This window comes from Caballeronia sp. LjRoot29, from assembly GCF_964252755.1.
Taxonomy (GTDB): domain Bacteria; phylum Pseudomonadota; class Gammaproteobacteria; order Burkholderiales; family Burkholderiaceae; genus Caballeronia.
This window is the reverse complement of record NZ_CAXUPU020000008.1, coordinates 168,230-218,693: the sequence shown is the minus strand read 5'-3', so window position 1 is coordinate 218,693 and position 50,464 is coordinate 168,230. Positions and strand designations below refer to the sequence as shown.

General features: G+C 60.6%; 42 protein-coding genes and 3 tRNA genes (1 of these 45 only partly in view). 26 read left to right on the top strand and 19 right to left on the bottom strand.

What is annotated here, in order from left to right; genetic code table 11:
- The first annotated feature begins 539 nt into the window (after positions 1-539).
- The 3 genes from ACSQ83_RS12590 to ACSQ83_RS12580 are packed head-to-tail and all read left to right on the top strand — an operon-like array spanning position 540 to position 5,196.
- The gene (locus ACSQ83_RS12590) at positions 540-3,371 is read left to right on the top strand and encodes a xanthine dehydrogenase family protein molybdopterin-binding subunit (RefSeq protein ID WP_436228329.1); all 2,832 of its coding nucleotides are present in this window, start codon (positions 540-542) and stop codon (positions 3,369-3,371) included.
- Positions 3,368-3,961: a (2Fe-2S)-binding protein gene (locus ACSQ83_RS12585; protein WP_436228328.1), complete on the top strand. Its 594-nt coding sequence runs from the start codon at positions 3,368-3,370 to the stop codon at positions 3,959-3,961. The genes ACSQ83_RS12590 and ACSQ83_RS12585 overlap by 4 nt, the downstream gene beginning before the upstream one ends.
- On the top strand, positions 3,958-5,196 hold the full coding sequence (locus ACSQ83_RS12580) for a c-type cytochrome (RefSeq protein WP_436228327.1): 1,239 nt from the start codon (positions 3,958-3,960) through the stop codon (positions 5,194-5,196). Before ACSQ83_RS12585 ends, ACSQ83_RS12580 begins: the two co-directional genes overlap by 4 nt.
- A 40-nt stretch (positions 5,197-5,236) precedes the next feature.
- Here ACSQ83_RS12580 and ACSQ83_RS12575 read toward each other — a convergent pair whose 3' ends face one another.
- Entirely contained in the window at positions 5,237-6,364 is a 1,128-nt protein-coding gene (locus ACSQ83_RS12575; protein ID WP_436228341.1) for a patatin-like phospholipase family protein, read from the bottom strand.
- A gap of 174 nt (positions 6,365-6,538) precedes the next feature.
- Here ACSQ83_RS12575 and gltX point away from each other — a divergent pair, with 174 nt between their 5' ends.
- The 5 genes from gltX to ACSQ83_RS12550 all read left to right on the top strand — a co-directional run bounded on the left by gltX (position 6,539) and on the right by ACSQ83_RS12550 (position 9,385).
- The gene (gltX, locus tag ACSQ83_RS12570; RefSeq protein ID WP_436228326.1) at positions 6,539-7,945 is read left to right on the top strand and encodes a glutamate--tRNA ligase; all 1,407 of its coding nucleotides are present in this window, start codon (positions 6,539-6,541) and stop codon (positions 7,943-7,945) included.
- A gap of 187 nt (positions 7,946-8,132) precedes the next feature.
- A tRNA-Ala gene (locus ACSQ83_RS12565) sits at positions 8,133-8,208 on the top strand.
- Positions 8,209-8,429: 221 nt separating this feature from the next.
- Positions 8,430-8,505, top strand: a tRNA-Glu gene (locus ACSQ83_RS12560).
- Between the two features lie 72 nt (positions 8,506-8,577).
- Positions 8,578-8,654 (top strand) — tRNA-Asp (locus tag ACSQ83_RS12555).
- A gap of 266 nt (positions 8,655-8,920) precedes the next feature.
- Positions 8,921-9,385: a GNAT family N-acetyltransferase gene (locus tag ACSQ83_RS12550; protein ID WP_414948319.1), complete on the top strand. Its 465-nt coding sequence runs from the start codon at positions 8,921-8,923 to the stop codon at positions 9,383-9,385.
- Between the two features lie 4 nt (positions 9,386-9,389).
- Here ACSQ83_RS12550 and ACSQ83_RS12545 read toward each other — a convergent pair whose 3' ends face one another.
- A complete protein-coding gene (locus ACSQ83_RS12545; protein ID WP_436228325.1) occupies positions 9,390-10,259 on the bottom strand; it encodes an AraC family transcriptional regulator in 870 nt (289 codons plus the stop codon).
- Positions 10,260-10,420: 161 nt separating this feature from the next.
- Between ACSQ83_RS12545 and ACSQ83_RS12540 the strand changes: the two genes are divergently transcribed.
- The gene (locus tag ACSQ83_RS12540; protein WP_414948321.1) at positions 10,421-10,837 is read left to right on the top strand and encodes a gamma-glutamylcyclotransferase family protein; all 417 of its coding nucleotides are present in this window, start codon (positions 10,421-10,423) and stop codon (positions 10,835-10,837) included.
- Positions 10,838-10,917: 80 nt separating this feature from the next.
- On the opposite strand, the gene aceB is transcribed toward ACSQ83_RS12540, so the two are convergent.
- Both aceB and ACSQ83_RS12530 read right to left on the bottom strand, forming a co-directional pair.
- Positions 10,918-12,513: a malate synthase A gene (aceB, locus tag ACSQ83_RS12535; protein WP_436228324.1), complete on the bottom strand. Its 1,596-nt coding sequence runs from the start codon at positions 12,511-12,513 to the stop codon at positions 10,918-10,920.
- A 61-nt stretch (positions 12,514-12,574) separates the two neighbouring features.
- Positions 12,575-13,354, bottom strand: coding sequence for a haloacid dehalogenase type II (locus ACSQ83_RS12530; RefSeq protein ID WP_436228323.1), 780 nt, complete (start codon positions 13,352-13,354; stop codon positions 12,575-12,577).
- Between the two features lie 137 nt (positions 13,355-13,491).
- Between ACSQ83_RS12530 and ACSQ83_RS12525 the strand changes: the two genes are divergently transcribed.
- Positions 13,492-14,394, top strand: a complete 903-nt coding sequence (locus ACSQ83_RS12525) for a LysR family transcriptional regulator (protein WP_414948324.1) — start codon at positions 13,492-13,494, stop codon at positions 14,392-14,394.
- 71 nt (positions 14,395-14,465) lie between these two features.
- Entirely contained in the window at positions 14,466-14,900 is a 435-nt protein-coding gene (locus tag ACSQ83_RS12520; RefSeq protein WP_414948325.1) for a universal stress protein, read from the top strand.
- 22 nt (positions 14,901-14,922) lie between these two features.
- On the opposite strand, the gene ACSQ83_RS12515 is transcribed toward ACSQ83_RS12520, so the two are convergent.
- Positions 14,923-15,801 (bottom strand): LysR substrate-binding domain-containing protein, encoded by an 879-nt coding sequence (locus tag ACSQ83_RS12515; RefSeq protein ID WP_436228322.1) that lies wholly within the window; start codon positions 15,799-15,801, stop codon positions 14,923-14,925.
- A gap of 133 nt (positions 15,802-15,934) precedes the next feature.
- On the opposite strand from ACSQ83_RS12515, the gene ACSQ83_RS12510 reads away from it, so the two are divergent.
- Together ACSQ83_RS12510 and ACSQ83_RS12505 are read left to right on the top strand one after the other, a co-directional pair.
- Positions 15,935-16,510: a nuclear transport factor 2 family protein gene (locus ACSQ83_RS12510; protein ID WP_436228321.1), complete on the top strand. Its 576-nt coding sequence runs from the start codon at positions 15,935-15,937 to the stop codon at positions 16,508-16,510.
- A gap of 61 nt (positions 16,511-16,571) precedes the next feature.
- Positions 16,572-17,387 carry an alpha/beta fold hydrolase gene (locus ACSQ83_RS12505; protein ID WP_436228320.1) on the top strand — a complete coding sequence of 272 codons (816 nt, stop codon included), beginning with the start codon at positions 16,572-16,574 and terminating at the stop codon, positions 17,385-17,387.
- A 108-nt stretch (positions 17,388-17,495) separates the two neighbouring features.
- Here the strand turns inward: ACSQ83_RS12505 and aceA are convergent, their stop codons facing one another.
- The 3 genes from aceA to ACSQ83_RS12490 all read right to left on the bottom strand — a co-directional run bounded on the left by aceA (position 17,496) and on the right by ACSQ83_RS12490 (position 21,658).
- Entirely contained in the window at positions 17,496-18,800 is a 1,305-nt protein-coding gene (gene aceA, locus ACSQ83_RS12500; protein ID WP_414948329.1) for an isocitrate lyase, read from the bottom strand.
- A gap of 381 nt (positions 18,801-19,181) precedes the next feature.
- Positions 19,182-20,861: a DEAD/DEAH box helicase gene (locus tag ACSQ83_RS12495; RefSeq protein WP_436228319.1), complete on the bottom strand. Its 1,680-nt coding sequence runs from the start codon at positions 20,859-20,861 to the stop codon at positions 19,182-19,184.
- Between the two features lie 518 nt (positions 20,862-21,379).
- Positions 21,380-21,658: an acyl-CoA-binding protein gene (locus ACSQ83_RS12490; RefSeq protein ID WP_436228318.1), complete on the bottom strand. Its 279-nt coding sequence runs from the start codon at positions 21,656-21,658 to the stop codon at positions 21,380-21,382.
- A 197-nt stretch (positions 21,659-21,855) separates the two neighbouring features.
- On the opposite strand from ACSQ83_RS12490, the gene tsaB reads away from it, so the two are divergent.
- Genes tsaB through ACSQ83_RS12470 form a run of 4 tightly spaced genes read left to right on the top strand, consistent with a single transcriptional unit; the run spans position 21,856 to position 25,160 of the window.
- On the top strand, positions 21,856-22,749 hold the full coding sequence (gene tsaB / locus ACSQ83_RS12485; protein WP_436228317.1) for a tRNA (adenosine(37)-N6)-threonylcarbamoyltransferase complex dimerization subunit type 1 TsaB: 894 nt from the start codon (positions 21,856-21,858) through the stop codon (positions 22,747-22,749).
- Entirely contained in the window at positions 22,746-23,240 is a 495-nt protein-coding gene (gene rimI, locus ACSQ83_RS12480; RefSeq protein ID WP_414948333.1) for a ribosomal protein S18-alanine N-acetyltransferase, read from the top strand. Before tsaB ends, rimI begins: the two co-directional genes overlap by 4 nt.
- The gene (locus ACSQ83_RS12475; RefSeq protein ID WP_436228316.1) at positions 23,227-24,207 is read left to right on the top strand and encodes a uracil-DNA glycosylase; all 981 of its coding nucleotides are present in this window, start codon (positions 23,227-23,229) and stop codon (positions 24,205-24,207) included. Before rimI ends, ACSQ83_RS12475 begins: the two co-directional genes overlap by 14 nt.
- The gene (locus ACSQ83_RS12470; RefSeq protein WP_436228315.1) at positions 24,204-25,160 is read left to right on the top strand and encodes a DUF1853 family protein; all 957 of its coding nucleotides are present in this window, start codon (positions 24,204-24,206) and stop codon (positions 25,158-25,160) included. Before ACSQ83_RS12475 ends, ACSQ83_RS12470 begins: the two co-directional genes overlap by 4 nt.
- 30 nt (positions 25,161-25,190) lie before the next feature.
- On the opposite strand, the gene thiD is transcribed toward ACSQ83_RS12470, so the two are convergent.
- The 4 genes from thiD to lplT form a co-directional block, all read right to left on the bottom strand.
- The gene (gene thiD / locus ACSQ83_RS12465) at positions 25,191-25,997 is read right to left on the bottom strand and encodes a bifunctional hydroxymethylpyrimidine kinase/phosphomethylpyrimidine kinase (protein WP_414948336.1); all 807 of its coding nucleotides are present in this window, start codon (positions 25,995-25,997) and stop codon (positions 25,191-25,193) included.
- Between the two features lie 15 nt (positions 25,998-26,012).
- Positions 26,013-26,639: a thiamine phosphate synthase gene (thiE, locus tag ACSQ83_RS12460; protein ID WP_436228314.1), complete on the bottom strand. Its 627-nt coding sequence runs from the start codon at positions 26,637-26,639 to the stop codon at positions 26,013-26,015.
- Complete coding sequence (gene thiM, locus ACSQ83_RS12455; RefSeq protein ID WP_436228340.1) at positions 26,639-27,454, bottom strand: hydroxyethylthiazole kinase; 816 nt, start codon at positions 27,452-27,454, stop codon at positions 26,639-26,641. The genes thiE and thiM overlap by 1 nt, the downstream gene beginning before the upstream one ends.
- Before the next feature lie 131 nt (positions 27,455-27,585).
- The gene (lplT, locus tag ACSQ83_RS12450) at positions 27,586-28,893 is read right to left on the bottom strand and encodes a lysophospholipid transporter LplT (protein ID WP_414948338.1); all 1,308 of its coding nucleotides are present in this window, start codon (positions 28,891-28,893) and stop codon (positions 27,586-27,588) included.
- A gap of 525 nt (positions 28,894-29,418) precedes the next feature.
- On the opposite strand from lplT, the gene alr reads away from it, so the two are divergent.
- The 3 genes from alr to ACSQ83_RS12435 all read left to right on the top strand — a co-directional run bounded on the left by alr (position 29,419) and on the right by ACSQ83_RS12435 (position 32,323).
- A complete protein-coding gene (alr, locus tag ACSQ83_RS12445) occupies positions 29,419-30,489 on the top strand; it encodes an alanine racemase (protein WP_414948339.1) in 1,071 nt (356 codons plus the stop codon).
- 43 nt (positions 30,490-30,532) lie between these two features.
- Positions 30,533-31,921, top strand: coding sequence for a DNA repair protein RadA (gene radA / locus ACSQ83_RS12440; RefSeq protein ID WP_436228313.1), 1,389 nt, complete (start codon positions 30,533-30,535; stop codon positions 31,919-31,921).
- Positions 31,922-32,059: 138 nt separating this feature from the next.
- A complete protein-coding gene (locus ACSQ83_RS12435) occupies positions 32,060-32,323 on the top strand; it encodes a DUF2866 domain-containing protein (RefSeq protein ID WP_213763131.1) in 264 nt (87 codons plus the stop codon).
- Positions 32,324-32,354: 31 nt separating this feature from the next.
- Here the strand turns inward: ACSQ83_RS12435 and ACSQ83_RS12430 are convergent, their stop codons facing one another.
- On the bottom strand, positions 32,355-34,292 hold the full coding sequence (locus ACSQ83_RS12430) for an ATP-binding cassette domain-containing protein (protein ID WP_436228312.1): 1,938 nt from the start codon (positions 34,290-34,292) through the stop codon (positions 32,355-32,357).
- 156 nt (positions 34,293-34,448) lie between these two features.
- Between ACSQ83_RS12430 and ACSQ83_RS12425 the strand changes: the two genes are divergently transcribed.
- The 4 genes from ACSQ83_RS12425 to ACSQ83_RS12410 all read left to right on the top strand — a co-directional run bounded on the left by ACSQ83_RS12425 (position 34,449) and on the right by ACSQ83_RS12410 (position 38,793).
- Positions 34,449-34,928 (top strand): glutathione peroxidase, encoded by a 480-nt coding sequence (locus tag ACSQ83_RS12425; RefSeq protein ID WP_436228311.1) that lies wholly within the window; start codon positions 34,449-34,451, stop codon positions 34,926-34,928.
- Positions 34,929-35,293: 365 nt separating this feature from the next.
- A complete protein-coding gene (locus ACSQ83_RS12420; RefSeq protein WP_414966999.1) occupies positions 35,294-36,052 on the top strand; it encodes a FadR/GntR family transcriptional regulator in 759 nt (252 codons plus the stop codon).
- Positions 36,053-36,137: 85 nt separating this feature from the next.
- A complete protein-coding gene (locus ACSQ83_RS12415) occupies positions 36,138-37,850 on the top strand; it encodes an IlvD/Edd family dehydratase (protein WP_436228310.1) in 1,713 nt (570 codons plus the stop codon).
- 25 nt (positions 37,851-37,875) lie between these two features.
- Positions 37,876-38,793 (top strand): dihydrodipicolinate synthase family protein, encoded by a 918-nt coding sequence (locus ACSQ83_RS12410; RefSeq protein ID WP_436228309.1) that lies wholly within the window; start codon positions 37,876-37,878, stop codon positions 38,791-38,793.
- A 20-nt stretch (positions 38,794-38,813) separates the two neighbouring features.
- Here the strand turns inward: ACSQ83_RS12410 and cls are convergent, their stop codons facing one another.
- From cls to dapC, 6 genes are all read right to left on the bottom strand, one after another.
- Positions 38,814-40,277 (bottom strand): cardiolipin synthase, encoded by a 1,464-nt coding sequence (cls, locus tag ACSQ83_RS12405; RefSeq protein ID WP_436228308.1) that lies wholly within the window; start codon positions 40,275-40,277, stop codon positions 38,814-38,816.
- 34 nt (positions 40,278-40,311) lie between these two features.
- Positions 40,312-41,196, bottom strand: coding sequence for a 50S ribosomal protein L3 N(5)-glutamine methyltransferase (gene prmB, locus ACSQ83_RS12400; RefSeq protein WP_414948347.1), 885 nt, complete (start codon positions 41,194-41,196; stop codon positions 40,312-40,314).
- 28 nt (positions 41,197-41,224) lie between these two features.
- Positions 41,225-42,364 (bottom strand): succinyl-diaminopimelate desuccinylase, encoded by a 1,140-nt coding sequence (gene dapE / locus ACSQ83_RS12395; protein ID WP_414948348.1) that lies wholly within the window; start codon positions 42,362-42,364, stop codon positions 41,225-41,227.
- A 116-nt stretch (positions 42,365-42,480) separates the two neighbouring features.
- The gene (locus ACSQ83_RS12390; protein WP_414948349.1) at positions 42,481-42,843 is read right to left on the bottom strand and encodes an ArsC family reductase; all 363 of its coding nucleotides are present in this window, start codon (positions 42,841-42,843) and stop codon (positions 42,481-42,483) included.
- Between the two features lie 3 nt (positions 42,844-42,846).
- Entirely contained in the window at positions 42,847-43,674 is an 828-nt protein-coding gene (gene dapD, locus ACSQ83_RS12385) for a 2,3,4,5-tetrahydropyridine-2,6-dicarboxylate N-succinyltransferase (RefSeq protein ID WP_436228307.1), read from the bottom strand.
- 51 nt (positions 43,675-43,725) lie between these two features.
- A complete protein-coding gene (gene dapC / locus ACSQ83_RS12380; protein WP_436228306.1) occupies positions 43,726-44,940 on the bottom strand; it encodes a succinyldiaminopimelate transaminase in 1,215 nt (404 codons plus the stop codon).
- 530 nt (positions 44,941-45,470) lie between these two features.
- Here dapC and smc point away from each other — a divergent pair.
- Together smc and ACSQ83_RS12370 are read left to right on the top strand one after the other, a co-directional pair.
- Entirely contained in the window at positions 45,471-48,986 is a 3,516-nt protein-coding gene (gene smc / locus ACSQ83_RS12375; protein ID WP_436228305.1) for a chromosome segregation protein SMC, read from the top strand.
- 251 nt (positions 48,987-49,237) lie between these two features.
- A protein-coding gene (locus tag ACSQ83_RS12370; protein WP_436228304.1) for a cell division protein ZipA C-terminal FtsZ-binding domain-containing protein crosses the window boundary here: on the top strand, positions 49,238-50,464 show its 5' portion. 18 nt of this gene lie beyond the right edge of the window; only the first 1,227 of its 1,245 coding nucleotides appear in the window; its start codon is at positions 49,238-49,240; its stop codon lies beyond the right edge, outside the window.

The following is a 50,464-nucleotide window of genomic DNA, read 5'->3' as shown; positions in this document are numbered from 1 at the left end:
TTCCGCAGGGAATATGTGTATGACGGGGACCAGCGTTCGCCGCGTCGTTGCTTTTATTCAGGCAATCGACTGCGTATTGCACTGAAAGACCCGATCAAACGCTGCGCATATTCGGACGTTTCCGAGTGACATTGCCGGCGTCACATGCCGTGAACCACAACGTGTTTTCACTCTCCACGCCAACGGCCGCCAAGCACAAAACTTGACATGCCGATCGCTGCTTGCGGGCAAGCTTCGCACGTACAATCGGCCCCGTTTCCCGGGTAGCGCTTAGCGCTCCGCAGCGACAGGAACCCGGCACCAGATAAAGCTTGAAATAGCCAGCCAAACGTTGAAACAGGCTGGTGCAAATCCTTGCACCTTGAAGAACCTGAAGTGCGATTACGATCCGAGATACTCCGATATCTCATCGCTACCGCACACCGGATCAAGTCGTTACATGAACAGAGTAATCATTTCGGAATGCAAAATAAAAACCGAAACCGAAACCCGAAGCAGCTTGGCTTGAGGCTCTCAGCCGATCATTCAAGGAGAGGACCATGAGAGAACTCGACCGATCGCGTCGTGGTTTTTTGAAGGTGAGTGCAATCGCGGGACTGACCGTCATTATTGCGCCGCTCGGCAGTCGCGCGTTCGCTGCGTTATTTGAAGAAAAAGTCCTGACGCCGATTCAGTGGGATACAGCAACCGGCAGCGCGAAGTTTCGTATTGACGGCATCGCGAAGGTTACCGGTTCGAAGGTATTCGCGAGAGACGTTCGCGCAGCCGACATGCCGCACTGGCCGAACCAGCAATCGCACGCGTTCATTTTGCGTACGACGCAAGCCGACAGGTTGTACGAGGGTTTCGACCTCAGCTTGCTTGGCGACGAACTTCAACCCGACCGGATCATCACGGCAGCGGAGCTTGCCCGCGACGGTCTCGCTTTTCCCGCCTTTTACGGCGACGACATGCTGCTGCCGCCGGGAAAGACGCCGGCGTATCTCGGCCAGGCTGTTGCCATGCTGATCTATCACGATTTCGCACGCTTCCGGTTCGCCAAGGACAGGCTCCAGTTCCGCGATGAAATCATCCGCTATGGCGAGAAGACCGGCCCGCTCGAACGCGATCCGTGGGGCACGTTCCGCTTCGTGCGCGTGGGGGGACCGACAGCCTATGACGAGGATACGTTCTCAAGCATGAAGGACTCCATGCTGTTCCCGAGCGCGATGCGCAAGCACGAGCCCGTGTGGGCGGCGGGGCGCCTGGACGGCAAGCTGGACGAGCAGGGCATGTTCCATGCGCAAAGCATGCAGGGCGAACTCGATCATCCGCCGGCGGACTGGCTTGTGCTGGAGCGCAACTACAGTACGCAATCCATCGATACCGCCGCGCTCGAACCCGACAACACGAACTGCTGGTACGACGCGGCGACGCAATCGCTGCATATGGTCGTGCCGACGCAAGGCCCGCATGAAGTCGCCGAAAGCGCGGCGGGCATGGCGGCGAAGAGTCGCTTTCCGGTGAAGAACCTGTTCCTGCATCCGGTCTCGACCGTCGGCTACGGATCGAAGGATCACTTCACGGTTCCGTTCTACGGATTGATCGCGGCCATGTATGGCGACGGCCGTCCGGTGCGTCTTGCATTTGATCGCTATGAGCAATTCCAGACATCGATAAAACGCCATTCATCGAAGATGCATTATCGGATTGCAATCGACAAGAAAACCAGCCTCCTGCAATCGTTCAAGGCGGAGTTCGAAGTCGATGGCGGCGGGCGCTGCAATTTCTCGCCATCGGTGGCCATGGTGGGCGCATCCGCCGCGCAGTCGATCTACTACTTCCCGAAGAGCGACTTGACGGGCGTCGCGATCGCGTCCCGCGCGATCGACGCCGGTTCCGCGCGTGGTTACGGCACGCTTCAGACCATGGCCGCAACCGAGATGCTGATCGATGAAATCGCAACGCAGCTTGGGCTCGATGCTATCGATTTGCGGCTGAAAAACGCGTTGCGCTCGGGCATGAAGAATACCCAGGGCGCGATTCCCGGCGGCGCGATTCGTGTCGATGAAGTCCTGCAGAAAGCCAAGGTTCATCCGCTGTGGACCGGGCGTGCGCAGAAGAAAGCGGAGTTTGAACTCGCGCATCCCGGCAATCGCTACGGCGTGGGTTTCGCCTGCGTGCAGAAAGACTTTGGCACGGGCGCGGAGTCGTCGTTTGCCAAGGTTGAGATCGCCGCCGACGGCAAGATCACGATGCATCATTCGGGCGCGGAGATTGGCACTGGCGTGTCGACGTCGCAAGCAATCGCCTGCGCGAAGTGGGTCGGCAAGCCGGCCGCCGAGGTGCGCATGGCGATTATCGACTGGCCCGAGTTGCCGGTCGTGACAAGTGGCGATCCCTACATGATGTCGCAGGGCGAGCAGGACAAGCTGTCGGCAAATCCACGCTGGTCGCCGGGGGTGATATCGCCGTCGAGCGCGACTAATTCAGCTTTCTATTTCACGCATAGCACGCACGAAGCGGCACGCGTGGTTTTCACGCACGGTCTATGGCCGGCGGCGATGGCGATATGGAGTAGCGGCATAGGCGGCGGTCAGGCTGCGCCGCTCGTCGTGCGTCGTGAAGATGCGCGCTGGGTGGAGGGCAAGCTGACAGCCGCCGGTCTCGAGCCGTTGCCGCTCGAACAACTCGCGCGCAAAGCGCATGACCTCGCGCTCGTCACGGGCGCGGTTGTGCATGTGTTCAATCGATGGCAGTGGAGCGAAGCGGAATTCAGTATCGGTGGCGTGACCGAGCGTCTGCCTATCGACGGCTTGTCGCTGCTTCACGGCGCGGGCAAGGCCGATCCGGACAAGGCCAACGCTGCACCGGCCCAGCCTGCTTACCGCGCCCTCGATCGCAAGCGTGTGTTCATTGCGCCGGTTAGCCGCAACAACGCCGCGGTGACCTACTACAGCGCAGTCGGCACGCTCGTCGAACTCGCGGTGAACGAAGCCAGCGGTCAGGTCAGCCTGCTCTCGCATCACTCGATCATGGAGTGCGGCAACATGCTTTCGCCGCAACTGGTCTCAGGCCAGTTGCAAGGCGGCCTCGCAATGGGCATTGGTCATGCGCTGCATGAATATCTGCCGCTCTACGAAGAGGGTCCCGGCAACGGCACCTGGAACTTCAACCGTTATCGCCTGCCGCGTGCAAGCGATGTCGCCGTCTGGGCCCAGACCGGTGAAGTGCTGCCGCCCTTGTCCGAGACCGACCCCCCGAAGGGCATTGCAGAGGTGGTGATGATTCCGGTCGTCGGCGCCATCGTCAACGGGATTGCGCACGCCATTGGGCATCGGTTCAACGACTTGCCGGTGAAACCTCAAAACATTCAGGAGGCGCTTGCATGACTGCTGCCCACCCCACTCCGACACCGATCATGAACCAGCCCCTGATCCAGATGAAGCCCATTTCGCTGACGATCAACGGTGCTGCCATGGGTCCGATCCAGACCCCCGACGGCCTCATGATGATCGATTTCCTGCACGAGTACGTGGGCTTGACCGGCTCGCGGCTTGGCTGCGGGCAGGGCGTCTGCCACGCGTGCGTGGTGATTCTCGACAAGGCCGACGGATCGAGCGAGGAGGTGCGCACTTGCATCACGGGCGCCCACTTCTTCGACGGCAAAAAGGTGCGGACCATTGAAGGCCATGCCAAACGCAACGAGCAAGGCGAGGTAGTCGAACTCTCGCCGGTGCAGCAGAAATTCCTCGAACACTTCAGTTTTCAGTGCGGGTATTGCACGCCGGGGTTCGTCAATGCGGCGACGGTGCTGATCGAGCGGCTAAAGCGCGATCCGATTGCCAAGGCGTCAGTGGAACAGGAGATTACGAAAGCACTCGACGACCACATCTGCCGCTGCACCGGCTACGTGCGCTACTACGAGGCGGTCAGGGACGTGATTCTGAATACACCTGGACTTGTTAAGGATTCCGCATGAACCGGGCAATTTCATTTCGCCTCGGCGCACTTGCGCTATGCGTCGGCGCGCTGTCCGCTTGCAACGATCGTGCCGATGTAACTGCCGCAGCCCCCACGCATGAAACGGCCGCCGAGCAGATTGTGCGCGGTGGTTATCTGGCGAAAGCGGCCGACTGCGCGGCCTGTCACACGATGCCCGGCGGCGCGCCGTTTGCCGGTGGCGTGAGGCTCGGGTCGCCGTTCGGCACCTTCTACGGCACGAACATTACGCCGGATTCCGAGCACGGCATCGGCAAGTGGAATGCGGCGCAGTTCTACAAGACCTTGCACGACGGCGTGGCGCCTGACAAGCAACTCTATCCGGCAATGCCTTACACGTCTTACCGGACAATATCCCGTGCCGACAGCGACGCTATCTATGCGTATCTGATGGCGCAAAAACCGGCCGCCGTACCGAACCGGGAACCCGATCTGAAGTTTCCGTTCAACGTGCGGATTGCCGTGATGTTCTGGAACATGCTGTTCCTCAAGGACACATTGCCGGATGCATCGGCGGGAACTTCGGCTGACTGGAACCGCGGACGATATCTCGCCAATGCGCTGGGTCACTGTGCCGAATGCCACACGCCGCGTGGTGCGTTCGGGCAGATGAACGGCGCGAAGACGTTGCAAGGGTCAACGCTTGGCCGTGTCCAGCCGCCGGATATCACCCCCGCGGGACTTGCCGCGCGAGGCTGGAACGGCGCTGATTTGCAGACATTCTTCGCCACGGGAATCAGCCGCCAGGGTCCTGCGTTCGGTGAGATGCATCCGGTCGTGATGCTGAGCACTCAGTACCTGAACCAGGGTGACCTGCGCGCGTTGTCGACCTATATGCTCGGCGATGCGCCGCTTCCTCCCGCGCGGGTTCAACCGGGCGCAGCCGATGCCGCGCAAGCGGCAGCCGGCCGGAAGAGCTATGTCGCTGTGTGCGCGGGGTGTCACGGGCTTGGCGGGGAGGGCAAGCCTCACGTGGCGGTATCGATGCAAGGAAGCTCCACGCTGCGTCAGGCCAATCCACATAACCTGCTTGTTGCGATGCTCGATGGCGTGGAAGCCGCCGACTTCGCGGGAACGGAACACATGCAGGCCATGCCGGGATTCGCCACCACGCTCAGCGACGATGAACTCGCGAATCTGGCCAACTACCTGCGCTCGAGTTGGGGTGGGCAGCCGGGCGACGTAACGGCGGCAAGCGTCAAGGCATTGCGCTAAGCCTCTTGGTTCTACAAGTCGAAAGGCGCTACCGTGTCATTCAAACGGTAGCGCCTTTCGCCGCCATTTGCCGCTGCAATTCCGGCCAGATCTTCGCGACCGCTTCCTCACCGGCAAGGATGGCCGCGTTGCGTTGGCCGAAGTCACTGCCGCTCATGGCGGCCAAGTTCGGGCGGATGACGAAGTCGGCGTATTTATCGAGTTCGTACGCCTTGATGGTCTGACCCATGATCGTGAAAGTCTGCATCAGGACATCGAAGGAACTCTGCGTCAATGCCGTCTCCGGGCGCGCTGAAATATCCACCGCGATGACAAAATCCGCGCCCATCTTGCGCGCGAACGCTGCCGGCACCGGGCTCACCAGGCCGCCATCCACGTACTCATGACCGCCGATCTTCACCGGTTCGAAGATGGACGGCACGCTGCACGACGCGCGCACCGCAATGCCGGTGTTCCCCCGCTGGAACAAGATGGGCTGTCCGGTCTTCAGGTCCGTCGCGACAATGCCGAGCGGCTTCGCCATCTTCTCGATCGGCCGATTGTCGAGGGTCTTGTTCAGGTAATTCTGCAGCGCGACGCCCTGCAGGAAACCGCGTGTGCGAAATGGCATTGCCCAATCGCTGATCGACGCTTCGTCCATGGTCAGCGCGAGCTTGTTAATGGCAATGCCGGTCATTCCCGACGCCGATAACGCCGCGATCACCGAGCCCGCGCTCGTGCCGCTCAGCAGATCCACCTTCAAGTTGCGCGCTTCGAGCGCCTTGATGACACCGATATGCGCAAACCCGCGCGCCGCGCCGCCGCCCAGTGCAAGGCCGATCCGCACGGTCCGCTGGGGCGTGCTGGCGCCCGGTACTGGCGACGTGGGCGGCACGGGAGTCACGGCTGGATTGAGCGCGGTGGTGGAACTCGTCGTCGTGGTGCAGGCCGTGAGCACGGCCGATGCGCAGCCAAGAGCGAACGCGCGCCGCGACAACTGAGGCAGCGACGAAAGCGAGGGTGGCGAGGGTGGCGATATCTTCAAGGAATTCTCCTGCGATGCAACGGGGGACGAGCTTGGGGCGTGGCGGGTGAAGGTCGCCCAGGCGGTCTGGTTAGCTGGGGATGACCGGGGTAATAGCCGCTTGCTGGCCGAATGGTTAAGCCATTCACTAACGGCGCACATGATAAAACATGATGACCCCCGAAAGCAGGGCAAAAGCGCCCGGCGGGTATAATTCACACTCGTTTTGACCGCTCGCCAAGTTCGTCCATCAGACGCGCCGAAGCCGGTCCCCGATATATCGCTTGCCGGGCTCCTCCCGTGCCGGCAAACGCATTTGAGCTATCGAGCACACCGCACATGACCCAAGTCCGTACCCGTTTCGCTCCCAGCCCCACAGGCTTCATCCACCTCGGCAACATTCGCTCCGCGCTTTATCCGTGGGCGTTCGCGCGCAAGATGAAGGGCGTTTTCGTGTTGCGCATCGAGGACACAGACCTGGAGCGATCGACCGACGCGTCCGTCGACGCGATCCTTGAAGGCATGGAATGGCTCGGCCTCGACTACGACGAAGGTCCGATCTATCAAATGCAACGCATGGACCGCTATCGCGAAGTGCTTAGGCAGATGCTTGACCAAGGCATGGCCTACCACTGCTATATGTCGACGGAAGAACTCGACGCATTGCGTGAACGCCAGCGCGAGGCCAATGAAAAGCCGCGTTACGACGGCACGTGGCGCCCTGAAGAAGGCAAGGTGCTGCCGCCTGTTCCGGAAGGCGTCTCGCCCGTCATTCGCTTTCGCAATCCGTTGGGTGGTGTCGTGAGTTGGGACGACGCGGTGAAGGGCACGATCGAAATCTCGAACGACGAACTCGACGACCTCGTGATCGCGCGCCCGGACGGCACGCCAACGTATAACTTCTGCGTGGTCGTGGACGATCTCGACATGAAGATCACTCACGTGATCCGCGGCGACGACCACGTGAACAACACGCCGCGCCAGATCAACATCCTGCTCGCGCTGGGCGGCGAAGTGCCGGTGTACGCGCACTTGCCGACCGTGCTCAACGAGCAGGGCGAGAAGATGAGCAAGCGCCACGGCGCAATGAGTGTGATGGGTTATCGTGACAGCGGTTATCTGCCGGAAGCCGTGATGAACTATCTGGCGCGGCTTGGCTGGTCGCATGGCGATGCGGAGATTTTCTCGCGTGAACAGTTTGTCGAATGGTTCGACCTGGACCATCTGGGCAAGTCGCCGGCGCAATACGATCCGGACCGGCTGAACTGGCTGAACGCGCACTACATCAAGGAAGCGGACAACGCGCGGCTGGAAACGCTTGTGAAGCCATTCCTGGCCGAATTGGGTATCGACGCCACCATGATCGAGCAAGGAGCGCCGCTCGAGCTTGTGATCGGTCTGCTGAAGGACCGCGCATCGACGGTCAAGGAAATTGCCGATAACGCCGCCATGTTCTATCGGGAGCCCGTGATCGATCCCGCGGCGCTCGCGCAGCATGTCACCGAAACCGTGCGTCCTGCACTCGCGGATTTGCGTCAGGCACTGAGCGAAGTGGAGTGGAGCAAGGAAGCCATCTCGGTGGCGTTCAAGGCCACGTTGACGACCCACAAGCTCAAGATGCCGCATCTCGCCATGCCGGTGCGCCTCCTGGTCGCGGGCACCACGCACACACCGTCCATTGACGCGGTGCTGATGTTGTTCGGCCGCGAGACGGTGCTAGGCCGACTCGACAAAGGCATTGCTTAAACTGGAACATGAGCACGGGTGTGGGGTAAGGTGAGGTGAGGTGGCGCGGGCGCGTGGCATTGTCGCGAACGGTGTTCAGTTCGGGCCTCAAGTTTGCACCCTAAGAACGAACTATTTTCAGATGCTGGGCTAAAAGGTATTTACAACTTCAAAAGTGCCCTTTAGAATCTCGTTTCTGTTCTGCAAGGGGGGTATAGCTCAGCTGGGAGAGCGCTTGCATGGCATGCAAGAGGTCAGCGGTTCGATCCCGCTTACCTCCACCACAGAACAGAAATGAAGCTTTTTAAAGCGCCAGAGCATCGGAAAAAAAGCTTCACAAGAATCACAAAGCTGTTTATAATGTCGTTCTTCGCTGCTGACTGACAAGAAACTGATTAATAAGCTTAAAGTAGTATCAAGCGATTAAGAAAGTATTAATCGAAGTTAATCAGAATCAAGTTCAAGATTAAGCGAAAAGAGTAAAGACATTAACTGAAAAGTTTATGTCCCCATCGTCTAGAGGCCTAGGACATCACCCTTTCACGGTGAGTACAGGGGTTCGAATCCCCTTGGGGACGCCAAAACATCGGCGGCTGCCAGAAGCGCTGCAAGTTTGATGAGCCAACCAACCTCACGAACTGATGGAAAGAAGTGGAGCGGTAGTTCAGTTGGTTAGAATACCGGCCTGTCACGCCGGGGGTCGCGGGTTCGAGTCCCGTCCGCTCCGCCAACAAGTTGTAAAAGAAAATCCAGCTTAAGCTGGATTTTTTTCGTCCCCGTTTTTCCTCTCGTTTTACGTCCGCCTCGTTTCTTCGTACTCTTTCCCGCCATTCCGCCTTCGGTTCCTCCGGCTATTCTTCCTACACCGTCCCCGTTGCACCTTGTTGAACGTGTGGCGTGCGTGACATCGAATTTGCGCGCCCGTAAAACTCTCCATTGCCAGCGCGCACCGGCTGACTTAGTGTTGATGACTTGATTCAGTGCTTTCATCGCGCCATGCTCGATCCCACCGAAGCTCTCTCGCCGTTTCAGTTGCGCCTGGCGTCGATGGACGATTTTTCGTTCGCCGAGGCGCTCACGCGCAACAACATGAACGGCTACTATCGCCGCCACAATCTCGTGTGGCGCAGCGACCTTTTCCTCGGTAGCTGGCGCGAGTCGGAAAACTTCGTGCTCGAGTGCGACGGCCATGCGATTGGCGTCATGCGCGTGACGGAAGAAGACCAGTCGCTGCACATCCGCGACGTACAAGTGGTGGAAGGGTGGCGCAGGACGGGCGCGGGAACATTTCTCCTCGATACCGCGCACCGCTGGGCACGCGCACGCGGATTAAAAGAAACGCAGTTGCGCGTATTCGTCGATAACCCGGCTGCCCGGCTGTATATCCGCATGGGTTATAAAACCGCGGGTTCGCGGCTCGCGCAATTTGGTGCGATCCGCCATATGGTGCGCGGCGTTTAGCATTTCAGCGTTCGCCAGATCCACCGTTTTGACTGTCGTCTCGCGGCTCGCCGTCGCGGACAAAAAATGCCCGCGGACTTTCGCCGAATGCACGTCTGAACATCGCGGAAAAAGCGCTTTGGCTTTGATAGCCGAGCAGCAACGCAACTTGCGCAAGCGGACGGCCCTGGCTCAGTAACGGAATCGCCCGCGCCAGCACGGCTTGCTGACGCCATTGCGAAAAACTCACACCGAGTTCACGCCGGAATAAACGCGCGATCGTGCGCGTGCTTGCGCCTGCGAGCGTCGCCCAATGCTCGAGTGAATCGGCGGAAGCAGGATCGGCGAGGACGGCTTCGCATAATGCGAGCAGGCGTTTGTCGGTGGGCATCGGAATGGAAAGGGGCAGCGGGCGTGAGCGCGTGATTTCGTCGAGTGCGAGCGTGCCGAGCAGGCGTTCGCGCTCGCTCGAAATCGTACGATCATCCAGAGCAACAGCCACCTCGCGCAGCAGCGGCGACACTTCCACGACGCGGCACGCATCCAGTCCCGGCGGCACCACGCTTGCATCGATGTACAACGTCCGCAGAAACGCGTCTTCCACGATAACGACTTCATGTGTCACGTTCGGCGGCACCCAGATTGCCCGCGACGGCGGCACCATCCACGTTGACCCTTCCGCTGCGATGCGCAGCACGCCGCGCGTCGTGCATGCGACTTGTGCCCACGCGTGCGTGTGCCGCGCAATCCGGACGCCGGCCGGCACGGGCCGCGAGCGAACCCGAATGGGATGCGCGAGCGTTGGCGACGACTCGGCCGGAATGTCGAGATGCTCGACTTCTTCGGGCTGGGGTTGTTGCAGTGGTTGCAGCGGATGATCGATGGGCGTGAACATGGTTTTTTAAGCGCTCCTCCACCGTGATATTAAAGGCATCCGGGCGGCCGGGCTTTGAAGTGGGCGGACGGACGGTTTCTCTCGGCCGAGGCACCACGACATATCGACTGTCTTATGCACTTGGCATAATGCGCGTTGAATCTCACGGAAGGAATGAAGGCATGCAACACGTATTCGTCTACGGCACGCTGCGAGCGGGCGAGAGCAACGACATTCGCCTCGCAGCCGAGCGTAACGGGATCGCGGCGCCCGTACTAATTGGTTCGGGTCATATCAATGGCCGGCTGTACGATTTCGATGCCTATCCAGGCCTCGTGCTCGATCCTGCGGCGGGGCCGGTACATGGCGATATTTATCGAATCGATGAAACGCTTGTGCCCGTGCTCGATGAAATCGAAGAGATCGTGCCGGGTGTGATCGGCTTGTACCGCAGCGAGCGCTTGCACGTGACCGTTCACGTGGATGGGCGCGCGCAGGAAATCGATTGTCTGGTTTATCCGGTCAGCGAGGAGGCGGTGGAAGGTTTGCCGCGTATCGATAACGGCGATTGGGTCGCTTATCGAAAATCAAGGTCGTAACTGGTTCATCTCCAATATAAAAGCCGCCCTGAGTTTCCAGAGCGGCTTTGTTTTGCAGAAGAGAAGACCTGCGTTAAGGCTTAAATCTCTTCATAAAGCGGCAACGTCAAAAACTCGGCGAACGTATCCGATGTCGACATCGCTTCGAAGATCGCCGCTGCCCGATCATATGGCGCGGTGTCGCCGGAGACGACCGCCTTCACCTTCACCAATTCTTCCTGCGTGAACGCGCGGACCATTTCAGCGGTCACCTTGCGGCCATCGTCGAGCTTGCCTTTCGGTGAGCGAATCCATTGCCACACTTGCGAGCGCGAAATTTCCGCTGTTGCCGCGTCTTCCATCAGGTTGTGGATCGGCACGCAACCATTGCCCGCAAGCCACGAACCAAGATAGTGGATGCCCACGTTGATATTGCCGCGCACGCCGCCTTCGGTAATGGGATCTTCAGGACGGAAATCGAGCAGACCGGTTGCTGTCACTTGCACGTCGTCGCGTTGCTTCGCGATCTGGTTTGGTTTGTCGCCGAGCACTTTCACAAACTCTTCCATCGCGATTGGCACGAGGCCCGGATGTGCGACCCAACCGCCGTCGTAACCGTCACTCGCATCGCGCGCCTTGTCCGAGCGCACGCCGCCCATGGCCTTGTCGTTGGCTTCGGCGTCGCCCTTGATCGGAATCAACGCGCTCATGCCGCCAATCGCCGGAGCTTGTCGACGGTGACATGTCTTCAATAATTGCAGTGCATAAGCGCGCATGAACGGCACGGTCATCGTGATCTTCGAGCGATCGGCGAGGCAGAAATCGGCGTCGTTCTTGAACTTCTTGATTGCGGAAAAGATGTAGTCCCAACGGCCGGCGTTAAGCCCCGACGAATGCTCGCGCAACTCGTACAGGATCTCGTCCATTTCGAACGCGGCCAAGATGGTTTCGATAAGAACCGTCGCCCGAATCGATCCGCGCGGTACGCCCACCATCTCCTGCGCCGCGACGAAAATCTCGTTCCACAAACGCGCTTCGAGATGGCTTTCCAGCTTCGGCAGATAGAAGTACGGACCGGCGCCGCGAGCCAGTTGCTCCTTCGCGTTGTGGAACAGGAACAGCGCGAAATCGAAGATGCCGCCGGACACACGCTGACCATCGACGGTCACGTGCTTTTCATCGAGATGCCAGCCGCGCGGACGGACGATCAGCGTCGCGGTTTTATCGTTGAGCTTGTATGACTTGCCCTTCTGTTCAAGCGAAATCGTGCCGCGTACCGCTTCCTTCAGGTTGATATGCCCGGTCAACTGGTTGTCCCAGTTCGGCGTGTTCGAATCCTCGAAGTCCGTCATGTACGAATCCGCGCCGGAGTTCAGCGCGTTGATGATCATCTTGCGTTCGACCGGCCCGGTGATCTCCACACGGCGGCGTTCGAGCGCCTTGGGCAAAGGGGCGATGGTCCAGCCGGCATCGCGGATGGATTGCGTTTCGCTCAGGAAATCCGGGCGTTCGCCTGCATCCAGCCGCTTCGTGCGTTCGGCGCGCGCCGCAAGCAAAGCCTGACGACGCGGCTCAAATGCGCGGTGAAGGGTTGCCACCAGCTCCAGCGCCTCGGGGGTCAGGATGGTCTCGTAGCCGGGTTTTATCTCGGCCGTGATGGTCATGCCCTGTGGCACGTGGGTGAGCGTGTTCGCCATGTTCTACATCTCCTTGGTCGGTCAGACGGTTTTTGCGTGCTGGGTGAATCGGTGAAATCGATTAGTTGGTGGGACCGCGTGACATGCGCTTTGAAAGATCGAATGTCGTGGCGTGCTGATGCTGGGGGCAGCCTGCATCGATGAAAGCAAGCAGGTCAGTCATATCGCGTCCCGTGCCGCGCGGCAGGACGCCGAGTTGTTCCGCGGGGAGTGCCATCCGGTTGAGCCAGAAGGTGGCGTAGCCAAACCACGTCGCGCCGGTCACGTCCCAGCCATTCGACGATACAAACACGATCTCCGATGCCGCCACGCCGATCGCTTGCGTTCCGAGCGCATAGGCAGCATGAGCGGGTTTGTAGGCCCGCACGGCGTCAACTGATAGGACGTGATCGAAGAGACCCGACATGCCGGCGCTTTTCACCGCGATGTCCAGCATCTGCGGATTACCGTTCGACAAGATCGCGAGTTTCAAATCCGGGCGTTTGCGTAGCGTTTTCAGTGCGGCAACCGTGTCGGGAAACGCCGCGAGGCAGGCGTATTCGTCCATCAGGCGCTTTTCCGCAGCCGGGGTGAGCGCAAGGTCGAGTTTCAGGCGCGCGGCGGCGTAGCGAAGCGCGTCGAGCGTGATTGCCCAGAACGGCTCGTAACGGGCGCCGGCGGGATCGGAAAGCGTGCGCAACTGCGTATATTCGATCTGCTTTTGGCGCCACAACTGCGAAAGCGCATCGCCTTGGCCGGGGAATAACTGCTCGGCGGCCGCCACGACCGAATGCACGTCGAACAGCGTGCCGTAGGCATCGAAGATGACTGCACGAGGAGGCGAAATCGATGTCGGTGACATGGCGGGTGCTCCAATAGGTTAGGTCGTCGACTATTCTATTAGTGCGCCAGAACGACCGGAAGATGCATCCAGATCACTTGATCTTTGACTTTTTCGCGCCTAATCTGGGTACCCAGTCATTCAAACACCGCACGTCTATGGACCGATTCAAGCAAATCGAAACGTTCGTGGCCGTCGTCGCGAAGGGAAGCCTTTCCGCTGCAGCACTGGCCGAGGACGTCGCGCCGGCTGTGATCGGCCGGCGGCTGGACGCGCTGGAAGAGCGGCTCGGCGTGAAACTGCTCGTGCGCACCACGCGTCGGCTGACGCTTACCTTCGAAGGATCGGCGTTTCTGGAGGATTGCCAGCGGGTGATTCACGACATGCAGAGCGCGGAGGCGAGCGTGTCGGCGGGCGGGGTGAAGGCGAGCGGACATCTGCGGGTGTCTGCGCCAGCGGGTTTCGGCAGGCGTCATGTTGCAGCGCTAGTGCCAGTTTTCACGTCGATGCATCCGGATGTATCGATCACGCTCGATCTCACGGACCGCATGGTCGACCTGGTCAATGAAGGTTTCGATTGCGCCGTGCGGCTTGGCGAGTTGCCGGATTCTTCGCTGGTGTCGTTGAAGCTGGGTGAGAACCGGCGGGTTTGCGTGGCGTCGCCTGAATATTTGCGTGTGCGCGGTGCGCCCGCCGATCTCGACGCGCTCGCGCAGCACAACTGCCTGCCGCTCGGGGCGAGCTCGAATCAGCAGCGCGGCTGGGTGTTCCAGAAAGACGGCAAGGTCGTGCAGATGCGCGTTTCCGGCACCATGGAATGCTCGGACGGCGCTGTGCTGCATGAGTGGTGTCTCGCCGGATATGGGCTGGCGTGGCGCTCATGGTGGGAAGTCGGCGATGACATCGCTCAAGGGCGGCTTGTCAGCGTGCTCGATGCTTTCGCCGCACCGCCTATCGGGATTCACGCCGTGTTTCCGCAGCGCCGGCATTTGCCGCTGAGAGTGCGCCTGTTTCTCGACCTGCTCAAACACACGTTCGGCGCGCCGGGATATTGGGGCTGAATTGCCGGCTGCCTGTCCTGATTCAGTTACTACAATGAAAGTGCACGATGGCCACTGCCGAGGAGTCGACCATGTTCAAGCACATTCTGGTTCCGACGGACGGATCGGTCCTTTCGCAAAAAGCGATTGATGGCGCGATCGATCTCGCCCAGTCGGTGGGCGCGCGAATTACGGCCTACGCTTGCTTGCCGCTGTATCCGTATTCCCCTTTCGCCGATGTCGCCGTCGAGCCGCCCGGGGATTTTCATGAACGCGCCGAGCGTGAAGCACGGGAGCATCTTGGGGCTGTCGAAACGGCTGCTGCCGCTGTTGGTGTTTCCTGCAATTCGGTCACTAGCGTTGAATCCGCGCCTTATATCGGCATTATCGATATTGCGGAACGTGATGGCTGCGATGTGATTTTCATGGCATCACACGGAAGGAGGGGTTTGGGGAGTTTGCTGATCGGCAGCGAGACCCAACGGGTTTTGACTCACACCAAGATTCCGGTGATTGTTTATCGATGAAAGGGCTGCCATTGCTGGCTGATCAGCCTTGCGAGGTACCGCGCGCCAGCCCCAAAAAAGCGAGCACTGCGCCGCTGGTTTCATTGGCCCGGCTGAACAGCAGCAGATCCGCCGACATGTCGGTCTCGGCAATCGGCCGATAGACCAGGTTCGGGATAGTGACCCGGTCAAGTGGCGCGGGTACCAGTGCCACTCCCAGTCCGGCCGCCGCCAGAGCGAGCACGCTCAACGTGCTGGAGACGCGATGGACTACGTTCGTCGCTTTAATGACGTGCTGTTGCAGCAGCGGAAACGCGTCGTCGCCAACCGCATACAGGATGAGCGTTTCCGTCGCGAGTGACTTGATGGAAACGCGCTTCTTTTTTGCAAGCGGATGGTCGGCCGTCATGGCTACCATAAACGGCCACGTGCCGATCTTTTCGGTGACAAGCCGGGGATCGGAAATGGAGTCGAGACTCGGGCTATATCCCACATCGAGATGGCCGGCAAGGATGGCTTCGCCCTGCAAATGCGGCGCCATTTCTATGATTTGCAACTGAGCTTCCGGATAGCCCCGATGAAAAACGCGCAAGTTGTCGGCCAGCTTGCCGGTCAGGACAGCGTTTCCCGCGAAGCCCACCTTGACGCTGCCGATTTCGCCTCTCAATGACCGTTGGACAACGCTCTTGGCGTGTTCCGCCTGAGCAAGCGTCCGACGCGCTTCGATCAGCAGGAGCGCGCCCGCTTCGGTCAATTCCACACGACGGCTGGTGCGCACGAACAGGGGGCCGCCCATGTCTTCTTCCAGGGCGCGAATTTGCATGCTCAAAGCAGGCTGCACGATATGTAGCCGCTGCGCCGCGCGGCCAAAATGCTTTTCTTCCGCGACGGCGACGAAATAGCGCAGGTGACGCAAGTCCATTCCAGCTCCGGTATCACTTAAACTGATCGATCGATCATATCAATCTATTTAACTTTATAGATGATCGGCGCGACACTCTTATCCATCAACTGGAAATCGAACAATGTCAGTTGAAATAAAAGGGGAACTGAACATGAAAACGTATTGGGAAGACCGGCTTAGCATTGCGGACCTGATGACGGGCTGGATTCATCGCGATCTCGCGCAGTGGGATAGCTTGCGCGAACTGTTTCATCCCGACGGCACGATCGAGATAACGTGGTTCGAGGGTCTCTTCAGCGACTTTGTCGATGGCTCCATACGAATGGGCGCGTCCGACCTTCGCACCAAGCATTTCGTCGCAGGGCCGGTGGTGAGCTTTCAGGGCGATAAGGCCATTGTGGAAACTAACGCGATTATTGTCGGCGAGAATGTTCGGCTTGGCCTCGGCTGCAGCTCGCACAACCGTTTTTACGATCGTGTCGAAAAGCGCAACGGCGTATGGAAGATCGTGAAGCGTCAAAGCGTGTATGACATGGGCTCATTCACTTTTCCGCGTGGCGTGGTCGACATCGATACTGAGCGCGTTGAACGATATCCGCGTGAATACGCACCGCTTGCTTATTTGCTTGAAGTAAGCGGCTTCCCGGTGCAAAAGACGTTTGCCACGAAAGGCAGCGAACTTGAGCGAACCATGAAGGAAGAAGGGCAGGCCTGGCTGCTTGGCTGACGGACTTGAAGTCTGCTACGCACACACCAGGTTGCGGAAATTAATTCAGGAGTTTTAATCAATGAAAAAATCAGGCGTGGTGCACACTGAAGATGCGGACATAGCGTACGACTGCGAAGGTCAGGGTCCCTTGTTGCTTTTGATCGTCGGCGGCAATGGCGACAGTCGCCGCTATGTCGCGCTATCGGCCCTGATGGCCGGCGCATACACCGTGGTCAGATACGACCGGCGCGCGAATTTCCGCAGTACCGGCGACACCACGGCCGATCTCGATCTGGCGCAACAAGCCCGTGATGCGGCGGCATTGATCCACGCGATGGACGCGGGGCCGGCCTACGTGTTCGGCAATAGCGCCGGCGCGAATATCGCGATCAAACTCACTGAAGATCACCCGGAAGTGGTCAAGGCGCTGATTGCCCATGAACCGCCTATCGCCGGCATTCTGGCCGATGCCGTCGAGCACGCGGCTATCGCGAACGACATACACGAAACGTTCCTTACCCAAGGCGCCGGACCGGCGATGAAGAAATTCGCGAGTTCCATGGTCGGCATGGATCGCGGGGCCGCCGCGCCCCCGGATCAGGGCGAAAACATGGACCGTTTCTTGGCCCATGAATTCTTGAGCATCAGCAGCTATGTTCCCGATCTCAACCGCATTCGCCTCAGCGGCGTGCCGGTGGCGACTGCCGTCGGGCGTGCAAGCGGCGACGCCTATTACGTACAAACGGCGCGGGCAATGGCCGAGAAGTTGGGCTGCGCTTGCGTAGAGATGTCCGGCAATCACGTCGCCTTTGCTGTCCATCCCGGCGTCTTTGCCGCGGAGCTGAGCGAGATTCTTGAGGGCTTCCGGGCGCAATCGGCGACGACCGCGGACTGATTCCCGCAGCGACTCTGCCAGCGCAAAAAGGGCATACGGCTTGTGGCCGTATGCCCTTCAAGTTCTCAAACCAGTCTCACCCTGAGTTGCAGCTTGAGTTGCGGCCTTTTAGGCGACTTTCTCTTCGAAGAACTGTTCATCTTCGGTAGAACCGTGCAACGCAGTCGTCGATGCGTCTTTTTCAACCGCTTGCGTCACGGCATCGAAGTAACCCGTTCCCACTTCCCGCTGATGCTTCACTGCGGTGAAACCCTTCTCAGCCGCCGCGAACTCCGCTTCCTGCATTTCGACGAACGCGCTCATCTGGTTGCGCGCATAGCCGTGCGCCAGATTGAACATCGAATAATTTAGCGCATGGAAACCGGCCAGCGTGATGAACTGGAACTTGTAGCCCATCGCGCCGAGTTCTTTCTGGAATTTGGCGATGGTCGCATCGTCCAGGTTCTTCTTCCAGTTGAACGACGGCGAGCAGTTATATGAAAGCAGCTTGCCGGGGAATTCGCGATGAATCGCTTCAGCAAACTTCTTCGCGTACGCCAGATCAGGCTTGCCGGTTTCGCACCAGATCATGTCAGCATACGGCGCGTAGGCGAGACCACGCGAAACAGCTTGTTCGAGGCCCGGCTTCGTGCGGAAGAAACCTTCCACGGTGCGCTCGCCGGTCAGGAACGGGCGATCGTTTTCATCGACATCGGATGTCACCAGATCCGCCGCTTCCGCATCGGTGCGGGCGAGCAGGATGGTTTTTGTACCGGAAACATCGGCCGCGAGACGCGCAGCCGTGAGTTTCGCGATGTTTTCACGCGTCGGCACCAGCACCTTGCCGCCCATGTGCCCACATTTTTTCACCGATGCCAATTGATCCTCGAAGTGCACGCCCGCCGCGCCTGCTTCGATCATCGCCTTCATCAGTTCGAATGCATTCAGCACGCCGCCGAAACCGGCTTCCGCGTCGGCCACGATCGGCTGGAAGAAGTCGAGATAGCCTTCATCGCCCGGATTTTTGCCTTCCGACCACTGGATCTGATCGGCGCGCGTCAGCGTGTTGTTGATGCGCTTGACCACCAGCGGCACCGAATTCGCCGGATACAGCGACTGGTCGGGATACATTTCACCCGCAACGTTCGCGTCGCCCGCCACTTGCCAACCGGACAAATAGATCGCCTTCAACCCGGCCTTGACCTGTTGCATGGCCTGGTTGCCGGTCAGCGCGCCGAGCGCATTGACGAACGGCTCTTCATGAATCGATGCCCACAGCTTCTCCGCGCCACGTTTCGCCAGCGTGTGTTCAACCGGCACCGAACCGCGCAGCCGCACGACGTCGTCGGCGGTATAGCTGCGCTTGATGCCCTTCCAGCGCGGATCCGTGTCCCATTGTTTCTGGAGTTCCTGAGCTTGTTGTTGGCGCGACATGGCGTTTCTCCTTTGATTACCTGACTGATGACTAATGGTGGGTCGTCTGGTTGAGCAGCCGGCAAGTCTTGGTGCTTCTGGTTGCTCAACTCTTATATAAGAGTCTAGGGAAAGGAGAGGCGGGAGGCCAGCCACGTATTGAAATTCAAGAATATAAATTATCGTTAATAATCAATTGTTTAAACTTTATATTCCACGATATAAAACGATCTTTCCTATACTGAGACGCTCGAGCTTGTGCCATGCACCAACGATTTCGCGCCACAAGACCCCTTTCCGCATTGTGAAATTGAGGGCGTGGGCGAAAAAAAACCGACGCGCGAGGCATCGGTTCTTTTTTTGCTGGCGCACGCGAGAAGCGCGCGCTGCATTCTTTACGATTTAGCTGCCGCGACGCGGAGCGCGCGGGCCGTCGTTGCGACGGGCTGCATAACCGTCACGCGAACCGCCACCGAAGCCCGAGCCACCGTCACGCGATCCACCGCCGCTACGATAACCGTCACGCGAACCACCGTCGCGTGAATCGCGAGCACCGCCGGCGCTTGCCGGCTTGTTGCCCCAGCCGCCCGGCTTGGCCGAACCACCGTTGCCAGCACCGCCGCTTCCGAAACGACGACCTGCGCCGCCTGCACCAGCGCCACCGCCCGGACGGCCACGGCCGCCAAAGCCAGGACGACCGCCGCCACCGCCGGCCGGAGCCGAACGACGCGGTTCGAAACCAGCAATTACGCTGACATTCAGCGGCAAGCGCACGAAACGCTCGATGCGCTTCAGCGCGCCTTGCTCAGCGTGATGCACGAGGCTGATTGCCGTGCCCGTACGGCCAGCACGGCCCGTACGACCGATACGGTGAACGTAGTCTTCCGCGAACTTCGGCAGATCGTAGTTGAACACGTGCGTGATGCCGGGGATATCGATACCGCGAGCGGCCACATCGGTCGCGACCAGCACGCGCACCTTGCGCTCGCGCAGTGCACGAATCGTGCGGTTACGCGCGCCTTGCGGCAAATCGCCGTGCAGGGCAGCCGATTCAAAACCAGCGTCCGACAAACGGATAGCCAGTTGGTCAGCGTCGTTCTTGGTTGCCGTGAAAACGATAGCCTGATCGAGGCCAGCGTCGCGCAACAGATGGTCGAGCAGACGATCCTTGTGATCGCGGTCATCGACGTAATGCACGGTTTGCGCAATGTTGTTCTGCGCTTCGAGCTTCTGAATGATCTCGATGCGTTCCGGGTTCTTCAACAGGCGGCCGGTCAGCGAGCTGATCTTGCCGTCGATGGTCGCCGAGAACAGCAGCGTCTGACGCGTGGCCGGCGTAGCGGCGACAATGGTTTCGATATCGTCGATGAAACCCATGTCCAGCATGCGGTCAGCTTCGTCCAGCACGAGGATTTGCAGTTGCGACAGGTCAATACGGCCGCGTTCCAGGTGGTCGAGCAGACGACCCGGCGTAGCAACCAGGATTTCCGGGTTCTTCGCGAGCAGCATCAATTGCTGGCCATACGCGACACCGCCGAGAATGCTGACCGTGCGCAACCGGCGCAGATGCTTGCCGTACGTGGTCGCAGCTGCAGTAACCTGCATCGCGAGTTCGCGGGTCGGCGTCAGGACGAGCATGGTCGGACGAGCGACCGGCTGGGTACGGCGAGCCGGGCGGGCGTTCGGGTCATGCGGTTCACGCGGAGCCGAAGCCTTGGCTTTTTCGAGCTGTGAGAAACGTTCGATAGCCGGCAGCATGAATGCTGCGGTCTTGCCCGAACCGGTCGGGCTGGAAACCAGCAAGTCGCGGCCGGCGAGCGCTGCGGGAATCGCGCGCTGCTGAACCGGCGTTGGCACTTGATAGCCGGAAGCTGTCAGGGCAACAATGATCTCAGGCGACAGGCCGAGCGATTCGAAGCTCGGGCCGGTCTGCACAGCGATAGCAGCGGCGACGGGCGCAACTGAAGAAATAGGGGCGGGGATAGCAGGCGAAACAGATGCTGCCGGCGCGGCGGGTGCGTCTTCACCGAGTGCCAGTGCAGCGATGGAGTCCAGCGGGCTATGGGTGTTGCTCGAAGTCATGTCGATCCTTGAAACGGGGAATAAGGCGTGTGGCGCCAATCGGCATACCCAAGTCGTCAGATTCAGCGAGCAAAGAAGCAGCGAGCAAATCGAAAAACGGGGGCAGCTCGCAACAATAAAGGCGAGCTTTTCGTTAGAAGCTGTATCGGATTCGACAGGCCGAGGCGGCTTTGTCGTCAGCCTGATGCATGATCGGCCGAGAAAGGCCTAGCAGGGAGGGGACAGTTTCTAAACTGGATTGGAGCAAAACGCTACGAGGCGCCGCGCTGCGTGGGTTGAACAGCTAATGAATCGATAAAAAGCATCAATTCACCCGGTCACAGTGAAGCGCAGGCAAGAGTATAGCGGCAATTGTTGCGCTGCGCCAGATTTTAAGACAGTTTGATTCATCTAACTAACAGTTAGTGGGCGGCGGGGAATTTCGCTTGGCTGTCATAGCGCCTACATCTTGATGAAAGCGTTGCAAGGCGCTTAGTCGCCGGATGGTGGAAGCCGTCCGGCGATTAAGTCCTTCGGTCTTACGCCGATGCGCCGCTTTTCAACGATTCCACCAGCCCGATGTATTGCTGCTTCGCGGTGTCCTGCGGCATGCCCGCGAGCGCGGTCCAAGCGTCGTATTTGTATTTGCCGGCGATATCGGCGAAACCCGGCTTGTCGCCTTGCACATCGCCTACGCTTGCTTGCTTGTAAAGCGCGTAGAGGCGCAGCAGCGTCAGGTTACCCGGACGTTCGGGCAATTCCCTGACGTCTGCCTGGGCAAGCGCAAATTGCGCGTCGAGTTCGTTGATTCCGCTCATTCGGTTCTCCGGACATGCTGGTTGAGGACCGCCGATCATAGCAAGCGGGTTGGGCGAGGTTGTCGAGGGTTTCTTCCAGAAATCCCGGGCGAGGAGGCGCAGTAAGCACGGGGCGGCCATTGTCTCCGTGGCGCAGAACGACTCGCGGCTACTCGGTTCCCGCAGTTCACTTTACTTCACGCATTACAATAGCGGCCATGACACGCACTGTTTTGCTCGCCCTCGATACCTCGACCGAATTCTGCTCAGTCGCGCTGCTGATCGCCGACCCGGCGGCCGCTGCCGGGTCCCATGCCGCGCCATCGGCCTATGAAAGCGCGCCTCATTATTCTGCGGGTGAGGTTCACGTCTGGTTCAGTCATGAATTGACGGGACCGGTTTCCAGCACGCGTCTGCTGCCCGCGATCCGCGAATTATTCGATACCGCCGGCCTGAAGCTGCAGGAAAGCACCGCGATCGCGTTCGGCGCCGGGCCGGGTTCATTTACCGGTTTGCGCACGGCGACCGGCGTCGCGCAGGGGCTGGCGTACGGGCTGAGCGTGCCGGTGGTGCCGATCAGCACCTTGCTCGCGTGCGCGGAGTTCGCGCGCTTGCACGAGCCATCGGCGACGCGCGTGCTCGCCGCGCTCGACGCCCGCATGAACGAGGCGTACTGGGCGGATTTCCGCTGGGACCCAGCGACGGGATCGGCGGGAGAGTGGGCCACGATCCAGGCAGCATCGCTTGATCTGCCAGAGGCTATCGTCCGGCCGGACGAGCCGTTCACGCTGGCGGGCAATGCAGCGGCGGCTTTCGGCGAACGGTTGGCCATGCCGGCTGCCCCGGCGTGCCGTATCGATTTCGATGCGCTGCCGCACGCGTTGCCCGTGGCGCTTGCCGGATTACGCGCGCTGCGTGCCGGCCGGACGGTCGCGCCGGACCAGGCCGCGCCGGAGTACGTGCGTAACAAGGTCGCGCAGACCACCGCCGAGCGCATGGATGCGCGTGCCGCCAAAGACGCCGCTGCAGTTGCTGCAGGAGAGCAAGCCAATCGGGTCAATCAAGCCGACCCCGCCGCTCCAGTCGTTCCAGCGACGGAGCCTCTACGGTGAGCGGCGTGTTGATGGCGGATCGTTATCTGTCGTCGATGACGGAAGCCGATCTCGATGAGGTCGCTGCCATCGAGAAGCTCGCTTATGAATTCCCGTGGACCCGTGGCAATTTCCAGGATTCGCTGCGCAACGGCTATTTCGGCGTGTGCCTGCGTCATGTCACCGGGACGTTGCTGGGGTATTGCGTGCTCATGCCAGTCGTCGATGAAATGCATTTGCTGAACCTGTGCGTGGCGCCCCAGGCGCAACACGCCGGCGCCGGGCTCACGTTGCTGCGCGAAGCGGTGCGCATCTCGCGGCATCAGAAACTCGATGGCGTGCTGCTGGAAGTGCGGCCGTCGAATCCACGCGCCATCCAGCTATACGAGCGCTTTGGTTTTGCGACCATCGGGCGGCGCAAAAACTATTACCCCGCGCGGCATCGGTCGCGCGAGGATGCACTCGTCATGCGTCTGACGTTTTCAAAGGAGGCCGTGGATGGCGCTGCATAAGTCGATGCTCGAAGAGTTCGGGCTGGGAACGGTCTGGGTGAGGCGGGGGGCCGTGTCGGAATCGCCGGATGCGTCCGCAGCCGTGTCTTCCGATCGTAAAGCTGCGCTCGAGGTGCATCGGTCGGCTTCGCCCACGCCGGTCGAAGCAGCGCACGCGCCGGCGGCCCGGAAAGCTGATCCTGTCGATACGCTCACCGCACTCGATGCCGCTCTCTCCGCTGCGCAAGCGAGCGAGGGCAACGCGCGTCAAGCGCCGTCGGCAAAGATCGATTCCTCTCGTATCGATACCGCCGAGCCGCCCGTCTTCGATGACCTCCCCTGGCTCGACGATGTAGCTCCGCAAGCGCTCGCCACTTCAGAAACTATCGACGACACCGCCGCCGATATCGCGACCCTCGACTGGGACACGCTGGCTGCTCGCGTCGCCGTGTGCGAACGCTGCCGTTTGTGCGAGCGTCGCACGAATTCGGTGTTCGGCGTCGGTGACCGGGAAGCGGACTGGATGTTGATCGGCGAAGCACCGGGCGAGAACGAGGACAAGCTGGGTGAACCGTTTGTTGGTCAAGCGGGCAAGTTGCTCGACAGCATGCTGCACGCGGTGGCGTTATCGCGTGAAGACAACGTGTTCATTGCAAACGTGATCAAGTGCCGCCCGCCCGGTAACCGCAATCCTGAACTCGATGAAGTCGCGCGTTGCGAGCCGTATCTCAAGCGCCAGGTCGAACTCGTTAAACCCAAGCTGATTGTTGCGCTCGGGCGATTTGCTGCGCAGAGTTTGCTCAAGACGGAAGCGAGCATTGCGACGCTGCGGGGACGGGTGCACGACTATCAAGGTGTGCCGGTGATCGTCACGTATCACCCAGCCTATTTGCTGCGCAGTCTCCCCGATAAAGCCAAGGCGTGGGCCGACCTGTGTCTCGCCCAAGCGACTTATCGCAAGTCGCTGCAGGCGGCAGACGGCCAGTGACGGCTGCCGCCGAGATCACGGCATTCCACGATCCCGCTGTAAGGGATCTCGCGTGGCTGCTGTTCTCGCCGGACTTGCTGAGCACTTCGCACGCGGGCGCGCCGCTCGCGCGGCCAGCCGCAACGGAGAATGAGCGCGATGCCGTGTTGGCCTGGCTCATCGCGCTCGATCGCGACTCTGGAGAACTTCACGCGCAGGTTCACAAACCATCGCTCACGCGGCTCGGCTTTTACGCCGAAGCGTTACTCGATTACTTTCTGACGCATGGCCCATACGCGCGGCTTATCGCGGCGAATATCCCATTGCGTACGGCAGGACTTACGCTCGGTGAAGTCGATTTCCTGCTGGAGAACGGAAAGGGCGAACGGCTGCACTGGGAGCTCGCGGTGAAGTTTTATCTGCACATCGGCGAAGGTGAGGGGGCTTCTACGTTGGCTCATTACGTCGGGCCTAATCTGCAGGATCGCTTCGACCTGAAGCATGCGCGGCTCTTGAATCATCAACTGGGTTTGAGCGCACGCGATGAGTTCGCATCGCTCGGATTCGAGGGGCCGTGGCGCGCCGAGTTGTTCGTCAAAGGGCGCTTATTTTATCGCGATGACGATGTCGCTCCTTGCTCAGTATCCGATGCAGCACCCGAGCTTGCCGCAGATCATCTGCGAGGGTGGTGGAAGACGGCATCGGAATGGCATGCTTCGAAAAAGGACGGGCTTTTCGCTTCGTTGCCGAGGTTGGGATGGATGGCAGAACGAACGTTATTGGCGCAAGAGGGCGAGGCGCTGGTTGAGCAGACGGCGGTGCTGTCCGAGCGCATTGCGACGCTGTCTTCACCGATCATGGTTGCGCGCTACGAACATTCCGATAGCGCAACCGGCGATGCCTGGCGCGAACATTCACGCGGTTTCATCGTGCCCGATGAATGGCCGGAGCGCGCCGCGGAATTTGCGGGTTAAGTCTCACCGCCGAGCCCGGCACAGCGCCCCTCACCACCACCTGAAAAAATGATGCACCGGGCCCACTCCGTGCCCAACATCAAGCCGCGCGCTCTGCTCGATCGCGCCGGTCAGATAGAGCTTGGCATCGGTGGTGGCGGCAGTCAGAGAGTTGCGTTGGGGCAGCAGCGCCGCAATCGATGACGACAACGTGCACCCCGTCCCGTGCGTGTTCTTCACCGGCACGCGCGGTCCGCCAACGCGCAGCGCGCCGCTTTCCTCGATCAGCCAGTCGGGGCTATCGGCGGAACTCAGATGGCCGCCTTTCATCAGCACTGCCCGCGCGCCCAATGCTCGCAGCGCTTCGCCCTGGCGCACCATCGCGTCTTCATCTTCGGCCGATGCCACGTTCAGCAACGCAGCCGCCTCCGGCAAGTTCGGCGTGACGAGCGTCGCGAGCGGCAGCAGTTCGTCGCGCAACGCGGCCACTGCCTCCGGCGCGAGCAAAGCATGATGGCTCTTGGAAATCATCACGGTATCAAGCACCACATGTTCAGGCCGATATCGACGCAACGCCGCCGCTACCGCGCGTACCACATCGGCATTGGCAAGCATGCCGATCTTCACGGCATCGATGCGGATATCGTCGAAAACAGCGTCTAGCTGAGCGGTGACAAACGATGCGTCGGGCGTATGGATGGCCGTCACGCCCCGCGTGTTCTGCGCGGTGAGGGCCGTGATAACGGACAAACCATACGCGCCGAGTGCCGAGAACGCCTTGAGGTCGGCCTGGATGCCAGCGCCGCCGCCGGAATCGGAACCGGCAATGGTGAGGACGTTGGGGATTGATTGGGTCATGGTATTCAGGAGGACTCAGGTGGATGCCAGCAATCGTTGCGCGGCGAGCCGTGGGTCGACGGCGGTGCAGATCGCCGATACCACTGCGATCCCGCCCGGCCGCGCGCGTTTGACATCGGCGGCGTTGTGCAACTGGATTCCGCCGATAGCCACCGTCGGGTGAACAGAACGCGCACACAGTACGGCGAGGCCATCGATACCGCATGCCGCCGATGCGTCCGGCTTGGTGGGGGTATCGAATACAGGTCCCACGCCGACGTAATCGATCATGGCGCCCAGCGTGTTGGCGTGATCGACCTGCTCATCGTTCGATACCGACAGCCCGATCAGCGCCCGCGCTCCAAGCAGCTTCCTGGCGACATCCGGCGGCAAGTCGTTCTGGCCGATATGCACGCCATCGGCGCCGGCCGCAAGCGCGACATCTACATGGTCATTAATGATGAGCGGCACGCCGTACCGGCGCGTCAGCGGCAGCAGGTCGGACGCAAGCTCGAGCCATGCGCGTTTATGCCACTCTGGCGCGCGTAGTTGCACGGTCGTGACGCCGCCGTCGAGCGCGGCTCGAGTGACTTCAAGCGCACGCGCGTGACCGCCGCATTGCACGGGATCGAGGACGAGATACAACGAAAGATCGAGCTTCATCACACGTCGTGCGCGACGTCGCGCGATACGAGCGTGGCGGCGAACAGGTTTGCATCGAGCGATGCCAGCCGGTCGAGATACGCAACCGCGAAACTGCCCGGCAACGCAGCGTCGCGCGATGCCAGTTCGCCCGCGATGCTCGAATAGGCGATAGCGGCGACCGTCGCGGCCCAGCGTTCGTCGTTATCGGCAACACCGACAAACGCCGCGACCGTCGCTGACAACGCACAGCCCACACCGGTCACGCGCGTCATCAACGGCGATCCATTCGATAACGAAACCGTCCGGCGGCCGTCGGTGACGTAATCGGTTTGACCCGTGACAGCGACGATGGCGCCTGTATTCAGCGCGAGAAGTTGGGCTGCGTCGAGCGCGGCTTCGGCCAGCGCGGTGCTGTCGACGCCACGTGCACTCGATTCACCGCCCGACAAGCTGATGATCTCCGACGCGTTGCCGCGAATCACGCTCGGATGTGCATCGAGCAGATCGAACGCGAACGCCGTGCGAAAACTCAGCGGGCCGACCGCCACGGGATCGAGCACCCATGGTTTATGCGCGCGATTAGCAGCTTCGACGGCCGCGCGGATCGCCTTGCTTTGCGGCAAGTCGAGCGTGCCGAGATTCACCGATACCGCGTTGACCAGCGGCACGAATTCGCCCACTTCCTCGCGGGCGATGACCATGGCGGGCGCGGCGCCCAGCGCGAGCAGCACGTTCGCCGTGAAGTTCGTGACAACGAGATTCGTCAGGCAGTGGACGAGCGGCGCGCGTTCGCGCACGCGCACGGCGAACGAAAAGAGATCGGCGGCAAGCATGGCAGGGTGTAAAGAAAATGGTGACAAGCGGGATTATCGCGCGCCGGGCGGTTGAATGCCCGGAGGCGTTTCAGACTTTGGGTTTGGCCATGAGCAAACGAGACGCCACGGTCGCCGTTCAAAGCCACCGCTCAATGACGCGATTCACCGATCAGCGCGACTGAGTCGAAGGCCCGCTGATTGGCCTGATGCCGTCGCATGACGAAGTACATCATCAGGCAGACGAAGGTGCCGAACAGCACGATCACGAATTGAATCGGGACGTCGAGCCAGACGAGGACCGCGTACAGGCACAACATCACGAGCACCGAGAGATTCTCGTTGAAATTCTGTACCGCGATGGAGTGACCCGCCGACAACAGCACGTGGCCGCGATGCTGCAGCAGCGCATTCATCGGCACCACGAAAAAGCCCGACAAGCCGCCGACGATCATCAGGAAGATATACGCGACGATCAGGTAACCCGGAACGTGCATGCGGCCGAAATAGATGCCCCAATGCACCGGAAACAGATGCTTCGAATAGAACGCGAGCAGCATCACTGCAATGCCCATCATGATGCCGACCGGCAGCACCGAGAGCGACTTCTTCAGCGGCACGCGGGCGGCCGCGAGGATAGCGCCGACCGCGACGCCGACCGCGATGATCGCCTGCAAGATGGCGGCCTCCGACAACGACATGCCAAGCGACACTTCCGCCCATTTCAGCACGATGAACTGCAGCGTCGCGCCTGCGCCCCAGAACAGCGTGGTCACGGCGAGCGAGATCTGGCCGAGCTTGTCGTGCCAGAGCGCGTTGAAACAATCGGCGAAATCGGTGATCAGTTTGAGCGGACGATGTTCCTGCTTCGGATAACGCGCGCCGGTGTCTGGAATCCGCAGGTTGAAAAGGGCCGCGACAATGTACATGAGCACGATCACGAGCATGGCGGCTTCGGCGGGGGTATCGACCTTCGGGATATGCCACTGAAGAATGTGCGAGGCAATGTGCGGACTGATCAACGCACCGCCCATGACCGTGCCGAGGATGATCGACCCTACCGTGGTGCCCTCGATCCAGCCGTTCGCCGCGACCAGACGGTCGGCGGGCAACAGCTCGGTGAGAATGCCGTATTTCGCCGGCGAATACGCCGCGGCGCCGAATCCGACAATGCCGTAGGCGAGCAACGGATGCGCACCGACCAGCATGGTCAGGCAGCCAACGACCTTGATCGAGTTGGTGACGAACATCACGTGGCCCTTCGGTCTCGAGTCTGCGAAGGCACCGACGAAAGCAGCCAGAACAACGTATGACAGCACAAAGAACAGCTTGAGCAGCGGTGTCATCCAGTTCGGGGCGTGAAGATCTTTCAGCAGTGCGATCGCAGCGATCAGAAGGGCGTTGTCGGCCAGCGACGAGAAAAACTGCGCGGCCATGATGGTGTAAAAACCTTTTTTCATCTGATCCGATGCTAGTCCGCACTGCGGGTAATCCGCCCCGTTCGCACACGGCGCGCTCGTCGCTCGCGTCCGGCTTCGCGCACGGGCTCCCGATCAGGCAATTTCTGTTCGAAATGGGTTGTGTGCACGGCTTTATAACACGAAAATAGGCGCATTCTGCCTAGCAGTAACCTGCATGACAATTCGCAGACGTTCGGGCCGGAACGTCACCGGTCTGCAAGGCGCCTATAAGGTATTGATTCGGGTACTGATTCAGCTATTGAGCCGCTACATCGGCTATTTTCGGATTTATCACCGCGCGCACGGTCTCTTGTTAAACGGCCATTCTATGCAATGATTGTCGTTGGCACATCTACCCCGGGTTGTTCCGCCATGCTTCCAGGCGATCATCAATAGGGCACGATCGACTGCTGCCATAATGACGTCGGCGCAATGATGTTTGCGCAGAGGTTCAGACATCGTCAAGCTGTGACCGCTCTCGCGTAATCACCTGCTCATCACCTGCTTTTTTCCAACCAAACTTCCATGCCGCGCCCGATATCCGCCACGATCCACACCGCTGCACTCGCCAGCAATCTCGCTGTCGCACGCCGTCACGCGCCGAAATCCAAGATATGGGCTGTGGTCAAGGCCAATGCATATGGCCATGGCGTGGCGCGAGCGTTCCCCGGATTGCGCGCAACAGACGGTTTTGGCCTGCTCGACCTCGAAGAAGCGGTCAAGTTGCGCGAGTTGGGCTGGGCCGGTCCTATTTTGTTGCTGGAAGGTTTTTTCCGTCCGACGGATATCGATGTGATTGATCGATACAGCCTGACGACCGCCGTGCATTGCGATGAACAGTTGCGGATGCTGGAAATGGCGCGGTTGTCGAAGCCAGTCAATATCCAGTTGAAGATGAACAGCGGCATGAACCGGCTCGGTTATACGCCGGAGCGTTTCCGGGCAGCGTGGGAACGCGCGCGGGCAGTGCAGGGCGTTGGCCAGATCACGCTGATGACCCATTTCTCCGATGCCGACGGCCCGCGTGGCATCGATCATCAACTCGAAGCGTTCGAACGCGGTGCCGAAGGCATTGCCGGCGCGCGCAGCCTCGCCAATTCCGCAGCCACGCTGTGGCATGCAGGTTCGCATTTCGACTGGGTGCGGCCGGGCATCATTTTGTACGGCGCTTCGCCGTCGGGCAAAACGGCTGATATCGCCAGCACGGGATTGAAGCCCGCCATGACGCTCGCGTCCGAGCTGATCGGCGTGCAGACCGTGGCGGCGGGGCACTCGGTTGGCTACGGTTCGGTGTTCTCGGCCACAGGTCCTATGCGGATCGGCGTAGTGGCGTGCGGTTATGCGGACGGTTATCCTCGAGTGGCGCCCGAAGGCACGCCGGTTATTGTCGATGGCGTGCTGACGCGGATCGTCGGCCGGGTATCCATGGACATGCTGACGGTGGACCTGACCCCGATCCCAACTGCCGGGATCGGTGCGCCGGTGGAGTTGTGGGGCACGAAATTGCCGATCGATGACGTCGCGGCTGCGTGCGGCACGATCGGGTATGAGTTGATGTGCGCAGTCTCGCCGCGTGTGCCCATGCGTGCGGAATAGAGCGGGTTGTTCGACCAGATAACGACGGAATTCAGGAAGGCGAGTGGCGAAAGTAGCGAAGGTCAAGACACTGTACGTATGTAGCGACTGCGGCGGCCAGGCGCCGAAATGGCAAGGTCAATGTCCAGCCTGCGGAGCGTGGAACACGCTGGTCGAGTCGGTGGCGGAGTCGCCCTCGGCGCATCGCTTTCAAGCGCTCGCGAAGACCTCGCCGGTGCAGCGCTTGTCCGAGATCGAAGCGTCGGACGTGCCGCGCTTTACCACGGGTATCGGCGAATTCGACCGAGTGCTGGGCGGCGGTCTGGTGGCCGGCGGCGTGGTGCTGATCGGCGGCGATCCTGGCATCGGGAAATCCACGCTGCTGCTGCAATCGCTGGCGGAAATTGCGCGTGAGCGGCCCGCGCTTTATATCAGCGGTGAAGAGTCCGGCGCGCAGATCGCGTTGCGAGCGCAGCGGCTTGGCTTGCTCGGCGATTCCGGGAATGCAGCGCCTGATTTGCGCTTGCTGGCGGAAATCCAGCTTGAGCGGATTCAGGCGACTATCGATACAGAGCGGCCGGAAGTGGCGGTCATCGATTCAATTCAAACCGTCTATTCCGAAGCGCTGACCTCCGCGCCGGGCTCGGTTGCGCAAGTGCGCGAATGCGCGGCGCAGCTCACGCGGATCGCGAAGCAGACGGGCACCGCCATCATCATGGTCGGGCACGTGACGAAGGAAGGCAATCTCGCCGGGCCGCGCGTGCTTGAACATATCGTCGACACCGTGCTGTATTTCGAAGGCGATACCCACTCATCGTTTCGCCTCGTGCGCGCGTTCAAGAACCGCTTCGGCGCGGTGAACGAGCTTGGCGTGTTTGCGATGACCGAGCGCGGTTTGCGCGGTGTGGCGAATCCATCGGCGCTGTTTTTATCGCAGCATGAGCAGAGCGTGCCGGGTTCGTGCGTGCTGGTGACGCAAGAAGGCTCGCGGCCGTTATTGGTGGAAGTGCAGGCGCTGGTCGATACCGCGCATGTCCCGAATCCGCGTAGGCTCGCCGTAGGGCTGGAGCAGAACCGGCTCGCGTTGCTGCTGGCCGTGTTGCATCGGCATGCGGGCATTGCGTGCTTCGATCAGGACGTGTTCCTGAACGCGGTGGGCGGTGTGAAGATCACGGAGCCCGCTGCCGATTTGGCTGTGTTGCTCGCGATTCATTCATCAATGCGTAACAAGGCGCTGCCGAAGGGCCTGATCGTGTTCGGCGAAGTGGGGCTGGCGGGTGAAATCAGGCCGTCGCCACGAGGTCAGGATCGCTTGAAAGAGGCCGCGAAACTGGGCTTTTCAATCGCGCTGATTCCAAAGGCGAACGCGCCGAAGCAACCTATCGATGGGCTGGAAGTGATCGCAGTCGATCGGATTGAAGAAGCGATCGATCGCGTGCGATCACTGGCTTAAGGCTGCCTGGCATCCGTCCCTTAGTAATGTCGTGTAAAAAACCGCGGGGTTCCTGTAACCCACGCGGGGCGTCGTTTTTCTATGCTTGTATCGCGACAAACCCGGATACGAGCGCAAAAAGGAAAAAGGAACCACGCCTTGAAACACGCAGATCAAACCTTGTCTCGCCCAACCTTCCATCTGCGCGGTTGCCGTGTGTCCGCGCCCATTCAGCAGCCATGGGGCGGTGGATGCCGGATCGTCGAGTGGATCGACGCTGAAGGGCAAATATCGCGTCGTGTGGTGGCCGAAGACGTGACGGAAGACGAGGTCGTGGCGACCATTCGGCGACACGTAAAGGGACGCAAGCACGTACTGGTCGATGACGAAGGCATGCCGCGGCAAACGCTGCCCCGGCGCTAGAGGGCGCTACGGCTAGTAATGCAGCGGGCGTTCAGCCAATCTGCTCCAGTTCCTCGTGCGCCTCTAACCATTGCGCTTCGAGCGCTTCCAGCTGACCGTTCACATCGGCCTGACGGCGGATCGATTCCGTGAGTTGCGTCTTCATGGCGGGCTCGTAACTGGCGGCGTCGGCTACGAAAATATCGAGCTGCGCTTTCTCGGCATTCAGCTTGTCCATCTCCTTCTCGATCTTCGAAATCCGCGATTGCAGCGGCTTTTTCAAATGTGAGAGTTTCTGCCGCTCCTGTGCCTCCTGGCGACGCTGCTCCTTGCGGTTCTGCCCCGAATCCAGCGAATCGTCCGCTGAACCGTTGTTGACCATATCCTTGGCCGCCGCCCGCTGCTCGGCCGCGTGTTGCAGCAACCAGTCGCGATAATCGTCGAGGTCGCCATCAAAAGGCTGCAGCCTATGTTTGGCCACGAGCATGAAATTGTCCGTGGTGGCGCGCAGCAAATGGCGATCGTGCGACACCAGGATTAACGTGCCTTCGAACTGCGCGAGCGCCATGGTCAGCGCGTGACGCGTTTCGAGATCCAGATGGTTCGTCGGTTCGTCGAGAAGCAGCAGATTCGGCTTTTGCCAGATGATCAGCGCAAGCGCGAGCCGCGCCTTTTCTCCACCGGAAAACGGCGCGATCTTCGCAGTCGCCATCTCGCCGGAAAAATTGAAGCCACCCAGGAAATCGCGTAGTTCCTGTTCGCGTGTGTCGGGCGCGAGCCGGGCCACGTGCTCCAGCGCCGAGTCTTGCGGACGCAGCGTTTCGAGTTGATGCTGCGCGAAATAGCCAATGCGCAAGCCCTTACCCTCACGCACCTTGCCGCTCAACGCTTCAAGCGTGCCCGCCAGCGTCTTGATGAGCGTCGATTTCCCTTGTCCGTTCGCACCCAGCAAGCCAATTCGCTGGCCGTTCTGAATGGACAGCGTGACGCCTTCCACAATTGGCACCTCACCAGCGTCCGTGTGATATCCGCAGCGCACGGACTCCATCACCATCATCGGGTTCGGCGCGGCATCCGGCGCGCGGAACTCGAATGTGAAAGGCGAAGAAGCGTGCGCCGGTGCGATGATTTCCATGCGCTCCAGCGCCTTCACACGGCTTTGCGCCTGCTTCGCTTTGGTCGCTTGCGCCTTGAAACGGTTGATGAAGCTTTGCAGATGTTCGACGGTCTTTTGCTGCTTCACGTACGCGCTTTGCTGCAACGCGATTTGTTGCGCGCGCAGGATTTCGAACTGGCTGTAATTGCCGCCGTAACGCTTGATCTGCCGGTTTTCCAGATGCAGCGTGACATTGCAGACGGAATCGAGGAATTCGCGATCGTGAGAAATCACGATCAGCGTTCCCGGATACCGGTGCAACCAGTCTTCCAGCCAGATGATCGCGTCGAGATCCAGGTGGTTCGTGGGTTCGTCGAGCAGCAGCAGGTCCGAGCGGCACATCAGCGCTTGCGCCAGGTTCAGGCGCATGCGCCAGCCGCCCGAGAAGCTCGCCACGGGCTCTTTTGTTTGCGCGAGCGTGAAGCCCAGGCCGATCAGCAGGGTTTCGGCGCGGGCGGGCGCGGTATAACCGTCGGCGTCGGCGAAAGCGGCGTGCGCGTCGGCTTCAGCGGCGCCGTCGTGAGCCGCCGATGCCGCCGCAATTCGCGCTTCGATGCGTCGCAATTGCGTGTCGCCGTCAAGCGTGTAGTCGAGCGCGGTGCGATCCACGGCCGGCGTTTCCTGCGCGACGTGCGCGATTTGCCACGACGGCGGCATCGAGAAATCGCCACCGTCGGAGTGCAGATCGCCACGCAGCACGGAGAAAAGCGTGGACTTCCCCGCGCCGTTAGCGCCGATGAGCCCCGCCTTTTCGCCAGGATTGAGCGCGAACGTGGTCTGTTCGAAGAGCGGTTTGGTGCCGCGGGCAAGGCTGAACTGGTTGAAGCGAATCACGGCGTGGAGACCCAGGCATGTACGGGAAAACGCTATTTTAGACCGGCGCGGGTGCGCGTCACCGGCTCATTGACATTGGGACGCCGTTAGCCGATCGGCCGAGTGTTTTTTGACCCGGGTTTCGCTTAGACTGGATTTTTTCAGGCGGAGCATCGAATGAACCCTATCTACTCGTTTTCGGCGGAAACCCTGGGCGGCGAAACCGTCAGCATGGACAGTTATCAGGGCAAGGTGCTGCTGATCGTGAACACGGCGAGCGAGTGCGGGTTCACGCCGCAGTACAAGGGCTTGCAGGAGTTGCACGAGCGTTATGCGGATCGCGGGTTTGCGGTGCTGGGCTTCCCGTGCAATCAGTTTGGCAAACAGGAACCGGGCGATGCGGCGCAAATTGGCAGCTTTTGCGAGCAGAACTATGGGGTCACGTTTCCCATGTTTGCGAAAGTCGATGTGAACGGGGCGAACGCGCATCCGCTGTTCCGTTATCTGACCGAGGAAGCGCCGGGCGTGCTGGGAACGGAAGGCATCAAGTGGAACTTCACGAAGTTCCTGGTCGACAAGCAAGGCGACGTGATCACCCGGTTCGGCTCGGTGACGAAGCCGGATGCGATTTCGAGTGATATCGAAAAGCTGCTCTGACGCCTGATTGGCGTTAGTGGCTTGATCTGACGGGACCGGAGGCCTCGGCTGTCTGGTTCGTTGAAGGCGTCGTCCGGCCGGGCGTCGCCGATCAACATATTCTGTCTGTATGTTCCCGGGAACCCGTCCGGTGTTTCTGCACGCCTGTATGTCTCCGGAGCGGTCGAGTCGAAGGGCACGTTATAGCGCTCAGACAATCGCCCGGCGGCCCGCCGAGCCCGGCAACGGCTTTCGTCCAATTGCCGTGAGTGTGAAATTATGTCGTACATATTCCATTTTTACGAAGAAATTATGTATGATTTAATTTTTTCTACCCACACCCATTGGCCGTCGCGATGAAACCAGAAAACGCAGGCTCGCCAACCATGACGAAGCTGCATGAGGCGATCGTTGTCCATCTAGTTGACGCGATCGTTTCGGGCGACTACCCCGTTGGCTCGTCCCTGCCGAACGAAATGGAACTCGCCACCGCGCATGGCGTAAGCCGTACGGCTGCCCGCGAGGCGATGCAGAAGCTCGCTTCACTTGGCCTGATCGAGAGCAGGCGACGCAAGGGCGCGACCGTTCTCGCGCGGGAATCGTGGAAATTGCTGGATGCGTCGGTGCTGGACATGGCGGTCTTGCGGGTAGAGGACGTGTCGTTTTTCCAGGCGCTGGTCGAAGCGCGTTTGTTGATCGAACCACGTGCCGCCGAACTTGCGGCAACAAGGGCTTCCGAGCGTGATCTTGCGCGGATCGAAGCCGCGCTGAACGCGATGGCCGGCGAAGCGGACGGCACGCGCGGCGCAGGCTGGGCGGCGGCGGATGTCGCTTTTCACGCCGGCATTATCGAAGCGGCCGGGAATTGGGTCTTCACGCAATTGATCGGCACGGTCCGGGCCGCGCTGGACGCAGGCATTCGCCTGACCGGCAAGCAGGCGCTGTCGGCAGAGGCGTCGCTGGAACAGCATTGCGCTGTATTCGATGCAATCCGGAGCCGCCAGCCCGCAGAGGCGCACGCGGCAATGACGCGGTTGCTTCTCGCCACTCAACGTGACTTCAACGCGCTGGAAAAAGGCGCGGCTCGGTCTGAAGTTGTGACCAGAAAGATGGCTTCTCAAGAACAAGAACAGGACATTGGGTAATCGCGCGCCGTCCTTAAGTCGTCCTTAAACCGGCACGCACATCCATCTCAACACCCCACAACGGCGCTCCGCCACGAGACAAGACATGCGCAAACTTCGCTCGCAACAATGGTTCGGTACACACGGCAAGGACGGTTTCATTCACCGCTCGTGGATGAAAAACCAGGGCATTCCCCACGACAACTTCGATGGCCGTCCGGTGATCGGCATCTGCAACACCTGGTCGGAACTGACGCCGTGCAACGCTCATTTCCGCGAGCTGGCGGAATACGTGAAACGGGGTGTTCGCGAGGCGGGCGGCCTACCGCTCGAATTCCCGGTGATGTCGCTCGGCGAGTCGAACCTGAGACCGACCGCCATGTTGTTTCGCAATCTCGCGTCAATGGATGTGGAGGAATCGATTCGCGGCAATCCTCTCGATGGGGTGATCCTGCTCGTCGGCTGCGACAAGACCACCCCCGCGTTGCTGATGGGCGCGGCATCGTGCAATTTGCCCGCGCTGGCCGTATCCGGCGGGCCGATGTTGAACGGTCGCTATCGCGGCAAGACGATCGGTTCGGGCACGGGCGTCTGGCAAATGTCGGAGGAAGTGCGCGCGGGCACCATGACGCAAGAGGAATTCACCGAAGCCGAGTCGTGCATGAACCGTTCGCGCGGACATTGCATGACGATGGGCACGGCCTCCACCATGGCGTCGATGGTCGAATCGCTCGGCATGGGCTTGCCGCATAACGCGGCCATTCCCGCCGTCGATGCCCGCCGTCAGGTGCTGGCCCATATGGCCGGCCGGCGTATCGTCGATATGGTGCATGAAGACCTCACGATGGACAAAATCCTCACGCGCGAAGCCTTCGAGAACGCAATTCGCACGAATGCCGCGATTGGCGGATCGACGAATGCGGTGGTGCATCTGATCGCACTCGCCAAGCGCATTGGCGTGCCGCTGACGCTCGACGATTGGGAGCTGGGTTCCGACGTGCCGTGTCTCGTGAATCTCCAGCCTTCGGGCGAATACCTGATGGAGGATTTCTACTACGCGGGCGGTTTGCCGGCCGTGCTGAAGCAGCTTGGCGAACACGGTTTGCTGCACAAGAACGCGCTGACCGTGAACGGCAAGACGATCTGGGACAACGTGTCGAATGCCCGCAACGACGACGAAAAAGTCATCACGCTGTTCGCGGCACCGTTCAAGCCGAAGGCCGGTATAGCAGTGCTGAGGGGCAATCTCGCGCCGAATGGCGCCGTGATCAAACCGTCGGCGGCATCGCAACATTTGCTGAAACATCGCGGCCGCGCGGTCGTGTTCGAAAATGTGGAGGAATTGCACGCGAAGGTGGATGACGAAGCCCTTGATATCGATGAGCACTGCGTCATGGTCTTGAAGGGCGCGGGGCCGAAGGGTTATCCAGGGTTCGCTGAAGTCGGCAACATGCCGCTGCCGAAAAAGGTGCTCCAGAAGGGCATTACCGACATGGTCCGCATTTCGGATGGCCGGATGAGCGGCACTGCGTACGGCGCGGTCGTATTGCACGTGTCGCCGGAAGCGGCAGCGGGCGGACCGCTCGCGCTTGTGCAGACCGGCGACATGATTGAACTCGATGTCGAAGCGCGCCGGCTGCATCTGGAAGTTTCCGATGAAGAACTCGAACGGCGTCGTGCGTTATGGACCAAGCCAGCGTCGCCACTGCGCGGTTATGTGAAGCTCTACGTCGATCACGTACTGCAGGCGGACCAGGGCGCCGACCTTGATTTCCTCGTCGGCTCAAGCGGCGCGCCTGTGCCGCGCGACTCTCATTGAACATCGAAGATCAGGTCCGACGCATATGACTGCAACAAACGATTTCTCGCCCGCCGGCATCTGGCCGGTTCTCTACGCTTATTTCGATGAACACAACGAGCTCGATCGCGACGCCATGCGCGTGCAAGTTGAGCGGACCATTGCCGCCGGTGCTCCCGGTATCGTGGTACTCGGTCTCGCAACCGAAGTGCAGCGTTTGTCGCGGGCTGAGCGTGAGCAAGTGGTGAACTGGGCGCGCGAGGACATTGAATCTCGCGTCCCGCTGGCGGTGACCGTCACCGGCGACACCGTCCAGGAGCAGACCGAATTCGGCAATTGGGCCGTGGCGCACGGCGCGCAATGGCTGATTCTGCAACCACCATCAACGCGAACCGAGCCCGAACGCTTTTACTTCGATTTCTTCGCCGCCGTCATGAACGGCTTGACTGACACAGCCGGCGCAGGCATTCAAAACGCGCCGGAATATCTGGGCGCCGGTTTGTCGCCGGAAGCGCTCGCCGAACTGGCGCAGCAGTGCCCGAATTTTCGCTGGTTAAAGGGTGAGGGCGCGGCGACGGTGTTGCGTACGACCATCGACTGCCTGGCGGCGGCCGGCAGCACAATGCCTGTTTTCAATGGGCGCGGCGGGCAGGAGTTGCTCGACAACTTGCGCGCCGGTTGCGCGGGCATGATCGTCGCGCCGGACAGCTTCGATCATCAGGTGGAGATTTTTCGCGCATTCGCGAACGACGATCCGGCCGCGGCGCAGCTGCACTATGAGGAGGTGTTGCCGGCGATTGTCTTCGTGATGCAGTCGCTCGACGCGCTCACGTGTTACGGCAAGCGCATTGCGGCATGGCGAATGGGGTTTGAGGTGAAGCACGATCGCGGGATCAAGCCGACAGCATTCGGCCTGGAATGCGCCCGGCGATTCGCCCATCACCTCGGACCTTACGTGGGCTAAAAGCGGGGCTTAAACCCGCGTCAAAGAATGGGTGAAAACAAGCGCGCAACGTGCATCGCCATGCGGCGCCAGGCTGGCGCGCCGAGATAATCGTCGCGGCTGATTTCCCATGATTGCGCAAAGTCATCGAGCAGCATTTTTTCGACTTCGCTCGCAAAGCCCTTGTCCACGGTCAGGACCATGATCTCGAAGTTGAGACGAAACGAGCGGTTATCGAGATTCGCGCTGCCAATGGCGGCGGACATGTCGTCCACCAGCACCACTTTCTGATGCAGGAAGCCCGGGCGATATCGAAAGATCTTCACGCCTGCGAGCAGCGCATCGTAGGCATAGAGTTTCGACGCAGCAAACACCACGCGATGATCGCGGCGGCTAGGAATCAGGATTCGCACGTCGACGCCGCGCATAACGGCAAGCCGCAGCGCCGAGAACACGGCTTCATCGGGAATGAGATACGGCGTCGTGATCCAGATTCGCGAACGCGCCGCGTTGATTGCTTCGACGAAAAACAGCGAGCACGTTTCCTGATGGTCGGCGGGGCCGCTCGCGAGGATGAGGCAGCTCATATCGTCTGCTGATGTCTTCGACGCTTCCACTTCCGGAATGCGCTGCGTCGCCCAGTACCAGTCTTCGATGAACACAAACTGAATGCTCGCGACCGCCGGGCCGCGCACTTCAATGTGCGTATCGCGCCAGGGCGACAAACGCGGATTCGCGCCGAGATATTCGACGCCCACGTTATGACCGCCTACAAACGCACATTCGCCATCAACCACCACGATCTTCCGATGATTACGGAAGTTGATCTGGAAGCGATTGACGAACTTGCGCTTGGTCGCGAACGGATGCGTTTGCACGCCGCCCGCGCGCAAGGTGTTGACGTAGCGTTTGGGTAAATCGAAGCTGCCGATGCTGTCGTAGAGAAAATAAACGCGCACGCCTTGCTGCGCTTTTTTGAGCAGCAGGTCTTTCAGTCGATTGCCGAGATCATCGGCGCGGACGATGAAAAACTGCACGACCACATAGCTTTTCGCTGCGTCGATGGCTTTAAAAATTGCATCGAACGTGGCGTCGCCGTTGATCAGCACACGCACGGAATTGCCGCGCAGGAACGGCATGCCGCTCAACCGCGTCAGCGCACGGATAGTTGGATGGCCTAGATATTCCGCCGGATCTCCGGCCGCTGCGCCGCGCAGGCGGGCGGCTTCATCGGGAAAATTCCATTCTGTCGGATGCGCACTCTTGCGCAGGATCTCGTTTTCCAGCCGGCGCGCATCGATGTAACCAGCGAACTTGCTGCGCCCGAGAAAGAGATACGGGATCAGCGTGAAGTACGGCATGGCGACAAGCGACACGGCCCACGCGACCGCGCCTTGCGAGGTGCGCGTGTTGAGCACCGCGTGGCACGCGGCGGCCGCGCCCAGCAAATGGGCGAGCATCACGAACGTGCCCAGATGAAGCCAGTCCTGCCACTCGAAGTGCATGTGCGCGCTTGGCCTAAAGTCGAAAGTTGCGCCGTCAGCCCGGCAAGTCGGCTGCCTGGATGAGAAACACGTTGTCGTCGCCGGCGCTGGTCGAGAGCCAGACAATGTCGAGGCCGCCGAGCGTGGCTTCAACGTTGGCCCGTTCGTTGCCAATTTCGACGACGAGCACGCCGTCTTCGGTCAGCCACTTGCGCGCTTCGCCCACAATCCGCTTCACGATATCCATGCCGTCCGCGCCGCCCGCGAGCGCAAGTTCCGGCTCGTGGCGATATTCGGCGGGCAAGGTCTGCATGGCCAGCGCGTTGACGTACGGCGGATTCGTGATGATGACTTCGTAGCGGCCCACGGGCAGCGGTCCGAACAGATCACCTTCGTACAACGCGACGCGCGAATCCAGGTCGTAGTCGTCCACGTTTTTATGCGCGACTTCCAGCGCGGGCGCGGAGATGTCGACGGCATCGATGTCAGCATTCACGAACGCCTGCGCCGCCAGAATCGCGAGGCAACCGGAACCCGTGCAGAGTTCGAGCACGCGCGAGACTTCATCCGGGTCCTGCACATACGGCTGCAAGCCATCCTGCAGCAACTCGCCAATAAACGAACGCGGCACGATCACGCGTTCATCGACGTAGAAACGGTGCCCGTGCATCCACGCTTCGTTCGTAATGTATGCCGCTGGCACGCGATCCGTCGCGCGGCGCTCGATCACTTTCATGATGGCGTCAATTTCGGTGTCAAGCAGGCGGGCGTCGAGGAACGGGTCGAGTGTGTCGAGCGGCAAATGCAGGGTATGCAGCACAAGGTACGCGGCTTCATCGAATGCATTCGATGAACCGTGGCCGAACGACAAGTTTGCCTCTGTAAAACGCGAGACGGCAAAACGCAGCAGATCGCGAACGGTGGTGAAGGGAAGCGCCATCGCAGGCTCCTTATAAGGGTGAGTCGGATCAGGCAAGCAGGGTTTCAAGCACGCGTTTGTACACGTTTTTCAATGGTTCGATAAACGCAACTTCAACGTGTTCGTCGATCTTGTGAATGCTGCCGTTGGGCGGTCCGAATTCGACCACCTGTTCGCAGATGCGCGCAATGAAGCGTCCATCTGATGTGCCGCCCGTGGTGGACAGTTCGGTGCGCACGCCGGTTTCATCGAAAATGGCTTGTTCCAGCGCGTTCGACAACGTGCCGCGCGGCGTGAGGAACGGCAGGCCGCTGACGCTCCACGCGAGATCGTAATCGAGCGCGTGTTTATCGAGGATCGCGTGAACGCGGCTTTGCAGCCCTTCCACCGTGCTTGCCGTGGAAAAGCGGAAATTGAACATCAAGTCGATATGACCCGGGATCACGTTCGTTGCGCCCGTGCCGCTGTGCAAGTTGGACACTTGCCACGTGGTCGGCGGGAAATATTCGTTGCCGTCGTCCCAATGCGTGGAGACCAGTTCAGCGAGCGCTGGCGCGAGCAAGTGAATTGGATTCTTCGCGAGATGCGGGTAAGCAATATGCCCTTGCACGCCTTTCACGACCAGCCTGCCGGACATGGAACCGCGACGGCCGTTCTTGACCATATCGCCGAGCGTGGCGCTTGAAGTGGGTTCGCCCACAATGCAGTAATCCAGCCGCTCGCCGCGCGCTTTCAACGCTTCGATCACTTTGACGGTGCCGTCGGTGGCGGGGCCTTCTTCGTCGCTGGTGATCAGGAATGCAAGCGAGCCGCGATGCGCCGGATGCGCCGCTATGAACTCTTCGCTCGACACGACGAACGCGGCGATCGACGTCTTCATGTCCGCTGCGCCGCGACCGTACAACTTGCCGTCGCGGTGAGTCGGCACGAACGGCGGCGATGTCCATTGTTCCAGCGGCCCGGTCGGCACGACGTCGGTATGACCGGCGAACGCGAGGAGCTTGCCGTCGGTTCCGTCCGTGCCGCGTTTCACGGCCCAGAGATTCGTGACGCCGCCCGACGCGATCGTTTCGCACTCGAAGCCGATCGCGGCCAGGCGCTCGATCAACACGTTCTGGCAATGCTGATCGTCGGGCGTGACGGACGCGCGCGCGATGAGTTGTTCCGAGAGAAGAAGGGTGCCGGACATGGATTCGAGCCACTTTCAATAAAAAATGCCGGCGCGGCGGCCGGCAGGGATCAAGATTCGCGCGCCTTTATTGAAGGGGCACGCGATGCTGCGCTTAAAAGCTTGGAGCTCAATCTTTAAACGAACAGCGTTTCGTACTTCTCGGCATCGAATCCGAGAGATTTCACGCGGCCGTTCACGACCAGCACGGGCCGCTTGATGATCGACGGCTTGTGGATCATCAACGCGATCGCACCGGCGGTGGAACCGGCTTCGTCCTTGTAGGTATCCGACAGGCCGCGCCACGTCGTGCCGCGCCGGTTGATCAGTTCGTCGAGCGTGACGTCCTTCAACCAGTCCTGCAACAAGGCTGTGTTCACCCCGGCTTTCTTGAAGTCGTGGAACTCGAACGGCACGTCATGTTCTTCCAGCCAAACGCGTGCTTTTCGCACGGTGTCGCAATTCGGAATGCCATACACGACGATCTTTTTCGCGGCCATGGATCAATCGCCTCGCAGCAACTCGTTCAGGCCAACCTTGGCACGCGTTTTCGCGTCCACCTTCTTCACGATCACCGCGCAGTACAGGCTGTGCGAACCGTCCTTCGACGGCAGGTTGCCCGCGACCACGACCGATCCCGCCGGGATGCGGCCATACGTGACCGAACCCGTTTCGCGATCATAGATCTTGGTGCTCTGGCCGAGATACACACCCATGGAAATCACGGAGTTCTCTTCCACGATCACACCTTCCACGACTTCCGAACGCGCGCCAATAAAGCAGTTGTCTTCGATGATCACCGGGTTCGCCTGCAGCGGCTCCAGCACGCCGCCAATGCCCACGCCGCCCGACAAGTGCACGTTCTTGCCGATCTGCGCGCACGAACCGACGGTGGCCCAGGTATCGACCATCGTGCCTTCATCGACATACGCGCCGATGTTCGTGTACGACGGCATCAGCACGACGTTTTTAGCGATAAACGCACCGCGGCGGGCAATAGCCGGCGGCACGACGCGAAAACCGCCTGCAGCGAAATCTTCGGCCGTGTAGTTGGCGAACTTCGACGGCACTTTGTCGTAGAACTGGCTGTAACCGCCAGCCGGCATCGGCGCGTTGTCTTCCAGGCGGAACGACAGCAACACTGCTTTCTTCAGCCATTGATTCACGATCCATTCGCCGTCCCGTTTCTCGGCAACGCGGGCCAAGCCTTTATCGAGTTGCTCGATGGCGTGAGCGACAGCCTCGCGCACGTCGGCAGGGGCCGATTTCGGCGACAGCTCGGCGCGGTTGTCCCAGGCGGTATCGATGATCTGCTGAAGTTGTTGCGACATGGTCGTGACTTAAGTGAGTGCTGCGATTTAAGGAGGGAGTTACCGGGCCAACTACCGCTGAGCAAGCGCGCTGCAAAATTCGACGATACGCCGTGCACCTTCCACGCATTCGTCGACATCGGCAACTAGCGCAATGCGAATGAAGCCGCTGCCGGGATTCGTGCCGTGCGCGTCTCGCGCCAGATACGAGCCCGGCAAAACCGTCACATTATAGTCGGCGTGAAGGCGGGCGGCGAACTCGGTGTCGGTGAGTCCGGTGCGCGCCACGTTCGCCCACAAATAGAACGCGGCGTCGGGCAGACGGACGTCAAGCACCTCGGCGAGCATGGGAGTGACGGTCGTGAATTTCCTGAGGTACAGCGCGCGGTTTTCGCGCACATGCGCCTCGTCTTTCCACGCAACCACGCTCGCTGCCTGAAACATGGGTGAGAGCGCTGCGCCGTGATAGGTGCGGTAAAGCAGGAATTGCTTGAGTATCGACGCATCGCCGGCGACAAAACCCGAGCGCATGCCGGGTACGTTCGAACGCTTGGACAAGCTCGACAGCATCACCAGCCGGTCGAAACCGCGGCCGAGCTTGTGGGCGGCTTCCAGGCAGCCCAGCGGAGGCGTGGCTTCGTTGAAATAGATCTCGGAATAGCATTCATCGGAGGCAATCACGAAGCCGTGGCGATCCGAGAGCGCGAACAGCTCGCGCCAGTCTTCCAGCGTCAGCACCGCGCCGGTCGGGTTGCCCGGCGAGCAAACGTAGAGCAATTGGGTGCGTGCCCAGACGGCGTCGGGGACGGCTGCGTAATCGCAGGCGAAGTTGCGCGCCGGATCGCTGTTCACGAAGTACGGCTCGGCGCCGGCCAGCAAGGCTGCGCCTTCGTAGATCTGATAGAACGGATTCGGGCAGACCACAATGGGCGCCTCGCCCTTGCTGCGGCTGTCGATCACGGTCTGGGCGAGCGAAAAAAGCGCTTCACGGGAGCCGGAGACGGGCAAGACTTCCGTGGCGGCATTGACCGCGGGCAGGCCGTAGCGCTCTTTTGTCCAGTCAGCAATGGCCTGGCGCAATGGCTCGCTGCCCGCCGTAGCGGGATAGGACGCGAGGCCGGACATCGCGTTCACGACTGCCTCGCGAATCAGCGCCGGCGTTGCATGTTTCGGCTCACCAATACCGAAGCTGATAGGCGTCCAATCGGCGCGCGGCGTGACGCCTTTGAATAGCGCGCGCAATTTTTCGAATGGATACGGCTGAAGTTTCTGGAGAAGTGGATTCACGGCGAAGTCGGTGCAGACGTTGAAACGACAAGGCTCGGATTATATCCCCCTCGTCGCCCCGGGTTGGGTTTGCAGGGGCGTCAGGGCGGTTTTTGCCGGGGCGGGGAAGGCGGGTTCCAATGCGGGAAGGCGTCCGGCCACGGCCGCCGGCAATCGCGCTGAAATCACCCGGCATCGGCCGTGCAGAACCCGGCAGGCCTGCCGTTGCGAGGAGAAATCCCTGTGTCAGCAAACCAAAAGAATTCAAGACCGGCGATGGTATGATTGTCACCGTTCGCCGGGTTGCGTGCTTGCGGTCGGTTACAGGTTATATAGAAGGGTTATATATAAACCGTCGAGCAATAGCACCACGGGTTGCGCGCCGCCGCTTCGAATCAAGCTTTGATCGCACCGAGCTGGTTCAACGGGGTTCGACCCACCACCCGAGCGTTTTCGACCGGCGTTAGTTGTTATCTCCTGCCGCACAAGCATCACGGCTCGGAGGCTCGCCGGCCCGTTCTCCCGAATTCTTTTCAATCAGCGATATCGCCGTGCGTCTGACCTCGATAAAACTCGCTGGCTTCAAGTCCTTCGTCGATCCCACCCATTTCCAGGTCCCAGGCCAGCTTGTCGGCGTGGTCGGCCCGAATGGCTGCGGCAAATCCAACATCATCGACGCCGTGCGCTGGGTGCTCGGCGAATCGCGCGCGTCCGAGCTGCGCGGCGAGTCGATGCAGGACGTGATCTTCAACGGCTCCACGGCGCGCAAGCCGGGCAGCCGCGCCAGCGTCGAACTCATCTTCGATAACGCCGACGGCCGGGCCGGGGGCCAGTGGGGCACCTACGCCGAAATCGCCGTCAAGCGCGTTTTAACGCGCGACGGCACGTCGAGCTACTACATCAACAACCTGCCAGCCCGCCGCCGCGATATCCAGGACATCTTCCTGGGTACGGGTCTCGGACCGCGTGCTTACGCGATCATCGGGCAGGGCATGATTGCGCGGATCATCGAAGCGAAGCCTGAAGAACTGCGCGTGTTCCTGGAAGAAGCCGCGGGCGTGTCCAAGTACAAGGAACGCCGCCGCGAGACCGAAAACCGCCTGCACGATACCCGCGAAAACCTGACGCGCGTGGAAGACATCGTGCGCGAGTTGAGCGCGAATCTGGAGAAGCTCGAAGCCCAGGCGATTGTCGCGACGAAATACAAGACGTTGCAGGCCGATGGCGAGGAAAAACAACGGCTGCTGTGGCTGTTGCGCAAAAACGAGGCGGGCAACGAGTCGGAGCGCCAGCAGCGCGCCATCAGCGACGCGCAGATCGAACTCGAAGCACAAACCGCCAAGCTGCGTGAAGTCGAAGCGCAACTGGAAACGTTGCGGGTGGCGCACTACAGCGCAAGCGATGCCATGCAGGGCGCGCAGGGTTCGCTGTACGAAGCGAACTCGGAAGTGGCCAAGCTCGAGGCTGAGATCCGCTTTATCGTGGAATCGCGTAATCGGGTGCAGGCGCAGATCGCGGCGTTGAGCGCTCAGCGCGAACAGTGGCAGATGCAGGCCGAGAAAGCCCGCGGCGAGATCACGGACGCCGAAGAGGCGCTGGCTATCGGCGAGGAAAAGGCGGCAATCGCGCAAGAAACAGCGGCTGCGAAACACGACGAATTGCCCGCGCTCGAAGCGCGTTTCCGCGATGCCCAGGCCGAGTTGAACGCAGAGCGCGGCGGTATCGCGCAGACTGAACAAGCGCTGAAACTCGAGGCCGCGCATCAGCGCAATGCTGATCAGCAACTGCAGCAATTGCAGCAGCGCCACGAACGCCTGAAAAGTGAAGCGGGCGGCCTGGACGCGCCCGACGAAGCGCAGCTCGAAGAGTTGCGCATGCAACTCGCCGAGCACGAAGAAATTCTCGCTGAAGCGCAAGGCCGCCTCTCCGACGCGCAGGACACGCTGCCGCGTCTGGATGGCGAGCGTCGCGCGGCACAAGAGAAAGTGCAGGCCGAAAGCGCGCAGATTCACCAGCTCGAAGCGCGGCTCGCGGCGCTGAAGCAGTTGCAGGAAAACGTTCAGACTGAAGGCAAGATCCAGCCGTGGCTCGACAAACACGAACTCGGCTCGTTGCCGCGCTTGTGGAAAAAGCTGCACGTTGAAGCGGGTTGGGAAACGGCGCTGGAGTCGGTGCTGCGTGAGCGGATCGCGGCGTTGGAAGTATCGAATCTCGATTGGGTGAAGGCGTTTGCCACTGATGCGCCGCCCGCGAAGCTCGCGTTTTATGCCCCGCCCAACGCCGGCCGTCCTCAGGAAACGCCCGCCGGTTTGCGTCCATTGCTCGCTCTGATCCGTATCGATGATGCCGGTCTGCGCGCCGTGCTGACCGACTGGCTGGGCCAGATTTTTGTCGCCGATGACATCGCCCAGGCGCTTGCCTCGCGTTCGCAATTGCCGGACGGCGCTGCGTTCGTGGTAAAGGCCGGGCATGTGGTGACGCGGGTTGGCGTGCAGCTTTATGCCGCCGACTCCGAACAGGCCGGCATGCTTGCCCGCCAGCAGGAAATCGAAAATCTGACGAAGCAAGTGCGCGCACAAGCGCTCCTCGCCGATGAAGCCAAGGCAGCGGCTATTCGAGCGGAAGCGGCGCATACGCAGGCATCGGCGAGTCTCGGAGACGCCCGCTCCTCCGCCGAACGCGCGACCCAGCGTGTCCACGCCTTGCAAATGGACGTGTTGAAGCTTGCTCAGGCGCAAGAGCGCTATATGCAGCGCAGCACGCAGATCCGCGAGGAACTGGCTGAAATCACCGCGCAAATCGATGAACAGCGTGCATTGCGGGCTGAATCGGAAGCGAATTTCGAGCGCCATGACGGCGAACTCGCTGAGTTGCAGGCACGTTTCGAAGATCATCAACTGGCGTTCGAAGCACTCGACGAATCGTTGACCAACGCGCGCCAGCAAGCGCGCGACCTCGAACGCGCGGCCACCGACGCCAGCTTCGCGGCGCGTGGGCTGGCGGCGAAGATCGAGGAGTATCGGCGCAACATTGAAACGGCGAAGGATCAGAGCGAACGCGTCGCCGGTGCACTGGAAGACGCCCGCGCTGAACTTGAAACGATCAACGAGCAAACGGCGCACACCGGCTTGCAGGACGCGCTCGAATTGCGCGCGGAGCGGGAAGCGGCGCTGCAATCGGCCCGCATCGAACTCGACGACCTCACCGCGCGGCTGCGTCAGGCCGACGAATTGCGGCTGATCGCGGAACGTTCGCTCCAGCCTTTGCGCGACAAGATCAACGAATTGCAGTTGAAGGAACAGGCGGCACGCATCAGCGGCGAACAGTTCATCGAGCAACTGGCGGCCGCGGGTGTGGATGAAGCCGAGTTGCAGGCCAAGCTCACGCCGGATATGAAACCGTCGTATTTGCAGGGCGAAGTCACGCGGCTGAACAATGCGATCGCGGCGCTTGGCGCCGTGAACATGGCGGCGCTCGACGAGCTTGCCGCAGCCAGCGAGCGCAAGGAGTTCCTCGACGCGCAATCGGCGGATTTGAACGATGCCATCGGCACGCTGGAAGACGCGATCCACAAGATCGACCAGGAAACGCGGTCGTTGCTGCAAGGCACGTTCGACGAAGTGAACCGTCATTTTGGCGAGCTTTTCCCGCGTCTTTTCGGCGGCGGCCAAGCAAAACTCGTGATGACCGGCGACGAAATCCTGGATGCGGGCGTGCAAGTGCTCGCGCAACCGCCGGGCAAGAAGAATTCGACCATTCACTTGTTGTCGGGCGGCGAAAAGGCCCTCACCGCCACCGCGCTCGTGTTTGCGATGTTCCAGTTGAATCCGGCGCCGTTCTGTCTGCTGGACGAAGTGGACGCGCCACTCGACGACGCCAATACCGAGCGCTTTGCGAATCTTGTACGGGCGATGTCGGAGAAGACGCAATTCCTCTTCATCTCGCACAACAAGATCGCGATGGAAATGGCGCAGCAACTGATTGGCGTGACGATGCAGGAACAGGGCGTCTCGCGGATCGTTGCCGTGGATATGGAATCCGCAGCGGGTTTCGCCCAGAATGCGTGAACGTCTGGCCGGGCTTTTTAGAACGGACAGCAAGATTTAGTGTGAAAAAGCAGGGAGAACAGGCCTGGGAGGCCCGTTCTGGCGCGCAGTCGCGGAGTGGCTCCATGCAGATCGATTGATTGGTTCGATACCGCGTGGGCCGCAGATCGCGCAGCGTAAGCTCAACAAGCGCTCAAATGAGCGCGGGATGCCTCAATAAGCGCTCGCCAAGCGCGCCGAGAGCGCAGCCGGAAAAGAATGACGGAGAGTGCATGGACGAGTTGACACTCGGGTTGATTGGAGCGGGTGCCGTGGTGGTTGGCGGCGTAGTGGTTTATAACGCGTGGCAAGGCGCCAAAGTGCGCCGCAAGATGCCGCGCCCGATGCCTGACGAAGCAGCAGAGTCGCTCGCGCGCAGCGACACCGACGAGGAGCAGCCGTTCATTGAACCGACACGCCCGGTCAGGCGTGAACCCGCCATGGGCGAGGGCGATACACCGGACACACGAGTCGAGCCGAGCTTTGGCGGGGCACCGCTTTCCACGGTTGCACCGGCCGATACCGCAGTCGATATCCAGGCTGAAGCGACCTCGGTGAATGGCGATTTCCCGGAGCCGGATTCATCGGCCATATCGCCCATTTTGGCCGACGATGACGAACCCGTTTTGCCCGCGGCAACCACGATTTCATCGGCGCCGCCGGCTATCGTGGACCGTCGGATCGATTGCGTGGTGCCCATCCGTTTGCTTGCCCCCATTCCCGCTGAGAAGCTCATCCCGAGCGCGCAAAAGCTGCGCCGCGCGGGCGCGAAGCCCGTGCATATTGAAGGCAAGCCGGAAGGCGGCACGACCTGGGAATTGCTCAAGAACGGCGCGCGTTATGAAGAATTGCGCGCGGCGGTGCAACTAGCCAATCGCGGCGGTCCGCTGAACGAACTGGAATTCTCGGAGTTCGTCACAGGCGTACAGCGTTTCGCCGATGGCATCGACGGTTCCCCCGAATTTCCCGACATGCTTGAAACCGTCGGCATGGCGCGTGAACTCGACGGGTTCGCGGCTCAGTGCGACGCGCAATTGTCGATCAACATTCTCTCCGACGGCGCGCCGTGGTCGGCCAACTACGTGCAGGCGGTGGCCTCGCAAGACGGCTTGCTGCTCTCGCGCGACGGTACGCGTTTCGTCAAGCTCGATGCACGCCAGAACCCGGTGTTCATGCTGCTTTTCGGCGATACCAACTTCCTGCGCGACGACCTGACGTACAAGGGCGGCCAGATGATCACGCTGGTGCTGGACGTACCGGTCGCCGACGAAGACATCCTGCCGTTCCGCCTGATGTGCGATTACGCGAAGTCGCTCTCCGAGCGCGTTGGCGCGCGCGTGGTGGACGACCAGCGCCGGCCATTGCCGGAATCGTCGCTGCTCGCCATTGAAAAGCAGTTGATGACGCTGTACGCAAAGCTCGAACAGGCGGGTATTCCGGCGGGCTCCCCCGCCACGCGG

What these genes read in the sequence shown, in the direction of transcription:
- ACSQ83_RS12530 (WP_436228323.1), bottom strand. Translation starts at nt 13,354, where the DNA reads ATGTCACCGACATCGATTTCGCCTCCTCGTGCAGTCATCTTCGATGCC.
- ACSQ83_RS12475 (WP_436228316.1), top strand. Translation starts at nt 23,227, where the DNA reads ATGGCGCTGCATAAGTCGATGCTCGAAGAGTTCGGGCTGGGAACGGTC.
- ACSQ83_RS12495 (WP_436228319.1), bottom strand. Translation starts at nt 20,861, where the DNA reads ATGACTTCGAGCAACACCCATAGCCCGCTGGACTCCATCGCTGCACTG.
- ACSQ83_RS12420 (WP_414966999.1), top strand. Translation starts at nt 35,294, where the DNA reads ATGACGAAGCTGCATGAGGCGATCGTTGTCCATCTAGTTGACGCGATC.
- ACSQ83_RS12415 (WP_436228310.1), top strand. Translation starts at nt 36,138, where the DNA reads ATGCGCAAACTTCGCTCGCAACAATGGTTCGGTACACACGGCAAGGAC.
- thiD (WP_414948336.1), bottom strand. Translation starts at nt 25,997, where the DNA reads ATGACCCAATCAATCCCCAACGTCCTCACCATTGCCGGTTCCGATTCC.
- ACSQ83_RS12585 (WP_436228328.1), top strand. Translation starts at nt 3,368, where the DNA reads ATGACTGCTGCCCACCCCACTCCGACACCGATCATGAACCAGCCCCTG.
- ACSQ83_RS12540 (WP_414948321.1), top strand. Translation starts at nt 10,421, where the DNA reads ATGCAACACGTATTCGTCTACGGCACGCTGCGAGCGGGCGAGAGCAAC.
- ACSQ83_RS12390 (WP_414948349.1), bottom strand. Translation starts at nt 42,843, where the DNA reads ATGGCCGCGAAAAAGATCGTCGTGTATGGCATTCCGAATTGCGACACC.
- ACSQ83_RS12580 (WP_436228327.1), top strand. Translation starts at nt 3,958, where the DNA reads ATGAACCGGGCAATTTCATTTCGCCTCGGCGCACTTGCGCTATGCGTC.
- ACSQ83_RS12545 (WP_436228325.1), bottom strand. Translation starts at nt 10,259, where the DNA reads ATGTTCACGCCCATCGATCATCCGCTGCAACCACTGCAACAACCCCAG.
- ACSQ83_RS12525 (WP_414948324.1), top strand. Translation starts at nt 13,492, where the DNA reads ATGGACCGATTCAAGCAAATCGAAACGTTCGTGGCCGTCGTCGCGAAG.
- prmB (WP_414948347.1), bottom strand. Translation starts at nt 41,196, where the DNA reads ATGGCGCTTCCCTTCACCACCGTTCGCGATCTGCTGCGTTTTGCCGTC.
- thiM (WP_436228340.1), bottom strand. Translation starts at nt 27,454, where the DNA reads ATGCTTGCCGCCGATCTCTTTTCGTTCGCCGTGCGCGTGCGCGAACGC.
- ACSQ83_RS12515 (WP_436228322.1), bottom strand. Translation starts at nt 15,801, where the DNA reads ATGGACTTGCGTCACCTGCGCTATTTCGTCGCCGTCGCGGAAGAAAAG.
- ACSQ83_RS12425 (WP_436228311.1), top strand. Translation starts at nt 34,449, where the DNA reads ATGAACCCTATCTACTCGTTTTCGGCGGAAACCCTGGGCGGCGAAACC.
- gltX (WP_436228326.1), top strand. Translation starts at nt 6,539, where the DNA reads ATGACCCAAGTCCGTACCCGTTTCGCTCCCAGCCCCACAGGCTTCATC.
- ACSQ83_RS12550 (WP_414948319.1), top strand. Translation starts at nt 8,921, where the DNA reads ATGCTCGATCCCACCGAAGCTCTCTCGCCGTTTCAGTTGCGCCTGGCG.
- alr (WP_414948339.1), top strand. Translation starts at nt 29,419, where the DNA reads ATGCCGCGCCCGATATCCGCCACGATCCACACCGCTGCACTCGCCAGC.
- ACSQ83_RS12410 (WP_436228309.1), top strand. Translation starts at nt 37,876, where the DNA reads ATGACTGCAACAAACGATTTCTCGCCCGCCGGCATCTGGCCGGTTCTC.
- cls (WP_436228308.1), bottom strand. Translation starts at nt 40,277, where the DNA reads ATGCACTTCGAGTGGCAGGACTGGCTTCATCTGGGCACGTTCGTGATG.
- ACSQ83_RS12590 (WP_436228329.1), top strand. Translation starts at nt 540, where the DNA reads ATGAGAGAACTCGACCGATCGCGTCGTGGTTTTTTGAAGGTGAGTGCA.
- lplT (WP_414948338.1), bottom strand. Translation starts at nt 28,893, where the DNA reads ATGAAAAAAGGTTTTTACACCATCATGGCCGCGCAGTTTTTCTCGTCG.
- dapD (WP_436228307.1), bottom strand. Translation starts at nt 43,674, where the DNA reads ATGTCGCAACAACTTCAGCAGATCATCGATACCGCCTGGGACAACCGC.
- ACSQ83_RS12490 (WP_436228318.1), bottom strand. Translation starts at nt 21,658, where the DNA reads ATGAGCGGAATCAACGAACTCGACGCGCAATTTGCGCTTGCCCAGGCA.
- ACSQ83_RS12505 (WP_436228320.1), top strand. Translation starts at nt 16,572, where the DNA reads ATGAAAAAATCAGGCGTGGTGCACACTGAAGATGCGGACATAGCGTAC.
- ACSQ83_RS12510 (WP_436228321.1), top strand. Translation starts at nt 15,935, where the DNA reads ATGAAAACGTATTGGGAAGACCGGCTTAGCATTGCGGACCTGATGACG.
- dapE (WP_414948348.1), bottom strand. Translation starts at nt 42,364, where the DNA reads ATGTCCGGCACCCTTCTTCTCTCGGAACAACTCATCGCGCGCGCGTCC.
- ACSQ83_RS12520 (WP_414948325.1), top strand. Translation starts at nt 14,466, where the DNA reads ATGTTCAAGCACATTCTGGTTCCGACGGACGGATCGGTCCTTTCGCAA.
- thiE (WP_436228314.1), bottom strand. Translation starts at nt 26,639, where the DNA reads ATGAAGCTCGATCTTTCGTTGTATCTCGTCCTCGATCCCGTGCAATGC.
- aceB (WP_436228324.1), bottom strand. Translation starts at nt 12,513, where the DNA reads ATGGCGAACACGCTCACCCACGTGCCACAGGGCATGACCATCACGGCC.
- aceA (WP_414948329.1), bottom strand. Translation starts at nt 18,800, where the DNA reads ATGTCGCGCCAACAACAAGCTCAGGAACTCCAGAAACAATGGGACACG.
- tsaB (WP_436228317.1), top strand. Translation starts at nt 21,856, where the DNA reads ATGACACGCACTGTTTTGCTCGCCCTCGATACCTCGACCGAATTCTGC.